General features: G+C 68.0%; 42 protein-coding genes and 1 tRNA gene (1 of these 43 only partly in view). 20 read left to right on the top strand and 23 right to left on the bottom strand.

Translation table 11 applies throughout. The annotated features are described in order from the left end of the window. Window positions 1-19 precede the first annotated feature (19 nt). From AQY21_RS26205 to AQY21_RS26185, 5 genes are all read right to left on the bottom strand, one after another. Window positions 20-1,594, bottom strand: a complete 1,575-nt coding sequence (locus AQY21_RS26205) for a Re/Si-specific NAD(P)(+) transhydrogenase subunit alpha (RefSeq protein WP_058100525.1) — start codon at window positions 1,592-1,594, stop codon at window positions 20-22. 95 nt (window positions 1,595-1,689) lie between these two features. Further along, the gene (locus AQY21_RS26200; protein ID WP_058100507.1) at window positions 1,690-2,370 is read right to left on the bottom strand and encodes a D-lyxose/D-mannose family sugar isomerase; all 681 of its coding nucleotides are present in this window, start codon (window positions 2,368-2,370) and stop codon (window positions 1,690-1,692) included. 10 nt (window positions 2,371-2,380) lie between these two features. Further along, a complete protein-coding gene (locus AQY21_RS26195) occupies window positions 2,381-2,827 on the bottom strand; it encodes an isoprenylcysteine carboxylmethyltransferase family protein (protein ID WP_065169991.1) in 447 nt (148 codons plus the stop codon). Continuing rightward, entirely contained in the window at window positions 2,824-4,974 is a 2,151-nt protein-coding gene (locus AQY21_RS26190; protein ID WP_058100506.1) for a malate synthase G, read from the bottom strand. The genes AQY21_RS26195 and AQY21_RS26190 overlap by 4 nt, the downstream gene beginning before the upstream one ends. Before the next feature lie 170 nt (window positions 4,975-5,144). After that, the gene (locus AQY21_RS26185) at window positions 5,145-5,831 is read right to left on the bottom strand and encodes a hypothetical protein (protein WP_058100505.1); all 687 of its coding nucleotides are present in this window, start codon (window positions 5,829-5,831) and stop codon (window positions 5,145-5,147) included. A 154-nt stretch (window positions 5,832-5,985) separates the two neighbouring features. Between AQY21_RS26185 and pepN the strand changes: the two genes are divergently transcribed. Next, window positions 5,986-8,529: an aminopeptidase N gene (pepN, locus tag AQY21_RS26180; protein WP_058100504.1), complete on the top strand. Its 2,544-nt coding sequence runs from the start codon at window positions 5,986-5,988 to the stop codon at window positions 8,527-8,529. 53 nt (window positions 8,530-8,582) lie between these two features. Further along, window positions 8,583-9,488: a 1-acyl-sn-glycerol-3-phosphate acyltransferase gene (locus AQY21_RS26175; protein ID WP_058100503.1), complete on the top strand. Its 906-nt coding sequence runs from the start codon at window positions 8,583-8,585 to the stop codon at window positions 9,486-9,488. Window positions 9,489-9,639: 151 nt separating this feature from the next. On the opposite strand, the gene proB is transcribed toward AQY21_RS26175, so the two are convergent. Both proB and obgE read right to left on the bottom strand, forming a co-directional pair. Then, entirely contained in the window at window positions 9,640-10,752 is a 1,113-nt protein-coding gene (gene proB / locus AQY21_RS26170) for a glutamate 5-kinase (RefSeq protein WP_058100502.1), read from the bottom strand. Next, a complete protein-coding gene (gene obgE, locus AQY21_RS26165) occupies window positions 10,740-11,771 on the bottom strand; it encodes a GTPase ObgE (RefSeq protein WP_058100501.1) in 1,032 nt (343 codons plus the stop codon). The genes proB and obgE overlap by 13 nt, the downstream gene beginning before the upstream one ends. Window positions 11,772-11,914: 143 nt before the next feature. Between obgE and AQY21_RS26160 the strand changes: the two genes are divergently transcribed. The 4 genes from AQY21_RS26160 (at window position 11,915) to eno (ending at window position 15,875) form a co-directional block, all read left to right on the top strand. Then, window positions 11,915-12,253 carry a multidrug efflux SMR transporter gene (locus AQY21_RS26160; protein WP_058100500.1) on the top strand — a complete coding sequence of 113 codons (339 nt, stop codon included), beginning with the start codon at window positions 11,915-11,917 and terminating at the stop codon, window positions 12,251-12,253. Window positions 12,254-12,314: 61 nt separating this feature from the next. Beyond that, entirely contained in the window at window positions 12,315-13,730 is a 1,416-nt protein-coding gene (locus tag AQY21_RS26155; RefSeq protein WP_058100523.1) for a YdiU family protein, read from the top strand. An 18-nt stretch (window positions 13,731-13,748) separates the two neighbouring features. Beyond that, window positions 13,749-14,531, top strand: a complete 783-nt coding sequence (locus AQY21_RS26150) for an endonuclease/exonuclease/phosphatase family protein (RefSeq protein WP_058100499.1) — start codon at window positions 13,749-13,751, stop codon at window positions 14,529-14,531. A 66-nt stretch (window positions 14,532-14,597) separates the two neighbouring features. Continuing rightward, on the top strand, window positions 14,598-15,875 hold the full coding sequence (gene eno / locus AQY21_RS26145; protein WP_058100498.1) for a phosphopyruvate hydratase: 1,278 nt from the start codon (window positions 14,598-14,600) through the stop codon (window positions 15,873-15,875). Window positions 15,876-15,923: 48 nt separating this feature from the next. Here eno and AQY21_RS26140 read toward each other — a convergent pair whose 3' ends face one another. The 3 genes from AQY21_RS26140 to cysS are packed head-to-tail and all read right to left on the bottom strand — an operon-like array spanning window position 15,924 to window position 19,780. After that, window positions 15,924-16,739 carry a squalene/phytoene synthase family protein gene (locus AQY21_RS26140; protein WP_058100497.1) on the bottom strand — a complete coding sequence of 272 codons (816 nt, stop codon included), beginning with the start codon at window positions 16,737-16,739 and terminating at the stop codon, window positions 15,924-15,926. Beyond that, window positions 16,736-18,358: a citramalate synthase gene (gene cimA / locus AQY21_RS26135; RefSeq protein ID WP_058100496.1), complete on the bottom strand. Its 1,623-nt coding sequence runs from the start codon at window positions 18,356-18,358 to the stop codon at window positions 16,736-16,738. The genes AQY21_RS26140 and cimA overlap by 4 nt, the downstream gene beginning before the upstream one ends. 33 nt (window positions 18,359-18,391) lie before the next feature. Then, on the bottom strand, window positions 18,392-19,780 hold the full coding sequence (cysS, locus tag AQY21_RS26130; protein ID WP_058100495.1) for a cysteine--tRNA ligase: 1,389 nt from the start codon (window positions 19,778-19,780) through the stop codon (window positions 18,392-18,394). A 155-nt stretch (window positions 19,781-19,935) separates the two neighbouring features. On the opposite strand from cysS, the gene AQY21_RS26125 reads away from it, so the two are divergent. Next, the gene (locus tag AQY21_RS26125; RefSeq protein ID WP_058100494.1) at window positions 19,936-20,277 is read left to right on the top strand and encodes an MmcQ/YjbR family DNA-binding protein; all 342 of its coding nucleotides are present in this window, start codon (window positions 19,936-19,938) and stop codon (window positions 20,275-20,277) included. Between the two features lie 83 nt (window positions 20,278-20,360). On the opposite strand, the gene AQY21_RS26120 is transcribed toward AQY21_RS26125, so the two are convergent. From AQY21_RS26120 to rmuC, 6 genes are all read right to left on the bottom strand, one after another. Beyond that, complete coding sequence (locus tag AQY21_RS26120) at window positions 20,361-20,801, bottom strand: pore-forming ESAT-6 family protein (protein ID WP_058100493.1); 441 nt, start codon at window positions 20,799-20,801, stop codon at window positions 20,361-20,363. A gap of 97 nt (window positions 20,802-20,898) precedes the next feature. After that, window positions 20,899-21,996: an ABC transporter ATP-binding protein gene (locus AQY21_RS26115; protein ID WP_203416679.1), complete on the bottom strand. Its 1,098-nt coding sequence runs from the start codon at window positions 21,994-21,996 to the stop codon at window positions 20,899-20,901. A gap of 53 nt (window positions 21,997-22,049) precedes the next feature. Further along, window positions 22,050-22,856, bottom strand: a complete 807-nt coding sequence (locus AQY21_RS26110) for an ABC transporter permease (protein ID WP_058100492.1) — start codon at window positions 22,854-22,856, stop codon at window positions 22,050-22,052. Then, window positions 22,853-23,722: an ABC transporter permease gene (locus AQY21_RS26105; RefSeq protein WP_058100521.1), complete on the bottom strand. Its 870-nt coding sequence runs from the start codon at window positions 23,720-23,722 to the stop codon at window positions 22,853-22,855. The genes AQY21_RS26110 and AQY21_RS26105 overlap by 4 nt, the downstream gene beginning before the upstream one ends. 93 nt (window positions 23,723-23,815) lie before the next feature. Further along, entirely contained in the window at window positions 23,816-24,241 is a 426-nt protein-coding gene (locus AQY21_RS26100) for a secondary thiamine-phosphate synthase enzyme YjbQ (protein WP_058100491.1), read from the bottom strand. Continuing rightward, complete coding sequence (gene rmuC / locus AQY21_RS26095; protein WP_058100490.1) at window positions 24,238-25,695, bottom strand: DNA recombination protein RmuC; 1,458 nt, start codon at window positions 25,693-25,695, stop codon at window positions 24,238-24,240. The genes AQY21_RS26100 and rmuC overlap by 4 nt, the downstream gene beginning before the upstream one ends. A gap of 148 nt (window positions 25,696-25,843) precedes the next feature. Between rmuC and AQY21_RS26090 the strand changes: the two genes are divergently transcribed. Then, window positions 25,844-26,392: an NADPH-dependent FMN reductase gene (locus AQY21_RS26090; protein WP_058100489.1), complete on the top strand. Its 549-nt coding sequence runs from the start codon at window positions 25,844-25,846 to the stop codon at window positions 26,390-26,392. Window positions 26,393-26,446: 54 nt separating this feature from the next. On the opposite strand, the gene rpoD is transcribed toward AQY21_RS26090, so the two are convergent. From rpoD to AQY21_RS26075, 3 genes are all read right to left on the bottom strand, one after another. Further along, window positions 26,447-28,429 carry an RNA polymerase sigma factor RpoD gene (gene rpoD / locus AQY21_RS26085; protein WP_058100488.1) on the bottom strand — a complete coding sequence of 661 codons (1,983 nt, stop codon included), beginning with the start codon at window positions 28,427-28,429 and terminating at the stop codon, window positions 26,447-26,449. Between the two features lie 141 nt (window positions 28,430-28,570). Continuing rightward, complete coding sequence (gene dnaG / locus AQY21_RS26080; RefSeq protein WP_058100487.1) at window positions 28,571-30,499, bottom strand: DNA primase; 1,929 nt, start codon at window positions 30,497-30,499, stop codon at window positions 28,571-28,573. A 16-nt stretch (window positions 30,500-30,515) separates the two neighbouring features. Next, window positions 30,516-31,124, bottom strand: coding sequence for a TetR/AcrR family transcriptional regulator (locus AQY21_RS26075; RefSeq protein WP_058100486.1), 609 nt, complete (start codon window positions 31,122-31,124; stop codon window positions 30,516-30,518). Window positions 31,125-31,225: 101 nt separating this feature from the next. On the opposite strand from AQY21_RS26075, the gene AQY21_RS26070 reads away from it, so the two are divergent. Next, window positions 31,226-31,561, top strand: a complete 336-nt coding sequence (locus AQY21_RS26070; RefSeq protein ID WP_058100520.1) for a hypothetical protein — start codon at window positions 31,226-31,228, stop codon at window positions 31,559-31,561. Between the two features lie 11 nt (window positions 31,562-31,572). Continuing rightward, window positions 31,573-32,736 (top strand): alpha-hydroxy acid oxidase, encoded by a 1,164-nt coding sequence (locus tag AQY21_RS26065; RefSeq protein ID WP_058100485.1) that lies wholly within the window; start codon window positions 31,573-31,575, stop codon window positions 32,734-32,736. A 9-nt stretch (window positions 32,737-32,745) separates the two neighbouring features. Here the strand turns inward: AQY21_RS26065 and AQY21_RS26060 are convergent, their stop codons facing one another. Next, the gene (locus AQY21_RS26060) at window positions 32,746-33,741 is read right to left on the bottom strand and encodes an acyltransferase family protein (protein WP_058100484.1); all 996 of its coding nucleotides are present in this window, start codon (window positions 33,739-33,741) and stop codon (window positions 32,746-32,748) included. A gap of 185 nt (window positions 33,742-33,926) precedes the next feature. Between AQY21_RS26060 and AQY21_RS26055 the strand changes: the two genes are divergently transcribed. The 3 genes from AQY21_RS26055 (at window position 33,927) to gluQRS (ending at window position 36,854) form a co-directional block, all read left to right on the top strand. Beyond that, window positions 33,927-34,556 carry a 50S ribosomal protein L25/general stress protein Ctc gene (locus tag AQY21_RS26055; protein WP_058100483.1) on the top strand — a complete coding sequence of 210 codons (630 nt, stop codon included), beginning with the start codon at window positions 33,927-33,929 and terminating at the stop codon, window positions 34,554-34,556. A gap of 115 nt (window positions 34,557-34,671) precedes the next feature. Then, window positions 34,672-36,012 carry a methylenetetrahydrofolate--tRNA-(uracil(54)-C(5))-methyltransferase (FADH(2)-oxidizing) TrmFO gene (gene trmFO, locus AQY21_RS26050; protein ID WP_058100482.1) on the top strand — a complete coding sequence of 447 codons (1,341 nt, stop codon included), beginning with the start codon at window positions 34,672-34,674 and terminating at the stop codon, window positions 36,010-36,012. Then, window positions 36,009-36,854 (top strand): tRNA glutamyl-Q(34) synthetase GluQRS, encoded by an 846-nt coding sequence (gluQRS, locus tag AQY21_RS26045; protein ID WP_152988344.1) that lies wholly within the window; start codon window positions 36,009-36,011, stop codon window positions 36,852-36,854. The genes trmFO and gluQRS overlap by 4 nt, the downstream gene beginning before the upstream one ends. Here the strand turns inward: gluQRS and hisI are convergent. After that, window positions 36,836-37,201: a phosphoribosyl-AMP cyclohydrolase gene (hisI, locus tag AQY21_RS26040; protein WP_058100480.1), complete on the bottom strand. Its 366-nt coding sequence runs from the start codon at window positions 37,199-37,201 to the stop codon at window positions 36,836-36,838. The two genes, gluQRS and hisI, sit on opposite strands and share 19 nt — an antisense overlap. A gap of 60 nt (window positions 37,202-37,261) precedes the next feature. Here hisI and AQY21_RS26035 point away from each other — a divergent pair, with 60 nt between their 5' ends. Then, a complete protein-coding gene (locus AQY21_RS26035) occupies window positions 37,262-37,696 on the top strand; it encodes an iron-sulfur cluster assembly scaffold protein (protein WP_058100479.1) in 435 nt (144 codons plus the stop codon). A gap of 624 nt (window positions 37,697-38,320) precedes the next feature. Here the strand turns inward: AQY21_RS26035 and AQY21_RS26030 are convergent. Together AQY21_RS26030 and AQY21_RS26025 are read right to left on the bottom strand one after the other, a co-directional pair. Beyond that, window positions 38,321-38,397: transfer RNA gene (locus AQY21_RS26030), tRNA-Arg, on the bottom strand. A 44-nt stretch (window positions 38,398-38,441) separates the two neighbouring features. Next, entirely contained in the window at window positions 38,442-38,924 is a 483-nt protein-coding gene (locus AQY21_RS26025; protein WP_058100478.1) for a GNAT family N-acetyltransferase, read from the bottom strand. A 278-nt stretch (window positions 38,925-39,202) separates the two neighbouring features. Between AQY21_RS26025 and AQY21_RS26020 the strand changes: the two genes are divergently transcribed. The 6 genes from AQY21_RS26020 to AQY21_RS25995 all read left to right on the top strand — a co-directional run. Beyond that, a complete protein-coding gene (locus AQY21_RS26020; RefSeq protein WP_058100519.1) occupies window positions 39,203-40,303 on the top strand; it encodes a sulfate/molybdate ABC transporter ATP-binding protein in 1,101 nt (366 codons plus the stop codon). Beyond that, window positions 40,300-41,298 carry a sulfate ABC transporter substrate-binding protein gene (locus AQY21_RS26015; RefSeq protein ID WP_058100477.1) on the top strand — a complete coding sequence of 333 codons (999 nt, stop codon included), beginning with the start codon at window positions 40,300-40,302 and terminating at the stop codon, window positions 41,296-41,298. The genes AQY21_RS26020 and AQY21_RS26015 overlap by 4 nt, the downstream gene beginning before the upstream one ends. After that, on the top strand, window positions 41,295-42,140 hold the full coding sequence (gene cysT, locus AQY21_RS26010) for a sulfate ABC transporter permease subunit CysT (protein WP_058100476.1): 846 nt from the start codon (window positions 41,295-41,297) through the stop codon (window positions 42,138-42,140). The genes AQY21_RS26015 and cysT overlap by 4 nt, the downstream gene beginning before the upstream one ends. Continuing rightward, on the top strand, window positions 42,140-42,964 hold the full coding sequence (gene cysW / locus AQY21_RS26005) for a sulfate ABC transporter permease subunit CysW (RefSeq protein ID WP_058100475.1): 825 nt from the start codon (window positions 42,140-42,142) through the stop codon (window positions 42,962-42,964). The genes cysT and cysW overlap by 1 nt, the downstream gene beginning before the upstream one ends. Window positions 42,965-43,026: 62 nt before the next feature. Next, window positions 43,027-43,752: a molecular chaperone DjiA gene (locus AQY21_RS26000; RefSeq protein ID WP_058100474.1), complete on the top strand. Its 726-nt coding sequence runs from the start codon at window positions 43,027-43,029 to the stop codon at window positions 43,750-43,752. Window positions 43,753-43,808: 56 nt separating this feature from the next. Then, window positions 43,809-43,890: the start of a hypothetical protein gene (locus AQY21_RS25995; RefSeq protein ID WP_058100473.1), read on the top strand. The gene runs 398 nt beyond the window's last position; 82 of the gene's 480 nt are visible here — the first part of the coding sequence; its start codon is at window positions 43,809-43,811; the stop codon falls past the right edge of the window.

Here is a 43,890-nt window from a genome sequence, read left to right as displayed (position 1 = left end):
TTCCATGCGCCCTCTCCCCTTACGACTTCTGGAACATGGCGAGCATCCGGCGCGTGACCAGGAAGCCGCCGAAGATGTTGACGCCCGCCATCAGCACCGACAGCGCCGCGAGAGCCACCACCAGCCAGCCGCCCGAGCCGATCTGCAGAAGCGCGCCGACGATGATGATCGAGGAGATGGCGTTGGTGATCGCCATCAAGGGCGTGTGCAGCGAATGGCTGACGTTCCAGATCACCTGGAAGCCGACGAAGACCGCCAGCACGAAGACGATGAAATGCGACAGGAAGCTCGCGGGGGCGAACAGCCCCACCAAGAGCATCAGCGCCGCGCCGGCGCCGAGCAGCGTCACCTGGCTGCGGGTCTGGGCGCGGAAGGCGGCGATTTCCTGCGCGCGCCGTTCCTCGGGGGTCGGCTCCTTGGGCTTTTCCTTGGGCTTCGCGGCGGCGATGGCCGCGACCTTGGGCGGCGGCGGCGGCCAGGTCACGTCGCCGTCATGGGTGACGGTCGAGCCGCGGATCACGTCGTCCTCCATGTTCTGGACGATGACGCCGTCCTTGCCCGGCGTCAGGTCCGAGAGCATGTGGCGGATGTTGTTGCCGTAAAGCTCGGAGGCCTGGGCGCCCATCCGCGACGGGAAATCGGTATAGCCGATGATGACCACGCCGTTTTCGGTGACGATGCGCTCGTCCGGGACGGTCAGCTCGCAATTGCCGCCGCGCTCGGCCGCCAGGTCGACGATGACCGAGCCGGTCTTCATCGCCGCGACCATGTCGGCGGTCCAGAGCTTCGGCGCGTCGCGGCCGGGGATCAGCGCCGTGGTGATGACGATGTCCATCTCGGGCGCCAGTTCGCGGAACTTCTCGAGCTGCTTTTCCCGGAACTCGGGCGAGGAGGGCGCGGCATAGCCGCCGGTGGCGGCGCCGTCCTGCACCTGGTCCTGGAAGTCCAGATAGACGAATTCCGCGCCCATCGATTCGATCTGCTCGGCCACCTCGGGGCGCACGTCGAAGGCATGGACCTGCGCGCCCAGGCTGACCGCGGCGCCGATCGCCGCAAGCCCGGCGACGCCGGCGCCGACCACCAGCACCTTGGCCGGCGGCACCTTGCCCGCCGCCGTCACCTGGCCGGTGAAGAAGCGGCCGAAATTGTTCGCCGCCTCGATCACCGCCCGGTAGCCGGCGATATTGGCCATCGAGCTCAGCGCATCCATCTTCTGCGCCCGCGAGATCCGCGGCACCATGTCCATGGCGATGGCGGTGACGCCCTGTTCGCGCGCCAGCTCCAGCAGCTCCGGGTTCTGCGCCGGCCAGAAATGCGAGATCAGCACCTGGCCGCGCCGCATCTGCCGCAGCTCGGCCTCGCTCGGCGGCCGCACCTTGACCACCACGTCCACCGCCCCGATCAGCGCCGCGGCATCGGGATGCACGCTGACCCCGGCCGCCTCATAGGCCGCGTCCGAAAACCCCGCCCGAACCCCGGCGCCGGTTTCCACATGCACCTCATGGCCCAGCTTCTGCAGATGCGCCGCAGAGGACGGAGTCACCGAAACACGCGACTCCCCCTCAAAACGCTCCCTCAATCCGCCAATCCTCACCAGGCGATCCCCCATGTTAGCGACTTCCAGCGTCCCCCATAGCAGAGCGCAACAATCTTTCACAAGGGCGTGACGGCGGGTGCGATCCGGAAAAGTTACGTCGCGTCAGAATCGTAATCGCTGACCAGAAGGTGCAGCGGCGCCTCATCCTCGACGATATTCGCGAACCTGCCGATGGGTGCGGCGAAGATATTGTCGGTCAGGTCGTCATTTACCGTGGACACCTCGCCGATCAGCACCGGCCCGCCCTCGGCCCAGAATTCGTGCCAGTCGCCGGGCCGCAGGGTCACGGATTCGCCCGGCGACAGGCGCAACACCCCGCCCGGCGCGATCTGGCGCGGGATGCCGTCGCAATCGACCCGGCAGGGCGCGTTGCGGTCCATGCGGCCCTGCGCGTCCGAACCGCAGAGCCGAATCGCCAGGGTCGCACCGCAGCGGTTGATGATGTCCTCGGTCTTGATGACATGGGTATGCATCGGGCTGATCTGGTTTTCCTGCGAGATCAGCAGCTTCTCGGCATAGACCATGCCCCTGCCCGCTTGCAGGTCGGCAAGCCGGCCGTTGCGCAGTGTGAACAGGAACAGGCCCAGCCGGTCGAAATCGCCCTGGCCGTAATCGGTGATGTCCCAGCCCAGCCGCCCGTCGCGAATCGCCGGCGTGGCGCGGGCACGAAATTCCTCGGGGCTCCAATGCGCAAAGGGCGGCAGGTGGAAGCCCGCCTTGGCGATCAGTTCGGCCGCCTCGGCCATGATGCGGTTGATGCGCGAGCGTTCCACGATGCCCTCCCTAGATCCAGCGCCTGACCGTCATCCTATAGCGCTCATAGGCGGAACCGAAAGTGGCGGCGATGACGGCTTCCTCGCGCAGGATGAAGCGCCGTTGCAGGAACAGGGCGAAGGCCGGCACCATGACCAGCCCCGCGGGCGCGGCCAGCGCCAGCATCAGCCCGGCCAGCAGAATCAGGTCGGCGAGATAGATCGGATTGCGCGAAAGGCGGAATGGGCCGTCCGTCACCAGCGCCTCGGGCCGCTGCCCGGGCATGACCGTGGTGCGGGCCCGCCACATGGTCAGGGCCGCCCAGACCATCAGGACCAATGCCGCCCCGACCAGAAAAAGGCCCAGCCCGCGCAGCGCGACAGGCAGATCGAGCGGAATCAGCCATCCCAGCGCCGCCCCGGCCAAGGCGAACAGCACCAGCCAGGCCTGCGGCAAGGCGGCCAGCCGCGCGATCATGCCGCGCGGCTCGTCCGTTCCGCCTTGGCTTGCAGGCGGCGGGCATGCAGCACCGGCTCGGTATAGCCCGAGGGCTGCATGCGGCCCAGGAAAACCAGGTCGCAAGCCGCCTGGAAGGCCACGCCGTCATAGCCCGGCGCCATCGGCACATAGGCCGGGTCACCCGCGTTCTGGCGGTCCACCACCGCAGCCATCTTGCGGAAGGCGTCCATGACCTGCCGGTCCGAGACGATGCCGTGATGCAGCCAGTTCGCCAGCGACTGGGCCGAGATGCGCAGCGTGGCGCGGTCCTCCATCAGCCCGACATCGTTGATGTCCGGCACTTTCGAGCAGCCGACGCCCTGGTCGATCCAGCGCACGACATAGCCCAGGATGCCCTGGCAGTTGTTCTCCAGCTCACGGGCGATCTCGGCCTCGCCATAGTTGCGGCCGCCGGCCAGCGGGATGGTCAGCAGGTCGTCCAGCCGCGAGGGCCGGCGCAGCGCGGCGATCTGGGCCTGGCGGGCAAAGACGTCGACCTTGTGGTAATGCGTCGCGTGCAGGGTCGCTGCGGTCGGGCTGGGCACCCAAGCGGTGTTGGCGCCGGCCATGGGATGGGCGATCTTCTGCTCCAGCATCTCGGCCATGCGGTCCGGGATCGCCCACATGCCCTTGCCGATCTGCGCCTTGCCGGCCAGCCCGCAGGCCAGGCCGATATCGACGTTGCGATCCTCATAGGCCGAGATCCAGGGCTGGGTCTTCATCTCGCCCTTGGCGAGCATGGCGCCCGCCTCCATCGAAGTATGGATCTCGTCCCCAGTGCGGTCCAGGAAGCCGGTATTGATGAAGGCCACGCGATGCCTGGCGGCGCGGATGCATTCCTTAAGGTTGGCCGAGGTGCGGCGCTCCTCGTCCATGATGCCCAGCTTGACGGTGTGGCGCGGCAGGCCCAGCACCTCCTCGACGAAGTCGAAGATCTCGCAGGCAAAGGCGACTTCGTCCGGCCCGTGCATCTTGGGCTTCACCACATAGATCGACTGCGTGACCGAGTTCTTCGGCCCCTGCTCGCGGTCCAGGTCGCGCTTGGCGCAAAGCGCGGTGACCATGGCGTCCAGCAGGCCCTCGTAGACCTCCTTGCCCTCGCGGTCCAGAACGGCGGGGTTGGTCATCAGGTGGCCGACATTGCGCACCAGCATCAGGGCGCGGCCCTTGGCGGTGACCTCCGAGCCGTCGGGCGCGGTGAAGGTCACGTCGGGGTTGAGGCGGCGGGTAAAGGTCTTGCCGCCCTTCTCGACCTCTTCGGCCAGGCTGCCGTCCATCAGGCCCAGCCAGTTGGCATAGGCCAGCGCCTTGTCCTCGCCATCGACGCAGGCGACGGAATCCTCGCAATCCATGATCGCCGACAGCGCCGACTCGATCACGATGTCCGAGATGCCGGCCTTGTCCTGCGCGCCGACCGGCTTGGACGGATCGATGACGATGCGGATCAGCAAGCCGTGGTTCTTCAGGAAGATGTCGGTCGGCTTGTCCGCCTCACCGCGATGGCCGGCGAACTTGGCCCCCTCGCGCAGCGCCGGGATCAGCGCGCCGCCCTGCACCGACAGTCCCTCGATCGCGGCCCAGGAGCCCTCGGCCAGCGGCGCGGCGGTGTCGAGGAAATCGCGGCCCCAGGCGATCACCCGGGCGCCGCGGGCCGCGTCATAGCCCTTGCCCTGCGGCAGATCGCCCAGGGCGTCGGTGCCATAGAGCGCGTCATAAAGGCTGCCCCAGCGGGCATTGGCCGCATTCAGCGCATAGCGCGCATTGGTGATCGGCACCACCAGCTGCGGCCCGGCCACGCTGGAGAATTCCGGGTCGGTCTCGGGCGTCTCGATCTGGAAATCCTCGCCCTCGGGGGCCAGATAGCCGATCTCGGCCAGGAAATCGCGGTATGCGCCGGTATCCTTCGGCTCGGCGCGATGGGCGATATGCCAGGCGTCGATGGCCGATTGCAGTTCCTCGCGCCGGTCCAGCAGCGCCTTGTTGCGGGGACCGAACTTGTGGATCAGCGTCGAGAGCCCCTCCCAGAAACGGCGCGGCTCGACGCCGCTGCCGGGCAGCGCACGTTCGTTGATGAAGGCGGCAAGCGTCTCGTCCACCCGCAATCCTGCCTTTTCCACGCGACCCATCGCACTTCCCCTTGCTTCAATTGTCCGGCTGATTGGTGCACCGTGGTATGCCAAATGGCGCCATGTTTCAACCGGGCCGATCCTCAAGAGTTCCGCAATTCAGAGTTGCGAAAAAATTGAAAATCCGCCGCCCGGACCTCCGGGCGGCGGTTCCCCTGCCAAGACGGCGATCAGTTGTTCGCCGGCGGCGGGGTTGTGGTGGTTTCGCCGGCCGGAGGCGTGGTGGTTGCCGGCTCTTCCACCGTGATGGCGTCGTCCAGCGCCTCGCCAGCATCCTGCATGGTCTCGCCCGCGGCTTCTGCGGCGTTCTCGGCGGCATCCTGGGCGGCGGTCGCGGCCTCGCCCGCGGCTTCGGCGGCATCCTGGGCCGCTTCGCCGGCGGCGGTGGCGGCATCCTCGGCAGCCTCGCCCATCGCTTCGCCCGCGGCCTCGGCGCCGCTTTCGACCGCGGTGGCGGCCTCGCTGGCCGCCTCGCCCGCCGCGTCGGCGGCATTCTCGGCAGCGGTGGCGGCATCCTCGGCCGCATCCGAGGCCGCTTCGGCCGGGGTTTCGGTCGCGGTGGTGTCTGTCGTGGCCGGAGCGGTCGTGGTGCCGGCCGGCACGTCAGCGGTGCTGTCGGCGGGCTCGGTGGTGGTCACGGCGGCATCCTCGCCGGTAGTGGTCGCGCCCTCGTCGCTGCCCATGAAATATTGCAGCACGAAATAGGCGATGGCCAGCGCCAGCAGGATGCCGATGATGAGCGGCAGGGGCGAGGCGCGCCGCTCGACCGGCTCCACATAGGTCTCGGGCGCCGCGGTCGGGCGCTGTGGGTCGGTGCCTTCCGTCCGCTTCGGATCGTTCGGGTCGTAATGGGCCATTCGGTGTTCCTCGCTCTTTTGCTTCTTGCTGCGCGGCTGGTCGGCCCGGGGTCGAGGCCCCGGCTTGCGACCCGGCTATCCTGCGTCTAACACTTGGGTTTCGCACAAGTTCCCCTGTGCCGTCGATTTTTTTCACCTGCCCGGAAGGTGCCGCATGACCGTCACGCAATATCTCGCCGACTGGCGCCCCTATCCCTACGAGATCGCCGAGACCCGGCTGGAATTCGACCTCGCCCCCCGCGCGACGCGGGTGCGCTCGCAGATCGACTTCCGCCGCAAGGCCGCGGGCGATCTGGTGCTGGACGGGGCCGGGCTCAGGACGCTGTCGCTGGCCATCGACGGCATGCCGCTCGACCTCGCGCTGGCCCAGGGCGAGCGGCTGGCGATCCCCGCCGCCGACCTGCCCGACGCCTTCACCTTCTCGGCCGAAGTCGAGATCGACCCCGAGGCCAATACCGCGCTGGAGGGGCTTTACCTGTCGGGCGGCATGTTCTGCACGCAATGCGAGGCCGAGGGTTTCCGCCACATCACCTGGTATCCCGACCGCCCGGACGTGATGGCGCCCTTCCGCGTCACCATCCGCTCGGACCAGCCGGTGCTCTTGTCGAACGGCAACCCGGTCTCGCAGGCGCCGGGCCAGGCCGTCTGGCACGATCCCTGGCCGAAGCCCGCCTATCTGTTCGCGCTGGTCGCCGGCGATCTGGTGGCGGTCCCGGATAGCTTCACCACCATGTCGGGCCGCAAGGTGGCGCTGAACGTCTGGGTGCGGCCCGGCGACCAGGACCGCGCCGGCTATGCGATGGAATCGCTGATCCGCTCGATGAAATGGGACGAGGAGGCTTACGGGCGCGAATACGACCTCGACGTGTTCAACATCGTCGCCGTGGACGATTTCAACATGGGCGCGATGGAGAACAAGGGGCTGAACATCTTCAACTCCAAGCTGGTTCTGGCCAGCGCCGAAACCGCGACCGACGGCGATTACGAGCGCATCGAGGGCGTGATCGGCCATGAATATTTCCACAACTGGACCGGCAACCGCATCACCTGCCGCGACTGGTTCCAGCTGTGCCTGAAAGAGGGGCTGACGGTGTTCCGCGACCAGCAGTTCACCTCCGACATGCGTTCGGCGGCGGTCAAGCGCATCCATGACGTGCAGACCCTGCGCGCGCGGCAGTTCCGCGAGGATGCCGGACCGCTCGCGCATCCGCCGCGCCCGGACAGCTATCAGGAGATCAACAATTTCTACACCGCCACGGTCTATGAAAAGGGCGCCGAGGTCATCGGCATGCTCAAGCGGCTGGTCGGCGATGACGGCTATCGCCAGGCGCTCGACCTCTATTTCGACCGCCATGACGGCCAGGCCTGCACCATCGAGGACTGGATCAAGGTCTTCGAGGATGCCACCGGCCGCAACCTGACCCAGTTCAGCCGCTGGTATACCGATGCCGGCACCCCGCGCCTGTCGCTTTCCGAGGACTGGCGGGACGGTCGGCTGACCCTGAATTTCCGCCAGGAAACCGCCCCCACCCCCGGCCAGCCGGAAAAGCCGCCGCGGGTGATCCCCATCGCGCTTGGCCTGATCGGCCCCAATGGCGACGAGGTGCTGCCAACCACGGTGCTGGAGATGACCGAGACCGAGCAGAGCTTCCGCTTCGACGGGCTGGGCGCCCGGCCGGTGGTCTCGCTCCTGCGCGGCTTCTCGGCGCCGGTGACGGTCTCGCGCGAGATCGCGGCGGACGAGCAGGCGCTGCTGCTCGCCCATGACACCGATCCTTATGCGCGCTGGCAGGCCGGCCACGACCTGGCGCTGGACGGGCTGATCGCGCGGGCGGCCGGGGGCGAAGGCGGCACCGAGTTCAGCCGCGCCATCGCCGGGCTGCTCGACGATGCCGAGGCCGACCCGGCCTTTGCCGCGCTCTGCCTGGCGCTGCCGGGCGAGGAAGAGATCGCCACCACCATCGCCGCCCGCGGCCAGATCCCCGACCCCGACGCCATCCATGCCGGGCGCGAGGCGCTGGCCTGCGACATCGCCCGGGCGCATGAGCCGGCGCTGGCGCGGCTCTACGAGGCGATGCAGACCCCCGGCCCCTATCGGCCCGATGCCGAGGGCGCGGCGCGGCGCAGCCTGCGCCTGGCCTGCCTGGGCCTTCTGTCGCGGATCGACAGCGGCGCGCGGGCCGAGGCGCTGTTCGGCACGGCCGCGAACATGACCGAACGTCAGGGCGCGCTGGAATGCCTGATCGCCACGGGCAGGGATGACGAGGCGCTGGCCAGTTTCGCACGGGACTTCGCCGAGAACCGGCTGGTCATGGACAAATGGTTCATGGTCCAGCCTTTGCGCGCCGCGCCCGAGCGGGCCGTGACCCGCGCCCGCGACCTTGCCGCACGGCCGGATTTCGACTGGAAGAACCCCAACCGCTTCCGCGCCCTGATCGGCGGGCTCAGCGCGAACCACGCGGCCTTCCACGCCGCCGACGGCTCAGGCTACGATTTCACCGTGGACTGGCTGATGCGGCTCGATCCGGTGAACCCACAGACCACGGCGCGCATGTGTTCGGCCTTCGAAACCTGGACGCGCTATGACGCCAGCCGCCAGGCCCATGCACGCGCGGCGCTCGGCCGGCTGGCCACCATGAAGGGCCTGTCGCGCAACACGTCCGAGATGGTTACGCGCATCCTTGCCGGTGGCGCCTGACCATGGTCGAACCACCCTTGCGGGTATCCTGCGGGCGCGGCAATACTGCGCTCATGGATGCCCGCGAGGACATGAAACGCCGTCTCGATCCGCTGATTGCCGAGCGGGCGCCCTGGCTTTTTTCGGGCCGGCGGCACCACGCGCTGGCGCGCCAGGCGCTGATGTGGCTCTTGCGCTATCCGCGCACGCTGGACCTGGCAGCCGAATACCGCGATCTGCCGACCGACGAGATCATGCGCCGCATCGCGGGACTGATCCTGCGCGACCTGCGGGTCGAGGGGCTCGAGCATATCCCGGCCACCGGCCCGGCGCTGATCGTCTCGAACCATCCGACCGGCATCGCCGACGGCATCGTGCTGAACGCGGTGATCGCGGCGGTGCGCGACGACCTGTTCGTCTATGCCAATCACGACATCCTGCGCATCCTGCCACAATTCGACAGCCTGATCGCCCCGGTGGAATGGCGGGTGGAAAAGCGCAGCCATGCCAAGACCCGCGCCACGATGGATTACACGCGCGAGGCGCTGGGACGCGGACGGATCGGCCTGATCTTTCCCTCGGGCCGGCTGGCCAAGCGCCAGGGGCTGACGCTGCACGAGCGCCCTTGGATGGCCAGCGCCGCGATGATCGCGAAGAAGTTCGACGCGCCGATCATCCCGCTGCGCATCCGGGCGCGGAACTCGGCGCTGTTCTACCTGCTCGACGCGATCCACCCGACGCTGCGCGACGTGACGCTGTTCAACGAGGTGCTCAACAAGGCGGGCCAGCCCTTCCGCGTCACCATCGGCACGCCGATCCAGCCCGGAACCCTGCCCGGCCGCAGCGAGGACGGAATCGCGCAGCTGCGCGACGCGGTGCTGGCCCTGCCGGCGCCGGGACAGAACGCCGTGCGCATGTCGCAGATCCGCGGGCTGTTCCAGCGCCGCCATGCGCTTGCCAAGCCGCGCCCGATCGAGTGAACCGCAACCGGCGGTCCAACGATCAGTCTTGCGCATGGGTATTTGAACAACGAAGAAGCCCGGCGCTGCGCTGAACGTTGCGCAAGGCTCAAGGCTTCTTCGTTGCATAAATACCCATATGGCCGCGACGCAAAGCCTACGGGGAAAGGTGTCACACCACCATGTCGTCGCGATGGACCAGCGCGGCACGACCGGGATAGCCGAGGATACCCTCGATCTCGTCGCTGCGATGGCCGGCGATGGCGCGGGCCTCGGTCGAGGAATAGCGCACGAGGCCGCAGGCCAGTCGGGCGCCCTTGCCGTCCTGCACCACCACCGGGTCGCCGCGGCCGAAGCGGCCCGAGATCGCGGTCACCCCGGCCGGCAGCAGCGACTTGCCCTGTCCCAGCGCCCGCGCCGCGCCGGCATCGACGGTGATCTCGCCCTTGGGCTTCATCGCCGCGATCCAGCGCTTGCGCGCCGCCTGCGGATCGGTGTCGGGCAGGAACCAGGTCGCCCGCGCACCATTCGCCACGGCGGAAAGCGGGTTCAGCACCGAACCCTCGGCGATCGCCATGGCACAGCCGCCCGCGACTGCCGTGCGTGCGGCCATGAGCTTGGTCTTCATGCCGCCCTTGCTGACGCCGGAGATCGGGTCGCCGCCCATGGCCTCGATCTCGGGCGTGATCTGCCCGACCACTGGCAGGTGCCGCGCAGAGGAGTCGGTCTTGGGATTGGCGGTATAGAGCCCGTCCACGTCCGACAGCAGCAGCAGTTGGTCGGCGCCGCAGGTCACCGCGATCTGCGCCGCCAGCCGGTCGTTGTCGCCGAAGCGGATCTCGTCGGTCGCTACCGTGTCGTTCTCGTTCACGATGGGCACCACGCCGAGGCCCAGCAGCGTCTGCATGGTGGCGCGGCTGTTGAGATAGCGGCGCCGGTCGGTGGTGTCGTCCAGCGTCACCAGCAATTGCGCGGTCTTGACGCCATGCGGGGCCAGCGCCTCCTCATAGGCGCGGGCCAGTTTGATCTGGCCCACGGCGGCGGCGGCCTGCGACTGTTCGACCCGCAGCGGGCCGGTGGGCAGGCCAAGCACCTGCCGCCCCAGCGCGATTGCGCCCGAGGAGACCAGCACCACATCCGTGCCCCGCGCCCGCGCCTGGGCCACGTCGTCGCAAAGCGCGCGCAGCCATTCGGCGCGCAGGCCGGCGCCATCCACCAGCAGCGCCGAACCGATCTTGACCACCAGCCGCTGCGCGCGGCCAAGCTCGGGCGTCACGGCTGCCACGGCTTGTCTTCCTTGTCCCCGGCGGGCTTGCGCGAGGGCGCGATCTGCGACCAGAGCGCGCGCAGCACCTCGGTCACGCCTTCGCGCGAGACGCCGGACATCAAGAGCACCGGGCCGCCGATCTCGGCCTCGAGCGCCGCCTTGCGCTCGGCCAGCGTCTCGGGGTCGAGTGCGTCGATCTTGTTCAGCGCCGTCACCCGCGGCTTCTCGGCCAGCGCCGGGGAATAGGCTTCAAGCTCGGTCAGGATGGTGCGGGCGTCATGCGCCACATCCTCGGCGGTGCCATCGACCAGGTGCAGGAGCACGCGCGAGCGCTCGACATGGCCGAGGAACTGGTCGCCGAGCCCCCTGCCCTCGGACGCGCCTTCGATCAGGCCAGGGATGTCGGCCATGACGAATTCATGCCCGTCCACGCCCACCACGCCAAGGTTGGGGTGCAGCGTGGTGAAGGGATAGTCGGCGATCTTGGGGCGCGCGTTCGAGACGGCGGCGAGGAAGGTCGATTTCCCGGCATTCGGCAGGCCCACCAGACCGGCATCGGCAATGAGCTTCAGCCGCAGCCAAAGCGTGCGCTCGACCCCGGGCTGGCCGGGATTGGCGTGGCGCGGGGCGCGGTTGGTCGAGCTTTTGAAATGCAGGTTGCCGAAGCCGCCATTGCCGCCCTTGGCCAAGAGCACCCGCTGGCCCGGCTCGGTCAGGTCGGCGATCACCGTCTCCTGATCCTCTTCCAGGATCTCGGTGCCGACCGGCACGCGCAGCACGATGTCGTCGCCCGAGGCGCCGGTGCGCTGCGCCCCCATGCCATGGCCGCCGGACTTGGCGAAGAAGTGCTGTTGAAAGCGGAAGTCGATCAGCGTGTTCAGCCCATCCACCGCCTCGGCCCAGACATCGCCGCCATTGCCGCCGTCGCCGCCATCCGGGCCGCCATATTCGATGAATTTCTCGCGGCGGAAGGACACGCAGCCCGCGCCTCCGCCGCCCGAGCGGACATAGACCTTGGCGAGATCGAGGAATTTCACGGGGCGGCATCCTTGCGGCGAAAATCAGGCAGAGGGTGGGATACGCGCTTGGGCCTCTCGGTTCAAGGGCACGGTTCCGGGACGGCGTGACTTTCCCCCGCCGGCTGGGCTAGATGGGCCGGCGACGAACGAATGGAGACGCCATGCCGATCCTGACCTATGCCACGCTTTTCACCGCCATCACACTTGAAGTGGTCGGCACCACCTTCCTGCAACGCAGCGAGCAGTTCACCCGACTTGTCCCAACGCTGCTGATGGGACTGTGTTATGCAGCGTCGTTCTATTTCCTGTCGCTGGCCTTGCGGGCCATGCCGCTGGGCATCGCCTATGCGATCTGGAGTGGGCTCGGCATCGTGCTGGTCTCGCTGATCGGGCTTTTCGTCTTTGGCCAGAGGCTGGATCTCGCGGCGGTGATCGGCCTGACCATGATCGTCGCGGGTGTCGTCATCGTGAACCTGTTCTCGGGCAGCGTGACGCATTGAATGCCGTCTACCCTTAACATTCCGGCAATCGGGTCTAGATAATGTTCGAATGGAGGGCACGATGATCCACTTCGACAACAGCTATGCCCGACTGCCGGAAGGTTTCTTCACCCGCACCCGACCGACTCCGGTGCGCGACCCGAAGCTGGTGGCGCTGAACCGGCCGCTGGCCGAGCGGCTCGGCCTTGATGCCGATTGGCTCGCCGGCCCCGAGGGCGTGGCGATGCTGGCCGGCAATACCCTGCCCGAGGGCGCCGAGCCCATCGCCCAGGCCTATGCCGGCCATCAGTTCGGCGGCTTCGTGCCGCAGCTTGGCGACGGGCGCGCGGTTCTGCTGGGCGAGGTGGTGGCGCCGGACGGCGCGCGCTTCGACATCCAGTTGAAGGGCGCGGGGCCGACGCCCTTCTCGCGCCGCGGTGACGGCCGGGCCTGGCTGGGCCCGGTGCTGCGCGAGTATCTGGTCAGCGAGTTCATGGCCGCCTTCGGCATCCCGACCACCCGGGCGCTGGCCGCGGTGACCACCGGCGAGACGGTGATCCGCGAGACGCTGCTGCCCGGCGCGGTGCTGACCCGCGTCGCCGCCAGCCATATCCGCGTCGGCACCTTCGAATTCTACGCCGCGCGCGGCGACCGCGAGCGGCTGCGGCTGCTGGCCGATCACGTCATCGCCCGGCACTATCCCGATGCCTCGGGCGCGGCCGACCTGCTGCAACGCGTGGTCGAGCGGCAGGCGGCGACCATCGCCGGCTGGATGGCGCTCGGCTTCATCCATGGGGTGATGAACACCGACAACATGTCGATCTCGGGCGAGACCATCGACTATGGCCCCTGCGCCTTCATGGACGGCTACCGGCCCGACAAGGTGTTCAGCTCGATCGACGCCTATGGCCGCTATGCCTGGAACGAGCAGCCAAACATCGCGGTCTGGAACCTGGCGCAATTCGCCAGTTGCCTGGTGCCGCTGATGGGCAATGACGACGCGGCGGTGGCCGAGGCGACCCGCATCGTCCACAGCTTCCCAGAGCTGTATCAGTCCGAATGGCTGAAACGCTTCGCCGCCAAGCTGGGCATCGCCGCGCCGCGCCCCGAGGACCGCGCGCTGATCGAGCGGCTGCTGACGCTGATGGCGGCCGAGGAGGCGGATTTCACCCGCACCTTCGCCGGGCTGGCGGACGGACGCGCCCGCAAGGAATTCGCCGCGCCCGAGCAATTCGACGCCTGGGCCGAGGGCTGGCGGACCCGCATCCGCGACCTTCCCGATGCCGCAGCGGTCATGGCCGGCGCCAATCCGCGCCGCATCCCGCGCAACCACCGCATCGAGGAAGCCATCGCCGCCGGCCGCGAGGGCGATTACGCGCCCTTCCACGCGCTCGACGCGGCGCTGCGCGCGCCCTTCGAGGACCGGCCGGAATGGGACGGCTATGCGCTGGCTCCGCAACCCGAAGAAATCGTCCGTCGCACCTTCTGCGGCACTTGAGCAGCAGCGAAAGGCCCCATGCCGAAAAGCCCCGACCATCTGAGACTGGCCAGCTACAACCTGCACAAATGCCGCGGCATGACCGGCCCGCACGCGCCCGAACGCAACCTGCGCGTCATTGCCGAGCTGGATGCCGACGTGATCGCCCTGCAAGAGGTGGATTTCCGCTTCGGCGCCCGACCCGAGGCGCTGCCGCGCAAGCTGATCGAAAAGACCACCGGCATGGTGCCCGCCCCCTTCCTCGGCACCGGCGAGAACTCGCTGGGCTGGCACGGCCAGACCATCCTGCTGCGGCCGGAACTGCGCGACAAGGCGGCAATCCGCCGCCTGCCGCTGCCGGGGATCGAACCGCGCGGCGCCCTGGTGCTGCGCCTGCCCGGCCTGACGGTGGTGGCGGTGCATCTGGGGCTGATCCGCTCGTCGCGCCGGGCGCAACTGTCGCGCATCATCGCCCAGGCCCGGCGCATCGGCCACGACCGGTTGGCGCTGACCGGCGATTTCAACGAATGGCACGATTCGCGCGGGCTCGAGGCGCTGGAGGCGCTGCGCGTCGTCACCCCCGGCCCCAGCTGGCCCGCGCCCTTCCCGCGCCTGCGCTACGACCGCTTTGCCGTCTCGCGCAGCATCGAGGTGCTGGATTGCGGTGTGCTCGACAACGACACGGCGCGGCAGGCCTCGGACCACCTGCCGATCTGGGCCGACCTCGCGGTCAATGCGCATGAGGAGGTGCCCTGCGGCTATCACCCGGCACGCATCACCTCGCGCATTCCCGGCGAGGACGGGGTAGCCGGAGCAGAATGACGCTTTTCCCCCCTCCTCCCGTCGGCTAAACAGCGGCCAACACTCGTCAGGAAGAGGGACGCAGACATGACGGCCATCATCGACATATTCGCGCGCGAGATACTGGACAGCCGGGGCAACCCGACGGTCGAGGTCGATGTGACGCTGGAAGACGGCACCATGGGCCGGGCGGCGGTGCCCTCGGGCGCCTCGACCGGCGCGCATGAGGCGGTCGAGAAGCGCGACGGCGACAAGGCGCGCTACCTGGGCAAGGGCGTGCTGGAGGCCGTCGCCGCGGTGAATGGCGAGATCGCCGAGAACCTGATCGGCGAGGATGCGACCGAGCAGGTCGCCATCGACCGCATGATGATCGAGCTGGACGGCACCCCGAACAAGGGCCGGCTGGGCGCCAACGCCATCCTGGGCGTGTCGCTGGCGGTGGCCAAGGCCGCGGCCGAGGCCTGCTCGCAGCCGCTCTACCGCTATGTCGGCGGCGCGGGCGCCCGCGTGCTGCCGGTGCCGATGATGAACATCATCAACGGCGGCGAACATGCCGACAACCCGATCGACATCCAGGAATTCATGATCATGCCGGTGGCGGCGGAGAACATCCGCGAAGCCGTGCGCATGGGCTCGGAAGTGTTCCACACGCTGAAGAAGGAACTGTCCTCGGCGGGCCTGGCCACCGGCGTCGGCGACGAGGGCGGCTTCGCCCCGAACCTCAGCAGCACCCGCGACGCGCTGGACTTCATCCTCAAGGCCATCGAGAAGGCCGGCTACCAGCCCGGCGACGACATCATGCTGGCGCTGGACTGCGCCTCGACCGAATATTTCAAGGGCGGCAAATACGAGATGGCCGGCGAGGGCAAGTCGCTGAGCCCGGCCGAGAACGTCGCCTACCTGGAGGCACTGTGCAACGACTACCCGATCCTGTCGATCGAGGACGGCTGCGCCGAGGACGACTGGGACGGCTGGAAGCTCTTGACCGACACGCTGGGCGGCCGGGTGCAGCTGGTTGGCGACGACCTGTTCGTGACCAACCCGGCGCGGCTGGCCGAAGGCATCGCCAAGGGCTGCGGCAACTCGCTCTTGGTCAAGGTGAACCAGATCGGCACCCTGACCGAGACGCTGGACGCGGTGCGCATGGCCGACCGCGCGCGCTATACCTCGGTGATGTCGCACCGCTCGGGCGAGACCGAGGACGCCACCATCGCCGACCTGGCCGTGGCGACGAATTGCGGCCAGATCAAGACCGGCTCGCTTGCGCGCTCGGACCGGCTGGCGAAATACAACCAGCTGATCCGCATCGAGGAAATGTTGGGCGCCGCCGCCGAATATGCCGGGAAATCCATCCTGCGCGGCTGAGCCCCGCGACACCCGAATGACGAAGGGCGGCCCCGCTGGCCGCCCTTTTCATATCCACCAGCGATGCGTCAGGGCGAAGGCGCCAAGCGCGAGGCGGCGGCGAAACTCCGATGGCGCGGCGGCGGCCAGCGCCTCGATCCCCTGCGGTGCGGCCTGCAAGGCAACCCGGACGCCCGCGCCCGGAAACAGCACCGGCGCCAGCCGGCGCGGCACATGGTGGCGCTGCGCCTTCGCCTCGGCAAGTTTCGCGCGGGCCTGGCCGGCGATCCGCGCCAGCAGCTCGGGCGAGGCATCCCAAAGACCAAGCCCCAGCCCCTGCAAGGCCGGCAGCGCGGCAAGCCAATGGGCCAGCCCTGCCCCCTCGGCCTGCGCGGCGATGACGCTCGCCGCCTCTCCGTTTCTCCGTTTTCCAAATACTCCGCGGGGGTCCGGGGGCGCGAAGCCCCCGGTGGTGCCACCCAGGGCCTCGGCGGCGAATTCCGCCAGCGGCACCGCCGTATCCCGCACATAGGCAGCGACGGCCTCTGGCCCGTCCAGCGGCTCGCGCGCCGCATCCCGGCGGCGGGCTTCGGCCAGCACGGCGAAGGCGGCGGCGCGCGGCCCCCAGGCCTCGGCCAGCGGCGTCAGCAGCTCGTGCGCTTGCGGCTTGCCGGCGCCGATCTCCTCCAGCCGCTCGATCCACCATTGCAGCCGCATCTCGGCGATCAGCGGCTCGGCCGAGGCGAGCGGCGCCCGCGCCAGTTCCAGGTTCAGCGCATAAAGCGACATGAGCTTCGGCCGCGCCTCGGCCGGCACCAGCAGGCAGATGCCGAAACGGTCGGGATCGTGGTCGCGCAATGCCTGGGCGCAGTCCTGAAGGCTCATGCCGGGGCCACCCGGTCGCGGATCAGCTTCCAGCGGATCGCATCGACCAGCGCCTCGAAACTGGCATCGACGATATTGGGCGACACGCCGACGGTGGACCAGCGATGGCCATGGCCGTCAGCGCTGTCGATGATGACCCGGGTCGTCGCCTCGACCCCCTCGCCGGTGATGCGCACGCGGAAGTCCACCAGATGCATGTCGTCGATGGCGGCCTGATAGGGCCCCAGATCCTTGGCCAGCGCCCGCCACAGCGCGTTGACCGGGCCGCGGTCATGCCCCTCGGAATCCATGCTTTCGCTGACCGACAGCATGCGCTCGCCGCCGATCTGCACCACCACCACCGCCTCGGAAACCGAGATGCGCTTCCCCAGCGCGTTCCGGCGTCGCTCGACGGTGACGCGGTAACGCTCGACCGAGAAGTAATGCTGCATCCGGCCCAGCTCGGCCAGAGCCAGCAGCTCGAAGCTGGCCTGGGCACCGTCATAGGCATAGCCGGCATCCTCGCGCACCTTGACCAGGTCGAGGATGTGCGCCAGCGCCGGGTCGTCGCGGCCGACCTCGATCCCCGCCTCGGCAAGACGGGCGCGCAGGTTCGACTGCCCGGCCTGGTTGGACATCGGGATCACCCGTTCATTGCCGACCGTCGCCGGATCGACATGCTCGTAGGTCGCCGGGTTCTTCAGGATGGCGCTGGCATGCAGCCCGGCCTTGTGGGCAAAGGCCGAGGCGCCGACATAAGGCGCGGCACGGGTTGGCGCCCGGTTGAGGATCTCGTCCAGCCGGCGCGAGATCCGGGTCAGCGCGGCCAGCCCCTCGGCCGTGACGCCGGTTTGCAGCGCCGAGCGATAGGGCTCCTTCAGCAGCAGGGTCGGAATGATGCTGGTCAGGCTGGCATTGCCGCAGCGCTCGCCCAGCCCGTTCAGCGTGCCCTGCACCTGCCGCGCCCCGGCATCGACGGCAGCGAGCGTGCAGGCCACGGCATTGCCGGTATCGTCATGGCAATGGATGCCCAACCGATCGCCGGGAATGCCGCCGGCGATGACGGCGCGGGTCACCTGCCCCACCTGTTCCGGCAAGGTGCCGCCGTTGGTATCGCACAGCACGATCCAGCGTGCGCCCGCCTCCAGCGCCGCGCGCAGGCAGGCCAGCGCATAATCCGGGTCGTCGGCATGGCCGTCGAAGAAATGCTCGGCATCGAACAGCGCCTCGCGGCCCTGAGCGACCAGATGCGCGACCGAGGCGCGGATATTGTCGAGGTTTTCCGCCAGCGAGATCCCCAGCGCCTCGCGGACATGGAAGGGATGCGTCTTCCCGACCAGGCAGACGGCGCGGGTGCCGGCATTCATCACCGCCGCCAGCACGTCGTCGTTCTCCGCCGAACGTCCCGCGCGCTTGGTCATGCCGAAGGCGGTCATGGTGGCGCGGGTCGCGGGCGCCTGGGCGAAGAAATCGCTGTCGGTCGGGTTGGCGCCGGGCCAGCCGCCCTCGATGTAATCCACGCCCAGCCGGTCCAGCATCTGCGCAATCTCGGCCTTCTCGGCCGCGGAAAACTGCACGCCCTGGGTCTGCTGCCCGTCGCGCAGCGTGGTGTCGTAAAGGTAAAGGCGCTGGCGCGTCATCGGGGCGGCCCCTTTCGGCTGGCTGGCATGCGGTTATTCGGGCAGTTTCGCGGCGTCGAAATCCGGGCCGGGCAGAAGCTCGACCCCGGCGGCGCTCATGCGCACCTCGACCCCGGCATCGATCAGCCGCTTTTTCAGCGCATCCACGGCCGAGAAATCCTTGCTGGCCTTGGCTTCGATGCGCAGCGCCGTCATGCGCCCGGCCAGCGCCGACAGGTCGGGACCCTCGGCGATCCAGCCGGCCAGTTCCTCGGTCAGCAGCCCCAGCATCCGGGCGCCGGCCAGCAGGCCGGAACCGTCGCCCTGCCCCGCCATCTCGTGCAAGGCCGCGATCGCCCCGGCGGTGTTGAGGTCGTCGGCAAGCGCGGCGAGGACGGCGGGGGCCGGGCTTGGCGCGGGCTCGACGCCGGCGACAAGGCCGCGCCAGCGGCGCAGCACCGCCTCGGCCTCGCGCGCCTTCTCGGCCGTCCAGTCCATCGGCTTGCGGTAATGCGTCGACAGCAGCACGAAGCGGATCACCTCGCCGGGGATGCCCTGGTCCAAGAGATCGCGGACGGTGAAGAAATTGCCCAGGCTCTTGGACATCTTCTTGCCCTCGACCTGCAACATCTCGTTATGCAGCCAGACGCGGGCGAAATCGCCATGCGGATGGGCGCAGCAGCTTTGCGCGATCTCGTTCTCGTGATGGGGGAATTGCAGGTCGATGCCGCCGGCATGGATGTCGAAGCTCTCGCCCAAAAGCTCATAGGACATAGCCGAACATTCGATATGCCAGCCCGGACGGCCCCGGCCCCAGGGGCTGTCCCAGCCCGGCAACTCGTCGTCCGAGGGCTTCCACAGCACGAAATCCATCGGGTCTTCCTTGAAGGGCGCAACCTCGACGCGGGCGCCGGCGATCATGTCATCGACCGACCGCCCCGAAAGCTTGCCGTAATCGGCAAAGCTGCGCACGCGGAACAGCACATGGCCATCCTTGGCATAGGCATGGCCGCCGGCGATCAGCGTCTCGATCATGGCGATCATCTCGCCGATATAGTCGGTGGCGCGCGGCTCGTGATCGGGCCGCGCCGCCCCCAGCGCATCCATGTCGGCGTGATACCAGCCGATGGTCTCATGCGTGCGCTCGCGGATCAGCTCCTCCAGCGTGCCGGGGGCGCCCGCCTCCTTGCGGGCCGCTGCGGCCGCGTTGATCTTGTCGTCCACGTCGGTGAAGTTGCGCACATAGGTGACGTGATCGGCGCCATGGACATGGCGCAACAGCCGCACCAGCACGTCGATCACCACGACCGGCCGGGCATTGCCCAGATGCGCCCGGTCATAGACCGTCGGCCCGCAAAGATAGAGCCGCACGTTCTGCGGATCGATGGGCCGGAAAAGCTCCTTCCGGCGCGTCCTGGTATTCGTCAGCCTGATCTCGACCATGACTTCCCCTTTGCGGGCGTCGTCAGGTCACCATGAACCGCCCGCCTGAATTTTCAGCCGGTAATGATGCAGCGGGTGGTGGCGGTTCCTGCCTTCATGCGCCCGCCTTAACGCATTGTCTTGCCTATGCCAAGAGAGGCTGCAAAACTCGGGCCATGAGCCGCGAACTGGTCAACGAGATCTGCGCCGCACAGCCCGGGGCCGAGTGGTCGGATCCCTGGGGCGGTGGCCATGATTGCTGGAAGATCGGCGGCAAGACCTTTGCCGTCACCGGCACCGTCGGCAGCCATGTCTCGGTCAAGACCGACAGCGTCGAGATGGCCGAATTCCTGATCGAGACCGGCGTGGCCGAGCACGCGGCCTATCTGCATCGCAGCTGGGTCGCCCTGCCGCTCGATTCGGCGCCGGACGAGCTGGCGCATCGCATCCGCCATTCCTATCGCCTGGTGCGCGGCGCCCTGCCCAAGAAGGTGCAGGCCACGCTGCCGTCTCTGTGACGAAAATGGCCGACCCCCGAAGGGGCCGGCCAGAGGCGAAGGGCCGAGCGACTGGCCCCACGCCAAGAACGATCAGCGAGGCGTCAGGCCGGAACCTGCGAGGCGAGCTGTTGCAGCAAGCCTTCCATCTGCTTGCAGAGCGCCTCCTCGGTGGTGTTCTGCTCGGTCGCGGCATCGGCCAGCGTGCGCTCGACGCCCATGGCCGAGACGGTGCCTTCCTTGCCCTTGGCCTCGGCGGCATCGCCCTTGGCGGCGTCCCCGGCCGGGATCATCGCCAGCAGCTTGGTCTGGATTTCGACCGCCTTGCCGTCGATATGCCCCTGTTCCTGGCAATAGGCCAGGACGCCCAGCTGGTTGCGCGCGCTTTCATAGGCGGCGCCGTTGTCCTGCGCCGGCACGGCGGCGGGCGCCTCGGCCGTCGCCGGCGGGGCGGCGGGATCGGCCGGGGCCGTCTCTTGCGCCAGGGCGACGCCAGCGGTCAGGCCAAGGGCCAGGGCGGGCAGAATTGCGAAACGTGCGATCATCTCGATCTCCGTCTGTTGCGTGTGCCGGGACTGTGGCACGCCCCAGCCGGGGTCGCAAACCGGGTCGGCGGAATGCCGCGGCCGCTTTCTCGCCGGATCAGCGGAAAAGCACCAGCGAACCCGGAGACCAACTCACATTCGCGCGGGTGCCGACATCCTGCACCTCGCGGCCGAAGACATTGCGCATGGCGATGCGGACCGGCCGGGCCTGGCCGTCGAACGAGCCCGAGCCATCCAGCCGCACGTCGTAATAGGTCATGTCGCCGTAATAGACGACCTCGTCGATCACGCCCTCGGCCACCCGGTTCGCGCCCTGCGCGCCGGGCGCCACCAGCGACACCGCCTCGGGCCGGAAGCCGATCGAGGGGCCGTCGTCGCCCGGATCGGCGCGGCTGACATTGGCCATGGGAATGTCGACGCGGCCCAGCCCCGGCGCCTCGATCTGCACGGCGTCGCCCGTCTCGCCCAGCACGCGGGCGGGCAGGAAGTTCATCACGCCGATGAAATTCGCCACCCGGCGGCTGGTCGGGCGGGCATACAGCGCCTCTGGCCCGTCGAGCTGGGCGATCTGGCCCTCGAACATCACCGCGATGCGGTCGGACATGACCAGCGCCTCCTCCTGGTCATGGGTGACCAGAACGAAGGTGATGCCGACCTGGCGTTGCAGCTTGATGAGTTCCACCTGCATCTGCTCGCGCATCTTGCGGTCCAGCGCCGAAAGCGGCTCGTCGAGCAGCAGCACCTTGGGCTTCAGGATCAGCGCCCGGGCCAGCGCCACCCGCTGCCGCTGCCCGCCCGAGAGCGCATGGCTGGCGCGGCTGCCATAGCCCTTGAGCCCGACCATCTCCAGCGCCTGTTCGACCGCCGCCGCCTTCTCGGCCTTGCTTCGCGGGTCGCGGCGCAGCCCGAAGCCGACATTCTCGGCCACGGTCAGATGCGGGAAGATGGCATAGGACTGGAACACCATGTTGGTGGGACGCCGGTTTGCCGGCACGTCCTGCATGTCCTGCCCGTCGATCAGCACCACGCCGGAGGAGATGTCCTCAAAACCCGCGATGGTGCGCAAGAGCGTGGTCTTGCCGCAGCCCGAAGGCCCCAGCAGCGAAAAGAACTCGCCGGCGCGGATGGTCAGGTCGATGCCGCGCAGGGCGTGATAGTCGCCGTAATGCTTCTGCACCTCCCGGATCTCGATCATCGGCTTCGCCCCGGCCATGGCGGCGCGATGGGCGGCGGTGCTTTTCGGGGTGGTCACAGGAAACCTCCGGTATCCTTGGTTCCGGTCTTGGCGATGCCGCGACGGCGGAAATATTCGGCGACGGTCAGAAGCAGGATCGACATGAGCACCAGCACCGTCCCCAGCGCCATGATCATCGGGATCTGCTTGGGAAAGCGCAGCTGGCTGAAGATATAGGTGGGCAGCGTCGGCTCGTTCCCGGCCAGGAAGAAGGCGATGATGAACTCGTCCAGGCTGATGGTGAAGCTCATCAGCAGCGACGAGATGATGCCCGGCATGACCAGCGGCAGGATCACCAGCCGGAAGGCGCTCCATCTGGTTTCCCCCAGGTCATAGGCCGCCTCCTCCAGCGAACGGTCGAGCGAGTTGAACGCGGTGGAGAGGATCACCGTCGCATAGGGCATGCAGATCAGCGTATGGCCCAGGATCACCGTCAGGATGCTCAGCTGCACGCCCAGCGACAAGAGCACGACCAGAAGCGAGATCGAGACGATGATCTCGGGCAGCACCAGCGGCAGCATGATGAGCCCCATGATCGGCCCCTTGCCCGGAAAGGCGAAGCGGGTCGAGGCGCGGGCGGCGAAGATGCCGAGGCAGGTGGCCAGGATCGAGGCGCTGACGGCGATGGTCAGCGAATTGGTCAGCGCCCGGCGCAGCGAGGCATTGCCCCACATCTGGCTGAACCATTCGGTCGTGAAGCCCTTCAGCGGAAATGCGATGATCGTGCCCGAGTTGAAGGCAAAGACCGGCAGAAGCAGGATCGGCGCATAGAGAAACAGCAGATAGATCAGCGCATAGGCGCGCAGGCCCCGGCCCTTCATTGCCGCACCTTCAGGAAGCGCCGGTTCAGGACGATGAAGGCCACGCTGATCACCGCGACGATCAGCATCGCCGTCACCGCCAGTGCCGAGCCCATCGGCCGGTTGTCGAGGTCGAGCATCTGCGCCTGGATCATGTTGGCGATCATCGGGATCTTGCCGCCGCCGATCAGCGCCGGCGTGACATAGTCGCCAATGGTCGGGATGAACACGATCAGCGCCGCCGCCACCACCCCCGGCATGGCCAAGGGCAGGGTGACGCGCCAGAAGGTCATGGCCCGGCTTTCGCCCAGATCGCGCCCGGCCTCCAGCAGCGAACGGTCGATCTTTTCCAGCGCGATGAAGATCGGCAGGATGGCGAAGGGCGCATAGGCATGGGCAAGCGTGATGACCATCGAATTGACGTTGTAGAGGATGAAGGTCAGCGGCTGCTCGATGATGCCCAGCGTCTTGAGGCCCGAATTGATGACGCCGTTATAGCCCAGGATCACCTTCCACAGGAAAACCCGGATCAGGTAGCTGGTCCAGAACGGGATGGTGATCAGGAACAGCCACATTGCCTTCTTCTGCGGCGCGACCGCGAAGGACAGGAAATAGGCCACCGGAAAGGCCAGCACCACCGTCGCCAGCGTCACCAGCCCCGCCACCACCAGCGAGCGCAGCATGATGCGGTGAAAGATCGGATCGGCCCAGACGGTGCGGTAATTCTCCAGCGTGAATTCGCGGATCACCGTCAGATAGCCGTCCTTGAAGAAGGAATAGGCCAGGATGGTCAGCAGCGGCGCTGCCAGCACCAGCACGGCATAGCCCAAAGGGGGCGCGATCAGGGTCAGGCCCTGAGCCGCCTGAGATCGGTTTCCTGACGCCATGCCCCGCCCTGTGAATCCCTGTCGCTCGGTGTGGCAGGTTTCCATATCCGCGCCGCGAGGAAAAGGGTTTTCCTGCGGTGCGGCGGCGCCGTTTCACGCTGCCTGGAAATGCGCCGCCACCTCGCGCCGATGCGGGCGGGCGCGGTGCTCGACCAGATAGATGCCCTGCCAGGTGCCCAGTTCCATCCGGCCGCCCGCGACGGGAATATGCAGGCTGACGGGCAGGATCGCCGCCTTGAGATGCGCGGGCATGTCGTCCGGCCCCTCGGCGCGATGCGTCAGGTAGTGCATCGACGGATGATCGGCCGGCGGCGCGATGCGGTCCAGCCAGGCCAGCAGATCGCGCTGCACGTCCGGGTCGGCGTTTTCCTGTACCAGCAGCGAGCAGGAGGTATGGCGCAGGAACAGCGTCACCACCCCGTCCACCGCGCCGATGCCGCGCAGCCAGGCGGCGACCTCGGCGGTGAAATCGTGGCAGGCCGGGCCGCGGGTCTGGATGGTAAAGCGGGTCGCGCTCATTCCGCCGCCTCGCCCGGGGCCTCCAGCAGCGCGGCACCGTCATGGTCCAAGGCGATGCGCTTCTGCGTGCGCGCACCCAGGTCGCGCAGCATCTCGGCCTGGCGGATCACGTTGCCCGGGCCGCGCGTCAGCCGGTCCATGGCGGTGGCGTGGCTTTTCTGCGCCCGCTCCAGCGCGGTGCCGACATCCTCGACGGCCGAGACGAAACCGTGCAGCTTGTCGTAAAGCTGGCCGGCGCGGGCGGCGATCTGCATGGCGTTCGACTCGCGCCGCTCGACCGTCCAGATGTGATCGACCGTGCGCAGCGTCAGCATCAGCGTGGTCGGCGTCGCCAGCCCCACCCGGTTCTCCATGGCAAACCGCGCCAGGTCGGGATCGACGCGCAGCGCCTCGGAAAACGCGCCTTCGACGGGGATGAACATCAGCACGTAATCAACCGAGCCCTCGTCGATCGCCTGATAGCCCTTGGCCGCCAGCCCGGCGACATGGGCGCGGACCGAGGCGACATGCCGGCGCAGCGCCGCGTCGCGGGTCGGCATGTCCTCGGCATTCACCGCCTCCTCATAGGCGTTCAGCGAGACCTTGCTGTCGATCACCAAGAGCTTCTTCTGCGGCATCTTCACGATCACGTCGGGCCGCCACAGCTTGCCGTCGCCGTCGCGATGGCTGGCCTGCGTCTCGTAATGCGTGCCGGCGATCAGCCCGGAATCCTCGAGGATGCGCTCCAGGATCATCTCGCCCCAGGCGCCGCGCTTCTGGCTGTCGCCCTTCAGCGCCCGGGTCAGCGCCACCGCCTCGCGCGAGATGTCCTCGGAGCGCTTGTGCAGGTATTCGATCTGCTCCTTAAGCCTCGCGCGCTCCTCGTCCGTGGCCTTGTTGCGGGCCTGGAGTTCGGTCTGGAAGCGGTGCACCTGCTCGCGAAACGGGGTCAGCAGCGCCGAAAGCTGCTCGCCATGCGTCTTTTGCATCTCGCTGCCCTGGGATTTCAGCGTCTCGCTGGCCAGCAGACGGAACTGGCCGGTCATCTCCTCGCGCAGCTCGCGCAAGGTGGCGATGTCACGCTCGGCCGCCTCGCGGTCCTTCTGCGCCGCCAGCCGCGTCTCGGCCAGGTCGCGTTCCAGCCGCGAGACCTGCTGGCGTTCGCGGTGCAGCGCATCGGTCAACCCGTCGCGTTCCTCGACCAGCTCTTGCAGGCGCTGGGTCAGCGATTCCGCCCGGGTTTCCAGCCGGCTCACGGCCAGCAGCCCGTCGCGCGATGCTGCCGATTCGGCTTCCAGCCGCGCCTGCAATTCGACCTCGCGTCGCGACGCCAGCATCGCGGCCGCCTGCGCCGAACGCCGCGTTCGCCACAGCGCAACAAGGCAGAGCGCCAAGGCCGCCAGCGCGACGATCAAGAGCAGTCGCAGATTGCCTGCATCTGCCAGCCATGCCTGCATGTTTTCCGCCTCGCCCATCGGCCCTTGCGCCTTTCCGGTCCGCGGTCACGCGCCGCTTGCCGGTGACTGTTCACCTTTTTCCCCCAGAATGCAAGCACGCCGCCCTCTTTCCTCGCCCCGATTGCACCCCTAGCTTGCGCCGGGAAACCGCAAGAGGAGATCAGGCATGGTCAGGACCGTGGCCGTCATGGTGGGCTCGCTCCGCAAGGACTCGCTCAACCACAGGCTGATGAAGGCATTGCAGAAACTGGCCGAGGGCCGGCTGCAATTCCACCTGCTGCATATCGGCGATCTGCCGCATTACAACGAGGATCTGTGGGCCGAACCGCCCGAGTCGGTGCTGCGGCTCAAGGACCGGATCGAGCATTCCGACGCGGTGCTGGCGATCACGCCGGAATACAACCGCAGCTATCCCGGCGTGATCAAGAACGCGCTGGACTGGGGCACCCGGCCCTATGGTCAGAATTCCTGGAAGGGCAAGCCGGCCGCCGTCACCGGCACCTCGCCCGGGGTGATCGGCGCGGCGCTGGCGCAGGCGCGGCTCAAGAACGACCTGCTCCATGTCGGCGCGGTGATGATGAGCATGCCCGAGGCCTATATCCAGTGGCACGCCGAGGCCTATGCCGCCGATGGCAGCGTCACCGACGAAAAGACCGCGAAGTTCCTGCAAGGCTTCGTCGATGCCTTCGCGAACTGGATCGAGAAGCACAGCTGACCCGACATGAGAAGGCCGCGCCCGGGGCGCGGCCTTTTTCCCTGATCCCGGCGGTTACTGGTCCAGGAAGGACCGCAGCTTGCGCGACCGGCTGGGATGCTTGAGCTTGCGCAGCGCCTTGGCCTCGATCTGGCGGATACGCTCGCGCGTGACGCTGAACTGCTGGCCGACCTCTTCCAGCGTGTGATCGGTGTTCATGCCGATGCCGAAGCGCATGCGCAGCACCCGCTCCTCGCGCGGGGTCAGGCTGGCCAGGACGCGCGTGGTGGTCTCCTTCAGGTTTTCCTGAATGGCGCTGTCCAGCGGCAGGACGGCGTTCTTGTCCTCGATGAAATCGCCGAGCTGGCTGTCCTCCTCGTCCCCGATCGGGGTTTCGAGGCTGATCGGCTCCTTGGCGATCTTCATCACCTTGCGGACCTTTTCCAGCGGCATTTGCAGCTTTTCGGCCAGTTCCTCGGGCGTGGGCTCGCGGCCGATCTCATGCAGCATCTGGCGGCCGGTGCGCACCAGCTTGTTGATCGTCTCGATCATGTGCACCGGGATGCGGATGGTGCGGGCCTGGTCGGCGATGCTTCGCGTGATCGCCTGGCGGATCCACCAGGTGGCATAGGTCGAGAACTTGTAGCCGCGGCGATACTCGAACTTGTCCACGGCCTTCATCAGGCCGATATTGCCTTCCTGAATGAGATCAAGGAATTGCAGGCCCCTGTTCGTGTATTTCTTGGCGATGGAGATCACCAGCCGCAGGTTCGCCTCGACCATTTCCTTCTTGGCCTGGCGCGATTCCTTTTCGCCGCGCTGGACCTGGCTGACGATGCGGCGGAATTCCTCGATATCGACGCCGACATGCTGGCCGACCATGGCCATCTCGGCGCGCAGGCTTTCCACCTGGGTGCGGGATTTCTCGAACAGCGCCTGCCAGCCGCGGCCCTTGTTCTGCATCATGCGCTCGACCCAGGTCGGATCGAGTTCGCTGCCGCGATAGGCGTCGATGAATTCGCGCCGGTTGATGCGCGCGGCATCGGCCAGCTTCACCACGTTCGAATCGATGGTGACGATGCGGCGGTTGATGCCATAGATCTGGTCGACCAGCGCCTCGATACGGTTGTTGTGCAGGTGCAGCTCGTTCACCAGCGCCACGATGCGCGAGCGCAGTTCCTGATAGGCGCTTTCCTGCGCGGCCGAGAAGGTGCCGTCCTCGTTCAACGTCGCCGACATGCGGTTGTCCTGCATGTGCGACAGTTCTTCGTAGCCGCGGGCGATGGCCTCCAGCGTCTCCAGCACCTTGGGCTTCAGCGAGGCTTCCATTGCGGCCAGCGACAGGTTCTGGCCGTCGTCCTCGTCCTCGTCCTCCTCGCGGCCCATGGGGTTGCCGTCGGCGTCGAACTCCTCCTCCTGCTCGCGGGCGGGGCCGGCGCTGGTGGCCGGGCGGGTCTCGGTCGGCAGAACCTCCTCCTCGCCATCCTCGTCCATCGAGCGGCCGAAGGTGGTTTCGAGGTCGATCACGTCGCGCAGCAGGATGTCTTCGTCCAGAAGCTCCTGGCGCCACATGGTGATGGCCTTGAAGGTCAGCGGGCTTTCGCAAAGCCCGGCGATCATGGTGTTGCGACCGGCCTCGATCCGCTTGGCGATGGCGATCTCGCCCTCGCGGCTCAGCAGCTCGACCGAGCCCATCTCGCGCAGATACATGCGCACCGGGTCGTCGGTGCGGTCCAGCTTTTCCGTCTCGGCGGTGGCGACGGTCAGTTCGCGCGAGCTCGAGCCGGTGGTCGTCAGCTCGCCGCCCGATTCGGTCTCCTCGGCCTCCTCGTCGTTCTCGACCACGCGGATGTCCATTTCCGACAGCATGGACATGACATCCTCGATCTGGTCGGAACTGACCTGTTCGGGCGGCAGGACGGCATTGAGCTGGTCATAGGTGATGAAACCGCGCTCGCGCCCTTCGGCGATCATGCGCTTGACCGCGGCCTGCGACATGTCCAGCGAAGGATCGTCATCCTTGGGGTCGGGCTTCTGGTCGTCGTCGTTGGCTGCCATGCTGGCTCCCTTGAGGCGATGATTCGCGAATCGGCGAATCGGGATCGGCTATCGGCCGGTTCTAGCGCGAATCGCCGGCGATTCAAAGCCTGCGACCCGGCAGCGGCCAGGGTGATTCGGCGCGGGTGATTCGCGCCTGGTTCAGCGGCGCGGCTTGCGCCAGATCTCGTTCTTCAGCGCCGCCTCCAGGATGGCCCGATAGGCGTCGCTGTCCTCGCCCAGGTCCGACAGATCGGCCAGCGAGGGGTGGTCAGCCTGTTGCCGGGCGCGCGCGGATTGCGCCACGCGCCAAGTCAGGCCCTCGTCGGCCAGCCCCTCGATCTCGGCCTCGGCCCGGGCGATTTCCTCGCGCGCGGCACGACGGGACTCGATCCGGTCCAGGGCGTTGGCAAGGATGTCCGCGGCGGCATCGCCGTCATGCGGGCGCAGGATGGCCGGGGCCGCCCTCACATGGGGGTCGGCCATGATGCTTTCAAGGGCGCGCTGCCCGGCCTGGGACTGCGTGCCGGACAAGAGGTCGTGGATCAGCGCCGCCCGGTCCGCGTCCCGCGGCTCCAACCGCTCCAGCCGCGATTCGACCGCCGCGATCAGCCCGGGATGGGTGGCGCAGATCGCCAGCACCATGGCCTCGACCAGCGCCTCGGCCTCGTGCTCGCCCGCATCGGGCGAGGACAGCCGCGAGGCCCGGGTCGGCGCCGACGGCGCCACCGGCTGGAAGCGGGCATTGCGCCCCTGTCCCTGCCAGCCCTCGCGCGACGGGCGCGACGGGGCGGTGTCGCGGCGGCGGTTGCCGAACAGTTCCCATTTCAGGTTGCGCAGCACGGCATGGTAATGGTCGCGCGTGTCCTTGTCGGGAATCTTCGCCACCGCCTCGCCAAGCGCCTTATCCAGCGCGGCGCGGCGCTCGGGGCTGTCGAAGACGCGCCCCTCGGTCTCGCGCCGCCAGAGCAGATCGACCAGCGGCCGCGCCTCGTCCAGCACGGCCGCCATCGCCCCGGCCCCGCGGGCGCGGATCAGGTCGTCCGGGTCCTGGCCCTGCGGCAGAAAGGCAAAGCGCAGCGCCTGCCCGGGCCCGGTCATCGGCAAGGCCAGGTCGATCAGCCGCATCGCGGCGCGCAAGCCCGCCTCGTCGCCATCGAGCGCGATCACCGGCTCGGGCGAGATGCGCCACATCAGCCGCAGCTGATCCTCGGTGATGGCGGTGCCGAGCGGCGCCACCGCGCCCTCGAACCCGGCGCGCACCAGGGCGATCACGTCCATATAGCCCTCGGCCACGACCAGCGGCTTGCCCTTGGCCACCGCCGCCCGCGCCGGGCCGATATTGTAGAGATTGCGGCCCTTGTCGAAGAGCGGCGTCTCGGGGCTGTTGAGATACTTCGCCCGCGCGTTCGGGTCCATCGCCCGGCCGCCGAAGGCGATGCAGCGCCCGCGCCCGTCGCGGATCGGGAAGGTGATGCGGCCGCGGAAGCGGTCGAAGGGCGCGCCGCCGTCGTCGGGCCTGGCGGCAAGACCTGCCTCGACGATCAGCGATTCGGCGATGCCCTTGCTGCGCAGGGCGTTGAACAGGCCCTGGCGCTGGTCGGGGGCGAAGCCGATGCCGAAGCGTTCGCAGGCGGCCTCATCCAGCCCGCGCCGTTCCAGATAGGCGCGCGCCGGCTCGGCCGCGCCCATGCCCAGCTGCATGCGGAACCAGCGCACCGCCTGTTCCATGACCTCGACCAGTTCGGTGCGGCGGTCGGCGCGCTGCACCTGCCGGGGGTCGCGCTCGGGCATCGGCAAGCCGGCCTCGGATGCCAGCAGTTCCACGGCTTCCAGGAAGCCCATCCCCTCGGCCTCGCGCAGGAAGGTCAGCGCGTCGCCTTTCGCGTGGCAGCCGAAGCAGTAATAGAAGCCCTTCTGGTCATCGACATGGAAGGAGGCGGTCTTTTCGCCGTGGAAGGGACAGGGCGCCCACCAGTCGCCCTTGGCCTGATTCGAGCGGCGCAGATCCCAGACCACCTTGCGGCCGATCACGCGCGACAAAGGCACGCGGGCGCGGATCTCGTCAAGGAACTGGGGCGGCAGGCTCATGCCGTCCTATATCGGATCAGGACCGCCGGTTGAAAAGGGGATTCGCACCCACCGCGCCGCGCACCAGGTCCCAATAGACCGCGACCACGCGCTCCTGGTCCAGCCGCCCGCCCTCGCGATACCAGTTGGTGACGCCGGTCAGCATGGCGATCAACGCCATGGTGGCCAGCCGCGTGTCGGGCACCGCCATCGCGCCCTCGGCCTCGCCGGCGATCAGGATCGCCTCCAGCGCGTCCTCGTAGCGTCGGCGCAGGGCGGCGATCTCGGCGCGGTTTTCCGGCGTCAGGTTGCGCAGCTCCATATAGGACAGGAACACCGCCTCGGGCCGCTCCAGGCTGGTCTGGATGTGAAAGCGCAGGAAGGCCTCCAGCCGGTCCAGCGCCGGGCGCGTCGGGTCGTCGCACCAGGCGGCCAGCAGCTCCTCCATGTGCACCCGCAGCAGGTCGGCCAGCAGCGCCTGCTTGTCGGCGGTATAGGTATAAAGCGTGCCGACCTGCACGCCGACTTCGGCCGCGATCTGCCGCATCGAGACCGCGGCATAGCCGTGGCGCGCGAACAGGCTGCGCGCCGTGTCGCGGATCAGCGGTCCGGTGATCTCTGCCCTTGAGCCCTGGGTTCTTGCCATGCTGCCTTCTAGGCGGCCGGCCGCGCCAAGGAAAGAGCGCATCTTGCCCCCGCCGCCCCCGCAGGCCTATGGTCCGGCACATGAATTTTCAGGGGAACGGCATGAGGCGGATCTGGAGCGCGCTGGCGCTGACGCTGCTGGCCGCCTGCGGCGATGCGGGCGGCGACTATCCCGAGCTGATGCCGACCGACCGGCTGCTGGCCGAGCCCGCCCTGCCCGGCCATGCCGCCGATGCCGCCCGCGACCCCGCAGCGGTCGGCGGTGCGCTGGATGCACGCGGGCAGGCGCTGGCCGGCCGCGCCGGCGCCGGCCCGGTGGCGAATGACGCCGCCTTGCGGCAGCGGGCCGATGCCCTGCGCGCCCGCGCCAAGGCGCTTTCGGAACAGTCGCTCGCCGAGGATTGCCCCGAAGGCAGCGCCGATTGCGCGCCGAACTGAGGAGACCCCCAATGCCGGTCATCACCTGCATCGACGACCTGAAGACGCTCTATCGCCGGCGCGTGCCGCGCATGTTCTACGACTACGCCGAAAGCGGCAGCTATACCGAGGGCACCTTCCGCGAGAACTGCTCGGACTTCCAGCGCATCAAGCTGCGCCAGCGCGTCGCCGTGGACATGACCGGGCGGACCACCGAAAGCACCATGGCCGGGCAAAAGGTCGCGATGCCGGTGGCCCTGGCCCCGGTCGGCATGACCGGCATGCAATGCGCCGATGGCGAGATCAAGGCGGCGCGGGCCGCGAAGGCCTTCGGCGTGCCCTTCACGCTCTCGACCATGTCGATCTGCTCGATCGAGGACGTGGCCGAGGCGGTGCAGGCCCCCTTCTGGTTCCAGCTCTATGTCATGCGCGACCAGGAATTCCTGGAGGCGATCATCGAGCGAGCGAAGCGGGCCAATTGCTCGGCGCTGGTGCTGACGCTGGACTTGCAGATCCTGGGCCAGCGCCACAAGGACCTGAAGAACGGGCTGTCGGCCCCGCCCAAGCTGACTTTGCCGGTGCTGCTGGACCTGGCGACAAAATGGCGCTGGGGCATCGAGATGCTGCGCACCAAGCGCCGTTTCTTCGGCAATATCGTCGGCCATGCCAAGGGGGTGGGCGACCCCTCGTCGCTGATCGCCTGGACGGCCGAGCAGTTCGACCCGCAGCTCGACTGGGGCAAGATCGCCCGCATCCGCGACCTCTGGGGCGGCAAGCTGATCCTCAAGGGCATCAACGATCCCGACGATGCCAGCATCGCGGCGGATTTCGGCGCCGATGCGATCATCGTCAGCAACCATGGTGGCCGGCAGCTCGACGGTGCCGTCAGTTCGATCCGCATGCTGCCGGAGATCGTCAAGGCGGTCGGCGACCAGGTCGAGATCCATCTCGACAGCGGCATCCGCTCGGGCCAGGACGTGTTGAAGGCGCTGGCCATGGGGGCGCATGCCACCCATATCGGCCGCGCCTTCATCTATGGGCTGGGCGCAATGGGCGAGGCGGGCGTGACCGCGGCGCTCGAGGTGATCCGCAAGGAACTGGACATCACCATGGCCCTGTGCGGCGAGCGGGACGTGAAGAACCTCGGCCGCCACAACCTGCTGGTGCCACAGGATTTCCTGCAGGCCTGGGGCTGAGGCGCCGGGTCAGGGCTGCGCGTGCTGACCCTGGCCGTGACCATGCCGCTTGTCCTTGCCGAAGCCCGGGATCGGCAAGCGGCCCAGCAGCAGCGCGGCCAGCGTGGGCAGGCCGACGCCGAACAGCATCAGCCCCAGCAGATCCCGCACCCCGACGGCATTGGCCAATTGCAGCGCCATCACATGCATGAAGTAGATCATGGCCGAGATCGGATCGAGCCGGATCGGCGGCTGCGGCATGGACGTGCCCAGCACCGCCACGAACAATGCCGGCGCCGCGACGTAAGAACTGATCGGGAGATCCAGCATCACCTGATCGCTGCGCCAGGCCTGCACCAGCCAGGCCTCGGCCATCAGCAGCCCGGCCCCGGCGACGGTGGCGGCCAATACCAGCGGGCGCGGCGGCAGCCCCTCCATCCCCAGCCGTGCCACGCGCCGGCCACAGAGATAGCCGATGGCCACGAAGGGAAAGCACATGAAAAGGCCGTTCGAGAATTTCTTCACGCCGATATGCACGATCCCCGACAGAGCGACATATTGCAGCACCAGCCCGATCGCGGCGCAGACCGCCGCCACCGCCAGCAGGATGCGGTATTCATAGGCCGGCGCCACCTTGCGGGCAAAGCCGCGCAACAGCAGGATCACCGCCCCGGCGACCAGGATGCCGGCCATGAACCACAGGTGGAAATAGCCCCAGGCCAGGGTCTTGATCAGCGAGACGACGCCATGCACCTCGTTCAGCCAGAAGGGCAGGTAGATCACCATCCAGAACAAATAGAGCGCCCCCACGCGCGCCAGCCACTTGTTGCCCTTGTCGCGCGCCACCGCCGAATAGAGAAAATAACCCGCGACGATGCAGAAGGCCGGCACCATGACCCGCATCAGCCCGTTGCCGATCATGAACAGCCGCGGCGTCATGTGCGACTGCAACCAATAGGTATGGGCAAAGGCCACCACGACCGCCAATCCCAGCTTGAGATAGTCCAGCGAATGAATACGATGCAACGCGAAAACCCCGGCCCACGTGTGTTGCAATGCTCTGCAACCGCAAGGGCCATCTGACAAGCGTTTTTCGCCTCTCATGCAAGTGTTTTTTCGCTTCACATCCATCTGACGTCGCGCTATAGGCCCCACTTCGGCCATGCACCCTTGGAGGATGGCCGCCATTGAGTAGCACAAGGATACAAACCATGGCCAAAGAGATCCCGGATCTGGTGGCCGAGGCACGCGCGGGGACAGGCAAGGGGGCCGCCCGCCAAGCTCGCCGCGAAGGCAAGGTGCCCGGCATCGTTTATGGCGACGGCAAAGAGCCGCAGCCGATCCAAATCGAATTCAACTCGCTGCTGACCAAGCTGCGCGCCGGCCGCTTCATGTCCACGCTGTGGAACCTGAAGGTCGAAGGCCAGGACGACGTGCGCGTCGTTTGCCGCGGCGTCCAGCGCGACGTGGTCAAGGACCTGCCGACGCATATCGACTTCATGCGCCTGCACCGCAACACCCGGGTGAACCTGTTCATCCACGTGAACTTCGAGAATCACGACGCCGCCCCCGGCCTCAAGCGCGGCGGCACCCTGGTCGTGGTGCGCCCCGAGGTCGAGCTGGTCGTGACCGCCTCGGACATCCCCGAGCAGATCACCGTGGACCTGACCGGCAAGCAGATCGGCGACACCATCCACATCAACGACGTGGTGCTGCCGGCCGGCGTGAAGCCGACCATCGACCGCAACTTCGTCATCGCCAACATCGCCGCGCCCTCGGGCCTGCGCTCGGCCGATAACGAGGAAGCTGCCGCTGTCGAAGGCGAGGCCACCGAGGCCTGATCGCCGGATCCAGCTGCGAATCACATCGGGCGGCACCCCTGCGGGCGCCGCCCTTTCTCTTGCCGTCATGCCCGGCGATTGCTAGGACATCGCGCCTGATGCGAAGGGGAAAAGCATGGAACCGATCCATATCATCGGCGCCGGCCTTGCCGGGTCCGAGGCTGCCTGGCAGATCGCCCGCGCCGGCGTGCCGGTGGTGCTGCACGAGATGCGGCCCCAGGTCGCGACCTTCGCCCACCGCACCGGCGATTGCGCCGAGATGGTCTGCTCGAACAGCTTCCGCTCGGACGACAACCGCATGAATGCCGTCGGCCAGCTGCATTGGGAGATGCGGGCGGCGGGCGGCCTCATCATGGCCATGGCCGACCGCCACCGCCTGCCCGCCGGCGGCGCGCTGGCCGTCGACCGCGATGCCTTCTCGCAGGCCGTGACGCAGGCGCTGCGCGACGAGCCGCTGGTCAGCTTCCAACCGGGCGAGATCCGCGAGCTGCCTGCCGAGGGGCGCTGGATCGTCGCCACCGGCCCGCTGACCTCCGAGGCGCTCGGCCGGTCGATCCGCAGCCTGACCGGGGAAGGCTCGCTGGCCTTCTTCGACGCCATCGCCCCCATCGTCCATGCCGAGAGCATCGACATGTCGATCTGTTGGCGGCAAAGCCGCTACGACAAGGGCGAGACCGAGGAAGAGCGCACCGCCTATATCAACTGCCCGATGACGCGCGAAGATTACGAGGGCTTCATCGACGCCCTGCTCGCCGCCGACAAGACCGAATTCCACGAAGGCGAGACCGCCGGCTATTTCGACGGCTGCCTGCCGATCGAGGTTATGGCCGAGCGCGGCCGCGACACGCTGCGCCACGGGCCGATGAAGCCGGTCGGCCTGACCAATGCCCATAACCCGACCGAAAAGCCCCATGCCGTGGTGCAGCTGCGCCGCGACAATGCGCTGGGGACGCTCTATAATATCGTCGGCTTCCAGACCAAGATGAAATATGGCGCGCAAGTAGATGTTTTCCGGCGTATTCCCGGATTGCAGAACGCCAGTTTCGCCCGGCTGGGCGGCATCCATCGCAACAGTTTCCTGAATTCGCCGCGGCTGATCGACGACCGGCTGCGACTGCGCGCGCGGCCGAACCTGCGCTTCGCCGGCCAGGTGACGGGGGTCGAGGGCTATGTCGAATCCGCTGCCATGGGCCTGCTCGCCGGCCGCATGGCCGCAGCCGAGGCGCTGGGGCACGACCTGGCCCCGCCGCCCGCCACCACCTCGATGGGTGCGCTGGTCAACCACATCACCGGCGGCGCGGATGCGAAAACCTTCCAGCCGATGAACGTGAATTTCGGCCTCTACCCGCCGCTGGACGCGATGCGCGGCGGCCGCAAGGGGCGCAAGGACCGCTACCCGGCCTATACGGATCGGGCGAAAGCCGATTTCCAGCAATGGCTTGCGGGGAAAAGTTGAACCGAACGCGGTTCGCCCCCTCGCCGACCGGCCCGCTGCATCTGGGCCATGCCTTCGCGGCGCTGACCGCGGCGCGGCTGGCCGATCCCGGCCAGTTCCTGCTGCGCATCGAGGATATCGACCAAAGCCGCTGCCGCCCGGAATACGAGGCGCTGATCGCCGAGGACCTGCACTGGCTGGGCCTCGACTGGCCGCAGCCGGTCATGCGCCAGTCCGAACGCCTGCCCGCCTATCAGGCGGCGCTCGACCGGCTTTCGGCGCTTGGCCTGACCTATCCCTGCCGCTGCCGCCGCGCCGATATCCGCGCCGCGCTCTCGGCCCCGCAAGAGGGCGCCGCGCCGGCGATCGGCCCCGACGGCCCGGTCTATCCCGGCACCTGCCGCCACCGCCACATGGCGGATGCCGGGCCGCAGGACGCAATCCGCCTGAACGCGGCCCGCGCGCTCGAGCATCTCGGCCTCGACGTGATCGCCTTTCTCGACGAAAATATCGCGCCCGGCCTACCGTATCGGCTGGCGGCGCGGGATTTCACCACCGGCGTCGGCGACGTGGTGCTGGCGCGGCGTGGCATGGGCACCAGCTATCACCTCGCGGTGGTGGTGGACGACGCTGCCCAGGGCATCACCTTAGTGACGCGCGGAAAAGATCTCCTGGATTCAACGTGGATCCACATCGTTCTTCAGGAATTGCTTGATCTGCCGGTGCCGCGCTATCACCACCACCGCCTGATCCGCGACGAGCATGGCAAGCGGCTCGCCAAGCGCGACGACGCGCGAGCGCTCAAGCTGTTCCGCGACGAGGGCGTCAGCGCCGAACAGATCCGTCAATCGCTGGGGTTCTGAGGCGCCATGATGACGACCTCCTCTCCCCCGCGGATGGCGGTGTAAAAGCAGCTCCGCCGATTGGTATGGCAGGCCGGCCCATGCTGATCAACCAGCAGCAGCAGGCAGTCCCGGTCGCAATCCACCCGCAGTTCGACCAGCTTCTGCACGTGACCCGAGCTTTCGCCCTTGACCCAGAAGCTCTGGCGCGAGCGGGACCAATATGTCACCCGCCCGGTATCCAGCGTCTGCTGCACGGCTTCCGCGTTCATCCAGGCCATCATCAGCACTTCGCCGCTCTGATGATCCTGCGCGATGGCGGGAATCAGGCCGTTCGCGTCATATTTCAGGCTGGCGGGGTCGAACATCGGCTTTCCTTTCGGCTGCACCGCACCTATCTAGACCCGACGGCAGCAAGGGAAAAGGCCATGTCCGACAGCGACCTGATGCAGCTCTATTCTCGGCGCATCCTGGCGCTGGCCTCGGACATCCCGCATCTGGGCAAGCTCGACCATGCGACGGGCAGCGCCCATCGCCGCTCGCCGCAATGCGGCTCCTCGGTGACGGCACATGTGGCGATGCAGGACGGCCGCATCGCCGATTTCGCGCAGGAGGTGCGGGCCTGCGCCCTGGGCCAGGCCTCGGCCGGGGTGCTGGGCCGCGCCGCGCTCGGCCGCTCGCGCGATGAGATAGCGCGCGCCCGTGACGAATTGCAGGCCATGCTGAAATCGGACGGCCCCGCCCCCGCCGCGCCCTTCGAGGAACTCGAGGCCCTGCTGCCCGCCCGCGAATTCCCGAACCGCCACGCCTCGATCCTGCTGGCCTGGGAGGCGCTCCTGGACGCCATCGACGCCTCGGCCTGACCGCTTCTCTGTTGCCCAAATACCCCCGCCGGAGGCGAAAAAAGAAAAGCCGGCCCGCGAGGGACCGGCAGTTGCGCGCATGATCGTCCGGGGGAAGGTTTCGGCCCCAGGCGAAGGGCCGTCGATTGCGCGGGGCAGTAAGCAGGGAGGGAGGATCAGGCTGCCAGGATCGAGGGCAGCGAAAACAGGATGATCGCGGTCACCGAAATCGCAATGGTGCCGAGCAGGTCAGAGAGGGATTCGCGAGTCATGAGGTCTCTCCACGGGTTGTTTATGATTTGTTCTCACGACTCGCCAGCAAAGTAAAGAACTTTTTAAGAACATCGTGCGAACATCTGCACGTACGATGAATGAGGCGTTCCCTTCGCCCTGCGCGACGACTCTGGCCGCAACGCAGGGCATCGCCGCCACGCGGTCCGGCCTGCGGGCGCGATTCCGCGGCTGCTTCGGCCCGAGAACCTCCTTCTGACGCGGTTGAGGCAGCATGGGGCTTGTCGCCGATATCTTCGAAGAAAAACCGGCGCCCGGCCGGTCGACATTCTCTATCGCCCGGTTCGCGGCCCTGATGCCCCGCAGATCGAACGATTACGATTTATAGCCTGTAATCAAACGCATAGGGTGGAGTGGCGACCCCGCCAGGACTTGAACCCGGAACCTAGCGCTTAGAAGGCGCTTGCTCTATCCAGTTGAGCTACGGGGCCGCATGGCGGCAGTCATGGCGCAGGATCGCGGCTGAATCAACCGTTCAATCCGAACCGCGCAGGTCAATCGTCATGAAGACGCTGTTCGAGTCAGGCTGGTAATCGCCAAAGGGCAGGCATTCGACGAAACCCGCCCGGGTATACAGCCCTCGCGCGGCGATGAAGGTGGGCTGCACCCCGGTCTCCAGACTCAGCCGCGCCATGCCCTCGGACCGGGCGTGGTCGATCAGCGCCTGAAGCATGCGGCGGGAATGGCCGCGGCCGCGGGCTTCGGCCAGGACATGCATGGACTTGATCTCGCCATGATCGGGGGCGATGCGCTTGACCGCGCCCATGCCGACCGGCAGGCCGGCCTCGCGCAGTACGAAAAAGGCGATCTCCGGCCCCTCCAGGGCGGCGCGCGGCAGCATGTGGATCGATTCCGGCGGCGTGTCGGCATGCATGTCGGCGGTGTGGCGCTGAAACAGCAGCGCCAGGTCCTCGCCCAAGGGGCTTTCCCGCCCGATCACCAGAGCCCCGTCATCCATCGTCCCGCCTTCCTTTTCGTCGCGCGCCGGACCCTAGCAGCGGCCTGCGGGATTGCGAAGCCCCGCCTACCGCGGCGGCATGAAAAATAAGGATGAATGCGCCCGACAGCCTGTCGCCGCCCGGACGCTTTCCGCGCCGGGCCGGGCGCGAGGGGAAAAGCGGTCCGCCGCCCGGCCAGCCTTGGGAAAACATTCGCCGCCCGCCCATGCAGCAGAAGCCCGACCGCCTTGCCGGGCCCCGGCCGGCCCGTTACCTCTGGCTCGGAAACGGAGGCGCCATGTCCATCGTCATCGAGCACATGACCAAGAGCTTCGACGGCACCGCGGTGCTGCGCGGCATCGATCTGACCATCGAATCGGGCGAGCTGGTGGCGCTGCTCGGGCCCTCCGGCTCGGGCAAGACCACGCTGCTGAAGATCATCGCCGGGCTGGAATGGCCGAATTCGGGCGGGCTGGTGGTGCATGGCGCGGACTGGCTGCATCTGGCGGCGCAGGACCGCCGCATCGGCTTCGTCTTTCAGCATTACGCGCTGTTTCCGCATATGAGCGTGCGCGACAACATTGCCTTCGGCCTGACCGTGCGCCCGCGCGCGCAGCGACCCGGCAAGGCGGTGATCGCGGCCAAGGTGGATCGACTGCTGGAATTCCTGCAAATCGCGCATCTGGGCGACCGCTATCCGGCGCAGCTTTCGGGCGGGCAGCGCCAGCGCGTCGCCCTTGGCCGGGCGCTGGCCATCGAGCCCACGGTGCTGCTGCTCGACGAGCCCTTCGGGGCCTTGGACGCCGCCGTGCGCCGCGACCTGCGCGCCTGGCTGCGCGAGGTGCATGACGAGACCGGCTCGACCACGATCTTCGTCACCCATGACCAGGAGGAGGCCTTCGAACTGGCCGACCGCGTCGTGGTGATGGGCGAGGGCCGGATCGAGCAGATCGGCAATGCCGACCAGATCCACGACCACCCCGCCAGTCCCTTCGTGGCCCGCTTCATGGGCGCGACCATCGAATTGCCGGTCACGCTGCAAGCCGGCCGGGCCGAAGCGCCGGGGCTGGACAGCAGCCGCCTGCCCCGACGCGCCCTGCCCGACGGGCCGGCGACGCTGTTCCTGCGCCCCGCCGATGTGACGCCCCTGGCCGATCCCGCCGGGCGCTGGCAGATCACCCATCGCACCAGCAACGGCGCCCTGCTGCGGCTGGACCTGACCGACGGAACCAGCCGGTTCGGCATCGACCTGCCCCGCCGCGCGCCCGAGGCGCAGGGCTTGGTCCCCGGCGCCCGCGTCAACCTGCGCCCCGAGGCGGGCACGATCTTTCCCGGCCCCCGCACCCTGCCGCCTCAGGCCGCCGCTACCGAATTCCCCCGCAAGGAGAAAAGCCTATGATGATCCGCAAGCTTCACGTCGCCGCGCTGGCCCTGATGCTGGGCAGCAGCCCGGCGCTGGCCCAGGACAAGATCCTGAACGTCAGCTATGACATCGCCCGCGAGCTGTTCGAGGCGCTGAACCCCGAATTCCAGGCCCATTGGAAGGACAAGACCGGCCGCGACGTGACCATCGACCAAAGCCATGGCGGCTCGTCGAAACAGGCGCGCGCGATCCTCGAGGGGCTGCCGGCCGATGTGGTGACCTTCAACCAGGAAACCGACGTGGATGTGCTGGCGCAGAACGGGCTGGTGGCCGAAGACTGGCGCGAGGCCCTGCCGAACGGCGCCTCGCCCTATTACTCGCTGCCCGCCTTCCTGGTGCGCGAGGGCAACCCAAAGGGGATCAAGGACTGGTCGGATCTGGCGCGCGACGACGTGCAGGCGGTGTTCCCGAACCCCAAGACCAGCGGCAACGGCCGCTATACCTATCTGGCCGCCTATGCCTATGCCCTGACGCAAGAGGGCGGCACGCCCGAGAAGGCGCAGGAATTCGTCGGCAAGATCTTCGCCAACGTGCCGGTCTTCGACACCGGCGGCCGCGCCGCCACCCAGACCTTCGCCGAGCGCAACATCGGCGACGTGCTGATCACCTTCGAGGCCGAGACCAAGGGCATCGCCAAGCAATACGAGGCCCAGGGCTTCGAGGCCGTGACCCCGGCGACCAGCCTTTTCGCCGCCTTCCCGGTCGCGGTGGTCAGCGAAAATGCCGAGAAGAACGGCGCCACCGAGGTTGCGACGGAATATCTCAACTGGCTCTATAGCGCCCAGGCGCAGGAGACGCTGGCCGAGAACCACTATCGCACCACCGACGAGGCGGTGACGGCGAAATACGCCGCCGAGTTCCCCGAGGTGAAGCTGCTGACCGTCGACGAGGTCTTCGGCGGCTGGCAGAAGGTGCAAGAGGAGCATCTGGCCGAGGGCGGCATCCTCGACAAGGTCTTCGTCAACCAATGAGCGCCGCCGCCGCGCCCATCCGCGCGAAACGCGTCTTGCCGGGGTTCTCGCTGAGCCTCGGCACGACGCTGCTTTACGTCGCGCTGGTGATCCTGATCCCGGTAGTGGCGCTGGTCCTGAAAGGGGCCGAGATCGGGCCGGCGCGGTTCTGGGCCATCGTCACCGCGCCGCGCACGCTGGCGGCTCTGCGGGTGACGCTGACCGCCGCCGCCGCGGCCACCGTCTTCAACGCCTTCTACGGGCTTCTGATGGCCTGGGTGCTGACGCGCTACGACTTTCCCGGCAAGCGCATCCTGGACGCGCTGATGGACATTCCCTTCGCCCTGCCGACCGCGGTCGCGGGCATCTCGCTGACCGCGCTTTATTCGGCGAACGGCTGGTTCGGCGCGCCGCTGACCGGGGCGGGGATCGAGCTGGTCTATACGCTGGGCGGCGTGATTCTGGCGATGACCTTCACCTCGATCCCCTTCGTGGTGCGCGCGATCCAGCCGGTTCTGGAGGATCTGGACCCGGCGCTGGAGCAGGCGGCGATGACGCTGGGCGCCCGGCCCTTCGCCATCTTCCGCCGCGTGGTGCTGCCGGCGATCCTGCCGGCCTGGCTGGCGGGCTCGACCGTGGCCTTCGCCCGCAGCTTGGGCGAGTTCGGCGCCGTGGTGTTCATCGCCGGCAACCTGCCCTTCAAGACCGAGATCGCGGCGCTGCTGGCCTTCATCCGGCTCGAGGAATACGACTACCAGGGCGCCGCCGCCATTGCGCTGGTGCTGCTGCTCATTGCGCTGATCCTGCTGGCGCTGTCGAACCTGATCCAGTTCCGCGCCGCCCGCCATCTGGAGGCCCGGTGATGAGCACCGTCGCACTCACCCACGCCCCCGGCCAAAGCCGCGCCGTGCCGCGCTTGCTGATCGGGCTGGCCTTCGCGCTGACGGCGATCTTCGTCGTGGCGCCGCTGGCCTTCATCTTCTGGCGCGCCTTCGCCGAGGGCTGGGCGGTCTATCTGGCAAACATCGCCGACCCGCTGGTCCTGCATGCGATCTGGCTGACCACGGTGGTCGCGGTGATCGTGGTGCCGGTCAACATCGCCTTCGGCATCGCCGCCGCCTGGGCCATCGCCCGCTTCCGCTTTCCGGGGCGCAAGCTGCTGATGGTGCTGATCGAGATCCCCTTCTCGATCTCGCCGATCATCGCCGGCATCTGCTATCTGCTGCTTTACGGCCGGCAGGGCCTGCTGGGCCCCTGGCTGGCCGCGCATGACCTGAAGGTGATGTTTGCCCTGCCCGGCATCGTGCTGGTCACCATGTTCGTCACCGCCCCCTTCGTAGTGCGCGAGGTGCTGCCGCTGATGCAGGCCCAGGGATCCGAGCAGGAGCAGGCGGCGGTCACGCTGGGCGCGCGCGGCTGGCAGGTGTTTTCCCGCGTCACCCTGCCCAATATCCGCTGGGCGCTGCTTTACGGCGCGGTGCTGTGCACGGCCCGCGCGGTGGGCGAGTTCGGCGGCGTCTCGGTGGTTTCGGGCTCGATCCGCGGCCAGACCAACACCCTGCCCTTGCAGATCGAGCTGATGTTCAACGACCTCAACACCACCGGCGCCTTTGCCGCCGCCTCGACGCTGACCGTCATCGCGCTGGTGGTGCTGGTGGTGAAGGCCGCTCTGGAAAGCCGCAGATAACGCCTCGTAACTGGCGGGAATGTCAGTGGACTTGACCCGCCACCCCGCCTAGGCTGCACGCCATGGACGCCGCGATCAAGGACCAGAAACAGCCCTGCCCCGAACTGCCGAAGCCGCGCAGCTTTTGGCAGCGCATCGCCGACCGGCTGGCGGCGATCGTCGGCGCGCGCCGCCCAGCCACCCCGCCCGAGAAATCCGTGGCCTTCACCATCGCGGTGATCGCGCTGGGGGCCAAGCTCGCCAAGGCCGACGGCGCCGTGGCCCGGTCCGAGGTGGCGGCCTTTCGCCGCGTCTTCATCATCCCGCGCTCCGAGGAAAAGAACGCCGCCCGCGTCTTCGACCTGGCGCGGCAGGACGTGGCCGGCTTCGACGCCTGGGCGCGGCGCATCGCCCGCATGTTTCCCCCGGGCGACCCGGTGCTGGCCGATGTGGTCGAGGGGCTGTTCATCATCGCCGTTGCCGATACCGACCTGCACGAAGCCGAAATCGTCTTCATCGACGAGGTGGCGCGCATCTTCGGCCTGCCGGCCGAGCAGGTGGCGGCGATCCGCGCCCGCCACGACCGCCGGCAGGGCTGCCCCTCTTGCGAGGTGCTGGGCGTGACGCCGGACACGCCGCTGCCCGAGGCCCGCCGGCGCTGGCGCGAACTGGTGCGCGAAAGCCATCCCGACCGCGCCCTGGCCCGCGGCCTGCCACCCGAGGCGATCCGCTTGGCCGAGGCCCGCACGCGGGCGCTGAACGAGGCATGGGAAAACTTCCGCAACATGCACCGCCTGCGCCCGGCCTGAGGGAACCCGCCCGCCCCGGCGCCCGTTTCCCCTGCGAACAGCCGAAGGACCGGCCCATGCGCAATCTCCTTGTCCCCGCGATCCTCTGCGCGATCATGGCGCCCGCCGCCATGGCGCAGGATTATGAGCCGCCGCTTG

Source organism: Paracoccus sp. MKU1 (genome assembly GCF_001447385.1).
In the GTDB taxonomy this organism is placed as follows: domain Bacteria; phylum Pseudomonadota; class Alphaproteobacteria; order Rhodobacterales; family Rhodobacteraceae; genus Paracoccus.
This window is presented reverse-complemented; position numbering and strand designations above follow the sequence as displayed.

What these genes read in the sequence shown, in the direction of transcription:
- AQY21_RS26195 (WP_065169991.1), bottom strand. Translation starts at nt 2,827, where the DNA reads ATGATCGCGCGGCTGGCCGCCTTGCCGCAGGCCTGGCTGGTGCTGTTC.
- AQY21_RS26190 (WP_058100506.1), bottom strand. Translation starts at nt 4,974, where the DNA reads ATGGGTCGCGTGGAAAAGGCAGGATTGCGGGTGGACGAGACGCTTGCC.
- AQY21_RS26185 (WP_058100505.1), bottom strand. Translation starts at nt 5,831, where the DNA reads ATGGCCCATTACGACCCGAACGATCCGAAGCGGACGGAAGGCACCGAC.
- pepN (WP_058100504.1), top strand. Translation starts at nt 5,986, where the DNA reads ATGACCGTCACGCAATATCTCGCCGACTGGCGCCCCTATCCCTACGAG.
- AQY21_RS26175 (WP_058100503.1), top strand. Translation starts at nt 8,583, where the DNA reads ATGGATGCCCGCGAGGACATGAAACGCCGTCTCGATCCGCTGATTGCC.
- AQY21_RS26160 (WP_058100500.1), top strand. Translation starts at nt 11,915, where the DNA reads ATGCCGATCCTGACCTATGCCACGCTTTTCACCGCCATCACACTTGAA.
- AQY21_RS26155 (WP_058100523.1), top strand. Translation starts at nt 12,315, where the DNA reads ATGATCCACTTCGACAACAGCTATGCCCGACTGCCGGAAGGTTTCTTC.
- AQY21_RS26150 (WP_058100499.1), top strand. Translation starts at nt 13,749, where the DNA reads ATGCCGAAAAGCCCCGACCATCTGAGACTGGCCAGCTACAACCTGCAC.
- eno (WP_058100498.1), top strand. Translation starts at nt 14,598, where the DNA reads ATGACGGCCATCATCGACATATTCGCGCGCGAGATACTGGACAGCCGG.
- AQY21_RS26140 (WP_058100497.1), bottom strand. Translation starts at nt 16,739, where the DNA reads ATGAGCCTTCAGGACTGCGCCCAGGCATTGCGCGACCACGATCCCGAC.
- cimA (WP_058100496.1), bottom strand. Translation starts at nt 18,358, where the DNA reads ATGACGCGCCAGCGCCTTTACCTTTACGACACCACGCTGCGCGACGGG.
- cysS (WP_058100495.1), bottom strand. Translation starts at nt 19,780, where the DNA reads ATGGTCGAGATCAGGCTGACGAATACCAGGACGCGCCGGAAGGAGCTT.
- AQY21_RS26125 (WP_058100494.1), top strand. Translation starts at nt 19,936, where the DNA reads ATGAGCCGCGAACTGGTCAACGAGATCTGCGCCGCACAGCCCGGGGCC.
- AQY21_RS26120 (WP_058100493.1), bottom strand. Translation starts at nt 20,801, where the DNA reads ATGATCGCACGTTTCGCAATTCTGCCCGCCCTGGCCCTTGGCCTGACC.
- AQY21_RS26115 (WP_203416679.1), bottom strand. Translation starts at nt 21,996, where the DNA reads ATGATCGAGATCCGGGAGGTGCAGAAGCATTACGGCGACTATCACGCC.
- AQY21_RS26110 (WP_058100492.1), bottom strand. Translation starts at nt 22,856, where the DNA reads ATGAAGGGCCGGGGCCTGCGCGCCTATGCGCTGATCTATCTGCTGTTT.
- AQY21_RS26105 (WP_058100521.1), bottom strand. Translation starts at nt 23,722, where the DNA reads ATGGCGTCAGGAAACCGATCTCAGGCGGCTCAGGGCCTGACCCTGATC.
- AQY21_RS26100 (WP_058100491.1), bottom strand. Translation starts at nt 24,241, where the DNA reads ATGAGCGCGACCCGCTTTACCATCCAGACCCGCGGCCCGGCCTGCCAC.
- rmuC (WP_058100490.1), bottom strand. Translation starts at nt 25,695, where the DNA reads ATGGGCGAGGCGGAAAACATGCAGGCATGGCTGGCAGATGCAGGCAAT.
- AQY21_RS26090 (WP_058100489.1), top strand. Translation starts at nt 25,844, where the DNA reads ATGGTCAGGACCGTGGCCGTCATGGTGGGCTCGCTCCGCAAGGACTCG.
- rpoD (WP_058100488.1), bottom strand. Translation starts at nt 28,429, where the DNA reads ATGGCAGCCAACGACGACGACCAGAAGCCCGACCCCAAGGATGACGAT.
- dnaG (WP_058100487.1), bottom strand. Translation starts at nt 30,499, where the DNA reads ATGAGCCTGCCGCCCCAGTTCCTTGACGAGATCCGCGCCCGCGTGCCT.
- AQY21_RS26075 (WP_058100486.1), bottom strand. Translation starts at nt 31,124, where the DNA reads ATGGCAAGAACCCAGGGCTCAAGGGCAGAGATCACCGGACCGCTGATC.
- AQY21_RS26070 (WP_058100520.1), top strand. Translation starts at nt 31,226, where the DNA reads ATGAGGCGGATCTGGAGCGCGCTGGCGCTGACGCTGCTGGCCGCCTGC.
- AQY21_RS26065 (WP_058100485.1), top strand. Translation starts at nt 31,573, where the DNA reads ATGCCGGTCATCACCTGCATCGACGACCTGAAGACGCTCTATCGCCGG.
- AQY21_RS26055 (WP_058100483.1), top strand. Translation starts at nt 33,927, where the DNA reads ATGGCCAAAGAGATCCCGGATCTGGTGGCCGAGGCACGCGCGGGGACA.
- trmFO (WP_058100482.1), top strand. Translation starts at nt 34,672, where the DNA reads ATGGAACCGATCCATATCATCGGCGCCGGCCTTGCCGGGTCCGAGGCT.
- hisI (WP_058100480.1), bottom strand. Translation starts at nt 37,201, where the DNA reads ATGTTCGACCCCGCCAGCCTGAAATATGACGCGAACGGCCTGATTCCC.
- AQY21_RS26035 (WP_058100479.1), top strand. Translation starts at nt 37,262, where the DNA reads ATGTCCGACAGCGACCTGATGCAGCTCTATTCTCGGCGCATCCTGGCG.
- AQY21_RS26025 (WP_058100478.1), bottom strand. Translation starts at nt 38,924, where the DNA reads ATGGATGACGGGGCTCTGGTGATCGGGCGGGAAAGCCCCTTGGGCGAG.
- AQY21_RS26020 (WP_058100519.1), top strand. Translation starts at nt 39,203, where the DNA reads ATGTCCATCGTCATCGAGCACATGACCAAGAGCTTCGACGGCACCGCG.
- AQY21_RS26015 (WP_058100477.1), top strand. Translation starts at nt 40,300, where the DNA reads ATGATGATCCGCAAGCTTCACGTCGCCGCGCTGGCCCTGATGCTGGGC.
- cysT (WP_058100476.1), top strand. Translation starts at nt 41,295, where the DNA reads ATGAGCGCCGCCGCCGCGCCCATCCGCGCGAAACGCGTCTTGCCGGGG.
- cysW (WP_058100475.1), top strand. Translation starts at nt 42,140, where the DNA reads ATGAGCACCGTCGCACTCACCCACGCCCCCGGCCAAAGCCGCGCCGTG.
- AQY21_RS26000 (WP_058100474.1), top strand. Translation starts at nt 43,027, where the DNA reads ATGGACGCCGCGATCAAGGACCAGAAACAGCCCTGCCCCGAACTGCCG.